Source organism: Brucella grignonensis, from assembly GCF_002252505.1.
GTDB lineage: Bacteria > Pseudomonadota > Alphaproteobacteria > Rhizobiales > Rhizobiaceae > Brucella > Brucella grignonensis.
In genome coordinates this window covers 1-56449 of sequence record NZ_NNRL01000157.1, presented here as the reverse complement: position 1 = coordinate 56449, position 56449 = coordinate 1, and the positions used below count along the sequence as shown (strand labels likewise).

Here is a 56449-nt window from a genome sequence, read left to right as displayed (position 1 = left end):
TCATTTCGAAATGGTCTATCAGGCTTATATCGCTGATAAGGTGGTGCATGATTTCATGCTTGATAAAAACCCCGCTGCACTGAGCGAAACCGCATCAAAGCTCTATGAGGCCATCGAGCGCGGCTTCTGGGTGCCGCGTTCCAATTCAGCACGTTTTGAGCTGGAAAATCTTATGAAACTGATTCCGGGCGCTTGATCCCGAAAAGTTGCAGACTTTTCGGATAAGATCACGCGTTAACAAGGAGGCATTAAATGGCTGAGAAATCTGCGAAACTTCTTTCGATGACGGAAGAGGAACTGAATGCCCGCCACGCGGATAAAATGCGCAAGAAGAAGGTCGCACGCGACAAGATACAAGCCACCAAGACCGAGGAAAAAGGGCTTGTGATTGTCAATACCGGTAAGGGCAAGGGCAAGTCGACCGCGGGTTTCGGCATGGTTTTCCGGGCGCTCGGTCATGGTATGAAGATTGGCATTGTTCAGTTCGTCAAAGGTTCATGGGATACTGGCGAGCGTTGGGTGCTGGAGAAATTTCCCGAACAGGTGACGATTTCTGCACTTGGCGAAGGCTTCACCTGGGAAACGCAGGACCGTGCCCGCGACATTGAAATGGCGCGCGGTGCCTGGGAGCAGGCCAAGGCGATGATCATGGACGAGAGCTATGACATGGTGCTGTGCGACGAGCTTAATATTGTGCTGCGCTATGATTATCTGCCCGTCGAGGAAGTGATCGAAGTGCTGAACGCCAAGCCGGAAATGAAGCATGTCATCATTACCGGCCGCAATGCCAAGGATGAACTTATCGAAGCCGCAGACCTTGTCACCGAGATGGAAATGATCAAACATCCTTTCCGTTCGGGCGTGAGAGCACAAAAGGGTATCGAGTTCTGATCATGATGGCGAGCTGGCAATTCTGGGCATTGATGTCGGCGGTCTTCGCCGCCCTGACCGCGATTTTCGCGAAAATAGGTATTCAGGGCATCAATTCGGACTTTGCCACACTGGTCCGTACGCTGGTCATTATCGGTGCATTGTGCCTGTTCCTGACCATCACCGGGCAGTGGCAAAGGCCGGGCGATATTTCCGCAAGGTCATGGCTGTTTCTTGTGTTGTCGGGCTTAGCCACCGGCGCGTCGTGGCTGGCTTATTTTCGCGCGTTGCAGATTGGCGATGCGGCGCGTGTTGCCCCCGTCGACAAGCTTTCGGTGGTGCTGGTGGCCTTGTTTGGTGCAGCATTTCTCGGCGAGCGCATGTCTGCCATCAACTGGTTTGGCATTGTGCTGATTGGCTGTGGCGTGGTGCTGGTGGCGTTGCGAGTTTAAAAGCCAATCCACTGGCGCAGCGGATTGGTTCCGTCCATCAGTAGGCGGACTGCCAATGCCAGACTAACGATGATCAGCAACGGCTTGATGATGCGGGAACCGATCTTCATGGCAAGGCTTGCGCCGATCTGCGCGCCTATGAACTGCGCGATGCCCATGCAGATGCCGATTTTCCAGTTGATGACGCCAACAAGCGCAAAAGTGGCGAAACCGCCGACATTGGACGCGCAGTTGAGAAGCTTGGTATGCGCGGTAGCTTTCAGGACGCCGAAACCTGCCAGCGCGACAAAAGCCAGCATGAAGAATGAGCCGGTGCCGGGACCGAACAGGCCGTCATAAAAGCCGATCAGCGGGACGATTGTAACGCCAAACAGAAATGGACCGATGCGGCGGGTGCGGTCAACATCGCCAAGGCTTGGCTTCACGGCAAAATAGACGGCAATTGCAATGAGAAGCATTGGCAGTGCTGCGCGCATAATATCGACCGGGAGCACAGTCGCCAGCAACGCGCCAAATACAGAACCGATGAGCGAAGCGAGCGCTTCCGGCCATTGTTCTTTGATATTCACATGGCCTTTGCGAGCATAGGCGATTGTTGCGGAGGAAGAACCGAAAAGCCCTTGCAGCTTGTTTGTACCGAGCGCCTCCACTGGGGGAATGCCCGCAAGAAGCAGAGCGGGGATTGTAATCATTCCGCCGCCACCCGCGATGGAATCAATGATCCCGGCAATGAAAGCGGCCATAGTCAGAAGGAGCGTTAAGGTGTCGAAGAATTCAAGCATGGAGGGAGATTCCGGGATGAGATGGCGCAACATAGAGCAGACAGTCCCGTTACGCCAGCCTGGGTGCGACTTAGAGCATTTCTGGCTTTTCGGGTTGTGCTCCAGGCGCTTCCGAAAATCCTTGGCTGTTGCATTGTGGCGCTTGCGTTGTTTACTGGATCGGGCATCATTAGAAAGAGTTGCTAACACAATACAGGAGAAGGTAGCCCATGAGTGAAAGCATTTTCGAACGCATCTCTGCGTTTCTCAGCAAAAAAAGCGCTGTGCAGCGTGTCGCCGAAGATCCGGCTCTTGCTTCGGAATTGCTTCTCCTGCTTCATGTGGTTTTCGCAGACGGCGACCGTCATCCGGCTGAAATTGCGGTTTTCAAAGCGATTGCATCAGAGAGCTTCGGGATTTCGGCAGAGGAATTGCCGGAAGTGACTGAGTATCTGAAGGATTTCGGATATGAAACGACGACGAAGCAGGCAGCCAGCATGTTGGCTGAAATGGCACCTGAGCGCCGTGCTTCGTTGTTGCGCGATTTGATGAGAGTTGCCTGCGCGGACAACCATATTGATCAGTCTGAAACCGCGATGATCAAGCGTATCGCCGATGTGCTCGGCGTAACGGCTGACGATTTGCGTCAGGCACAGCAAGCATCGCCCTGTGGTCTCTGACGCAACGCGCATTGTTTTGGGAATGGGCAGCTCCTCAGGCGTGAGCCTTGAGGAGCTTGTTTCATTGGCGGACAGCGTTCTCGCGGGTGCGGGGGCTACAAAGCCCGACATGATCGCAACACTGGACACAAAACAAAGTGAACCGGTCTGGTTGGCTCTCGCTGAGCATTATGGATGCAGCTTGCGCTTCTTTGCTGCGGAACGGCTTGAGCAAGAAACATTTCGCATCAAGAGCCCGTCGGAGGCGGTTTTCGCAACAATCGGTTGTCATGGTGTCGCGGAATCTGCCGCGCTGGCCGCAGCAGGACCGGAAGCTTTTCTAAGGGTAGAAAAGACTTCGGGCGGTCGTGTCACCGCAGCATTGGCGGTGACACGAGTTTGATTATTAGAGCGTTTCAGTTTTGCGGCGTTGCACAATGTAAGTTGCAATGGTCGCGAAGATTAGCAGTAGAGCCGTGGCTACGATCACTGCGACATAAGCATTCTCAAAAGAGGATGCGGCAAGTTTGGTCAACAGACTGGCATCTTCCGGCGGCAATGATTGTGCTGCCAGCAATGCTTCATCAAGACTGTCACGAGCGATGATCGGGATATTCCGCCCCTCCGGCAGCACAAGGCTTGCCGTATAGAACGCCGACAGGATGCTACCGAAAATCGTCACACCCAGCGCGTTGCCGAGTTCGAACGATACTTCCTCGACAGACGCTGCCATGCCCGCCTTTTCTGCAGGCGCATTGCCCATGATCGAGGACGATGCACCCGTCATTGCACAGCCAACACCAAAGCCGAGCACTGCCAGTCCCGCAAGATAGAACGGGGTAGAGAGCTTATAGGTCAGAATGTAGATCACGACGCCAAGCGCTGTAATTGCGAGGGACGCCCATAGCACCTTGCCAGCGCCAAGGCGCGGCAATAGCATGCCAGCAATTGGACCAGCAACGAATGCAGCCAGCGGGATAGGCAGGATAACAAGACCGGCCTGCAAAGGTGACATGCCTTCGATCAACTGCATGCGCTGGCTGAAAACAAGTTCCATGCCGGTCATAGATCCTGATGCGACAAGGGCTGCAAACACGCCCATTGAAAACAGTCTCGTCTTGAACAGCGAGAAATCGATAAGCGGTTCAGCGCTTGCAAGTTGCCTGCGGACGAAGATCGTCGTGGCAATAAGGCCGATGATGAACACCACTGCGAAAATGGTCATGGATGCATCGCGCTTGGCGAGTTCCTTGACGGCATAGGTAAGTGCGATCAGACCAATCATGATCTGGATCGAGCCGACGAGGTCCCATTTGCGTTTTGAGCCGAGTGGGCGGTTTTCAAGGTTTATGGAAGACAAAGCCAAAGCTACCAGAACAACAGGCACGTTGATCAGGAACACCGAACCCCACCAGAAATATTCAAGCAACACACCGCCCGCAACTGGACCGATTGCGGCACCGCCCGAAGCGATTGCGGCCCAAATACCAATAGCAAGTGAGCGTTCTTTCTCATCGGTGAAGGTGAGGCGGATGATCGATAGTGTGGCAGGCATCATCATTGCAGCACCGCAGGCAAGGAATGCACGGGCTGCGATCAGGATTTCAGGATTAGGTGAGTAGGCTGCGCAAAGCGACGCGAGGCCAAACACGGCCAGACCATTCATGAACATGCGCTTGTGGCCGAGCTTATCGCCCAGCGTGCCGAGGCCCGGCAGAAGGCCTGCCACAACCAGCGGGTAAATATTCATGATCCAGAGCTTTTCAGAAGCGCTGGCTGCCAGATCATGGGTGAGACGGGGCAATGCCGTGTAGAGGACCGTCATATCCACAACGATCAGGAACAATGCGCTGGAAACGATTGCAAGAACGAGCCAGCGATTTTGCGGCAACATCGAATTATACCTTTTCAATACGGTTGTATTCAAACTTGTCAGGGTGGCTGACATAATATAAATCCGTTCGTATGGAAAGTAAGAAATTGCAAAAAACTGGTCGACCACGTTCGATTGATCGCGATCATGTGCTCGATATGGCCGAAAAAATAGTGACAGAAGGCGGGATCGTCGCGCTGACCATGGATGCCGTTGCGCAGGCTTCGGGCGTCACCAAGGGCGGCGTGCAATATTGTTTCGGCAACAAAGACGGACTTCTGAAAGCGATGATCGAACGGTGGGGTGACCGGTTTGATGATCGGGTTACAGCGCGCAAGCAGAATAAAAGTGACGCCATTTCCCATATTGCAGCGCATATTAGCATAACCCGCCAAAGCAATGCTGAAGACGATTCCCGCTTTGCGGCGATGATGGCCAGCCTTATTCCAAACACTGAATATCTCAATGAAACCCGTACCTGGTATCGCAAGCAATGGGATGGTTTGGATGTGTCCACACCGGAAGGACGCAAAGCCCGACTTGCTTTCATTGCAAATGAAGGTGCGTTTTTGCTTAGAAGCTTCAACTTCTTCGAGCTGACGCAGGAAGAATGGCAGTCGATCTTCAACGATATTGAAGGGCTTCTACCGAAAAGCGCCTGAAAGCAATTGACTTGCCTGTTACGAAACGGGCATTCGGAATGCCTGAATTAAGGAAGAAAGCGTGACAGTTCATTTCATTGGAGCCGGTCCGGGTGCTGCTGATCTTATTACCGTGCGCGGTCTTCGATTGATCGAAAGCTGCCCGGTCTGCATTTATGCGGGATCGCTGGTGCCGAAAGAAGTGATCTCCTCAGCTCCAACAGATGCGCTTCTGATCGATAGCTCTGCGCTTACGCTCAATGAAATAATCGCGGAAATCGAAGCGGCGCACACGAAGGGGCATGACGTTGCGCGGGTGCATTCCGGTGATCCGTCGATTTATGGCGCAATGGCTGAACAGATGCGCAGGCTCGATGCGCTTGGGATTCCCTATGATGTGACGCCGGGTGTGCCAGCTTTTGTTGCAGCTGCGGCTGCCATGAAGCAGGAATTGACTATTCCGGAAATCAATCAGAGCATTATTCTCACACGCACATCAGTGAAGTCGTCTGCCATGCCGGAAGGCGAAGACCTCGCAACGCTTGGCAAATCGGGTGCGACGCTGGTTATCCATCTTTCGATCCGCAATGTTGCGAAGATCAGAACCGAACTCACCCCGTTTTATGGCGCAGATTGCCCTGTGGTGGTCGCTTATCGCGTCGGTTGGCCGGATGAACAGATTTTGCGTGGTACATTATCCGATATCGAAGCCGGGATCGAAGAAGCTGATCTCAAACGCACCGCGATGATTTTCGTTGGGCGGGGACTTGATCCAAAGAATTTTCGGGATTCAGCGCTTTATCATGAAGCGCACAGCCATGTTGCGCGATCAAAGCTTGAGGGCTAAGCGGGTAAAAGCCATAGCTTCTTCTACTGTCGCAACAACGGTTTTTGCTGCGACTGGGGGACGGGCTATCATTATGACGGGAACGGCGAGATCGCGCGCAGCCTCGATTTTGGCATAAGATATGCTGCCACCCGAATTGCGGCTGATAATCAGACCGATTCTGCGTACCGCGAGAAAATGCTTTTCAGCTTCATAATCCCCCGGTTTTGCCAGGACGATTTCGCAATCCTGTGGTAGTTTTACGTGTGGCGGATCGATCATCCGGATGACAAAATGAACATCGTTCCGTTCAGCAAATGGTTCGATGTGTTGTCGTCCCAATGCGAGAAACACACACTCGCCTGCCGGGATTAAAGCAGCTGCCTGCGCTTCGCTTAAAATATCAATCCAGTTATCGCCGCTTTGTTTTTGCCAGGCTGGACGTTCCAGCCGCAGCAGCGGAATATTCGCTCTCTGTGAGGCTATAACTGCGTTTTGCGAAATACGCGTCGCATAGGGATGCGTTGCATCGATAGTGAGGTCAATTCGTTCAGTGACGAGATAGTCCGCAAGACCGTCTGCGCCGCCGAAGCCACCAATTCGAACCGCGCCGTTGATTGCAGCGGGATTAGCCGTGCGGCCCGCCAATGATGTTATGGCATCGACGGGGAGGGTCTGTAATGCGGAAGCAAGCTTTGAAGCTTCTGCCGTGCCGCCAAGAATGAGTATCTTTGGCTTAGAGGCGGGCAAGGATCGTCCCCTTGCGGTCCGTTACGATAATTTCGACTTCAACGGGCGCGCCGCGCAAGGTTTCGAGTGCTGTTTCTTTGGCTTTCTGTGCAATTGGTGTCGCCATGTCGATGCCAATGCTTTGAGTCAATTCAAGCACTTCCATCGCCGTGTTGGCAAAGAGAATCCGGTCCTTCATGTCGTCCGCAGCACCTGCCTTTTCGGCGATAGCCCAAAGAAAACCTTTGTCGACCTGAGAGCGCGACGAATGAAGGTCGAGTGCACCTTGCGCCAGCTTTGTGAGTTTGGCAAAGCCACCGGCAATGGTAAGTTTATCGATAGGATGCTCGCGCAGATATTTGAGAACACCGCCAGCAAAGTCACCCATATCGAGAATGGCGAAATCCGGTAAATCGTAAATGGCTTGCGCTGCGTCTTCTGACGTTGAGCCTGTCGCACCCAGAACATGTTTCTGCCCTGCCGCGCGTGCGACATCAATGCCGCGATGGATCGAATGAATCCAGGCTGAGCAGGAGAATGGATGAACGACGCCGGTTGTGCCAAGGATAGAAATACCGCCAACGATGCCAAGGCGCGGGTTCCACGTCTTTTGTGCGATCTCTTCGCCACCCGGAACTGAAATTGTAATGACGAGATCGGCTGGCAGACCATATTCGGCGCAAATCTGCTCGCAGATTTCTGTCATCATACGGCGCGGAACAGGATTGATTGCCGCTTCGCCGGGAGGGATTTGCAGACCGGGCCGCGTAACGGTGCCAACACCTTCGCCTGCCTGAAACACAATGCCTGTGCCGGGAGGGGCAGGGAAAACAGTTGAAATGATTGTCGCGCCGTGGGTCACGTCCGGGTCGTCGCCAGCATCTTTGGCGATGCCTGCCATCGCATAGCCTTCGCCGAGACTTTCATAAGCAAGCTGGAAATAGGGTACATCGCCTTTGGGCAGGATAATGCCAACCGGGTCGGGAAACTCACCGGTAATGAGCGCGGTCAGCGCTGCCTTGGTTGCGGCTGTGGCGCAGGCACCGGTCGTCCAGCCGCGACGTAAGGGTTCTTGTCCGCTATTTTGCGCTTTTTCCTTGCGGGCTGTAGTTTCGTCGTTCATGGATGCCTGCGGATTTATCTGGTGACACATTTCAAAATGACTGAAAATATTCAACCGAACATTACCCCATCTGGCACCGGCAGAATAGCTTTGCCTGCAATGGAGCCCGGACATGTCTGGTTGGTGGGCGCTGGGCCCGGCGATCCGGGTTTGCTAACGCTTCATGCGGTCAATGCCTTAGGTCAGGCGGATGTGATTGTCTATGATGCTCTGGTCGATGAATCGTGTCTTTCGCTGAGAAATGCCACGGCGACACTCGAATATGCAGGAAAGCGTGGTGGCAAGCCCTCACCGAGACAGCGTGATATTTCGTTGCGATTGGTTGAACTTGCCAAAGAGGGCAAGAAGGTTTTGCGCCTCAAGGGTGGGGATCCATTTGTCTTCGGGCGCGGAGCGGAAGAGGCGCTGACGCTTGTTGAACATGGTGTCCCATTTCGCATTGTTCCGGGCATTACGGCGGGCATAGGTGGTCTTGCCTATGCAGGCATTGCTGCCACGCATCGCGATATCAACCAATCCGTCACCTTTCTGACAGGGCATGACGCGACCGGATTAATGCCCGACCGCATTAATTGGGAGGGCATTGCACAGTCCTCTCCGGTTATTGTTATGTATATGGCGATGAAGCATATCGATCTTATCACATCACGGCTGATGGCCGCCGGACGCTCACCGGATGAGCCCGTAGCCTTCGTTTGTAACGCCAGCTTGCCGGAACAGGTGGTTCTGGAGACAACATTGGCACGCGCCGTTTCAGATGTGGAAGCGGCTGGCCTCAATCCGCCTGCAATCGTCGTTGTAGGTGAGGTGGTGCGGTTGCGCTCTGGCCTCGATTGGCTGGGTGCCGAGGGTGGACGGCAGCTCATAAGTGATCCGTTACATCTCAATCAGAAAGAGCGTGGAGTGCAAAGCGCATGAATGGTTTCATGATTGCAGCCCCTGCATCGGGATCGGGTAAAACAACTATCACGCTTGGTCTGCTGCGGGCGCTCAAGCGTCGTGGTGTAGCACTTGCTCCAGTCAAGGCAGGGCCGGATTACATCGATCCTGCTTATCATAAGGCTGCGAGCGGGGCAGAATGCTTCAACCTTGACCCGTGGGCGATGCGGCCTGAACTCATCAGCGCGCTTTCTTCGCGCATGACCGAAGGCGGTAAACTGCTTGTTGCTGAAGGCATGATGGGCCTGTTCGACGGGGCCATGAATGGCAAAGGCTCGTCAGCTGATCTTGCAAAGGTGCTTGATCTGCCGGTGGTGCTGGTCGTGGATTGTGCAAGGCAGTCGCAGTCCATTGCCGCGCTTGTTTCTGGATTTAGCCAGTTTCGCAAGGATGTGTTGATAGCCGGTATTGTACTGAACCGTGTAGGCAGTGCGCGTCATGAATTGATGCTGCGCGAAGCATTGAAGCCGCTTGGCATTGCCGTTCTGGGTGCGATCCCACGTGACGAGGAACTTGTCTTGCCCGAGCGTCATCTGGGGCTTGTGCAGGCCGGTGAACATGCAGATCTGGAAAGATTTCTCGATCACGCAGCCGATGTTTTGGAAGAGCGGTTCGATTTTGCGGCACTCGCGCATATCTGGTCGGGGCCGAAGCGTCATACAGCGATGGCCAATGTGGCGCGTCTCAAGCCATTGGGCAACCACATTGCTGTGGCGCGTGATGATGCGTTTGCTTTTGCCTATACGCATCTTTTTGAAGGATGGCGCAGGCGCGGGGCTGAGATTTCGTTTTTCTCGCCGCTGGCTGATGAAGCACCAGATGAAAATGCCGATGCGATTTATCTGCCTGGCGGCTATCCTGAATTTTTTGCAGGCAACCTTGCTTCTGCCAAAAACTTCCAGTCGGGCATGAGGGCTGCGGCAACAAAGGGCGTTGTCGTCTATGGCGAATGCGGTGGCTATATGGTGCTCGGTGAAGCGCTGGAAGATGCTCAAGGCATGAGCCACTCGATGCTGGGACTTCTGCCGCTTGAGACAAGCTTCGCCAAAAGAAAGCTTCACCTTGGCTATCGGTCACTCGCACCACTGGCTGGTGCGCCTTGGCAAATGCCGCTCAAGGCACATGAATTTCACTATGCGACGATTGTGCGTGAAGGGGATGCCGAACGACTTTTCAAAGTACGCGATGCAATTGGCGAAGAGTGCGGTGAGGCCGGCCTGCGTGTTGGCTCTGTATCCGGCTCATTCATGCATGTGGTTGATTTCAGCGGAGAAGATGCGTGAATACGCATATTGAACATGGTGGTGCTCTGGATCGTGCTGTCGCACGATTTGGTGGTAAGGCGGAAGAGTGGCTCGACCTTTCAACGGGCATCAATCCTGAGCACTTTCCTCTGCCGGATTTCACGCCGGCACTTTGGAACCGGTTGCCGGATGAAGGGCTTCTGAAGCGAGTTCTTGTCTCAGCACGGCGATATTACAACGTCGCCGATGATGCCTCTATTGTGGCCGCACCCGGAACCCAATCGCTTATTCAGCTTATCCCAACGCTGGTCGAACCTTCTACCGTCGCTATTTTAGGCCCAACCTATCAGGAACATGCTGCATCTTTTGCAAGCGCGGGCTGGAACGTGGTCGAATGTGCGACGCTTGAAGATATTCCGCAAGATGCGCGCGTTGTCACAATCGTTAATCCGAACAATCCGGATGGCCGCATTATCGCGCGTCCTGATCTGCTTGAGCTGGCGATGACACTTGGCGATCGGGGTGGCTTTCTCGTTGTTGATGAAGCCTTTGCTGATCCGCATGTCGAGGTGAGTGTTGCGGTCCAGGCTGCCACAGCACCGATGATTGTGCTGAAGTCTTTCGGCAAGTTTTTCGGTCTTGCAGGCGTCCGCCTTGGTTTCTTGCTGGCAAGTGCGGAAATCGTGGAAAAGGTCACTGAGCGTCTTGGCCCATGGGCCGTGTCTGGACCTGCCTTGGCGATAGCCGAACATGCCTTTGAAAATGATACGGAACTAAAAAGGTTTCGTGAAAGCATTGATTGGCGGCGGGCGGAACTTGCAACGGTTCTGACGCGATGCGGCTTGCGGGAAGTGGGTGGCACGGCACTCTTCACTTTGGTTGCGTACCCCGATTCTCATGCGATATATGACGCGCTTTGTGAAAAACACATTCTGGTACGAAAGTTCGCCTATGCGCCCCAATGGCTGCGCATTGGACTTGCAGCCGATGAAGCCGCCTTTGCACGTCTTGAGCAGGCGTTGCGTGATATTCTGCGCTTGAAAGATTGATTCAGGGAAATCTGGCAAGGCTATGGAAATAAAGCTGATTGTTCTTTCATTGGCGCTTGTTCTGGATCGCGTCGTTGGCGACCCACCTCAGCTTTGGCAAAGGTTCTCACACCCGGTCGTACTGTTCGGAAAAGCAATCAGCTGGGGTGAAAAGCGTTTCAACAACAATAAGCTTTCGGTTGAAACGCTGCGCCGCAATGGCATGTGGCTCACCATCGGATTGGTTGCCCTATGTGTGCTTATCGGACTGGCTATTGAAAATCTTCTACCGTTCCTCGGTTCGGCTGGTGCGCTGATTGAGATCGTCATCGTCGCGGTCTTTCTGGCACAAAAGAGCCTCGCCGATCACGTGAAGGCGGTGGCGAATGGTCTGCGTGAAGAGGGGATCGAAGGTGGCCGCAAAGCAGTTTCGATGATTGTCGGACGCAACCCCGAACAGCTTGACGAAGGCGGCGTCAGTCGGGCGGCAGTTGAAAGCCTCGCTGAAAATGCATCGGATGGCATTGTTGCGCCTGCGTTCTGGTTCCTCATCGGCGGATTACCGGGCTTGTTTGCCTATAAGCTCATCAATACCACCGACTCGATGATTGGTCATCTGAATGAACGCTATCGTCATTTTGGACGTTTCGCAGCGCGCCTTGATGACGTGGTGAATTACATTCCTGCACGCCTGACTGGGGTGTTGGCTGCTTTGGCTGCTGCTTTCACTCATAATAAGGAGGCGGGAAAGCGAGCGTTTGCTGTGATGTGGCGCGATGCGCGTCTGCATCGTTCACCCAATGCCGGCTGGCCGGAATCGGCGTTTGCTGGCGCACTTGGACTGGCACTTGCCGGTCCCCGCCAATATGGAACAGAGAAGGTCGAAGGACCTATGCTTAACAGCGACGGCAAGCGCGATGTGAATGCCGAAGATATTGACGCGGCAGTTCAATTATTCTGGACATTGATGAGCGTGATGACCGGGCTCTTGATTATAGCCAGTCTGATCGGGCTTGTTAGTCAGCTGATATAAACTGCGTTCCATCATAGCGCTGCAGACGATTTGGATTGTCTGTGCGCATGCCATTGCCATCAAATTTGAGCGTACCAAGCGATGTCTCGAAAGAATTGTCGCGCAGAATATCGATCAAAGGCTGTTTCTGATCCGTCGCCTGTCTGATAGCCGCTTCCGCCAGTTCAATCGTGGCAAATCCGATGACTGAGTAGGCCTCTGGCAATTTTCCGGCCTGATTGATTGCATCAACGGCAGGCTTTGCTGTTGAAAGATCCTGTGGCTTTAACGGCGCGATCATCAGCGTGTCTGCGCTTAATGGCTGTGTACCCGGTGCCGCATTCAAAACGCTGCCACCCGCGATCACCAGCGGATATTTGAGTGTCGCAGCACTCGCGCCAATTGCCGCGATATCATCGCGCTCTCCGCCGACATAAACATGCGTCGCGCCTGCACGGCGCAGACGGGCAACAAGCGCATTCTGGTTTTCTAGGCCCGGTCGATAAGTATCGGTGAAGACTGGCTGAAGTTGCTGTTCTTTGAGGCTGGCCAAAACATGCGACGCGCGCTCGCGACCTTCAATTGTGCCGTCGTCAATGACGGCAAAGGGCTGGGAACGCCAGAGGCTACCCAGAAAACTACCTGTGGCGAGCGTCTCTTTATCGAGGCCGGTTGTCAGACGAAACACTGGAAGTGGGGTGGCAGAACGCTTTTCTGTCAACGTTGGGTCACTGACGCCCGAAGTAATGACCGGAATATTGCGCTGGTTCAATAAAGGCAGAGCAGCTTCCAGTGCTTCGGAACAAAGAAAGCCTGTAGCTATCTGTACATTGCCGGCGATGAAGCTTTCTGCAGCTGCTTTGCCCCCTTCGGCATCGCAGCGATCGTCCACGACGATAAGTTCAGCGTTTTTCGCCGTTGCGGCCACACGCGCACCATCGACAAGCTGATTGCCGAGAGGGGCAAATCCACCGCTCAAAGGCGCTGCAATTCCTATGCGTATTCCAGTTGGGTTTTCCTGCGCCATGGCAGGCAGGCAAAGCATCGTGAAAGCCGACAGTGCGGTGACAAATATCTTCGTGAAGTTGTGCACGCGTAATTCCGGGCGGAGAGCCGCTTTATGTTGTCCCGGCAATGGCACTGGTTTGATCACGCGATTTATCTTCATCAAACATTTCATGGCTAATTGAACGAAAAGTGGGTAGCGGTTTCCTCGCCTTTGTGCAATGCCCGTATATGTATACAGGTAAACAGACATTGGTCTGTGGACGCCTGTCAGACAATACGGATGCTTGCTGACGTGCAAACAGATAAAAACATCACCTCAAATACTGTGCCGGTAGAACCGAAGATTTATCGTGATGCGATGAGCCATTATGCGGGCGCGGTACAGGTTGTGACCACAGCCGGTTCTGCTGGAAGACGTGGACTTACTCTGACAGCTTCTTGCTCGGTCTCGGATAATCCACCAACTTTGCTGATCTGCTTGCAGAAAATGCATGAGGATAACCTGCTTTTCATCAAGAATGCGGTTTTTGCGGTCAATACGCTGGCAGGATCACACCAGCAGCTTGCGGATGCCTTTTCAGGTCGTATAGGTCTTACGCAGGACGAGCGCTTTGAGCTTGCCGCGTGGGATGTGCTTGCGACAGGTGCGCCGACGCTGAGAGGCGCGTTGGCGGTTTTCGATTGTCGGGTTGTCAGTGTGCAGGATCATTCCACACACCACGTTTTGTTTGGTGAAGTGGTGGGACTGCGCTCCAACGCAGATGAAGAGGCACTGATCTATCTCAATCGTCGTTATCATACGCTTGAGCTTTGAATGTGCTTTTGGGAGGGGTAATGCGCAAACGGATTGGATTAATTGCAGGGCTTTTGCTGGCATTCGGCAGTTCAGCCCTCGCACAAGGACCCCTTCCACCTTTCAAAGACAGTCTTTTTGCCTATCCGGGTATTTTGAGCAGCGCTGATAATGGTGATTATAAAATCATTGATTACAATGAAATGCGTGACATCAATGGCCGCGATGCTGTGCCCGAAAAGCGCGTTAAAGACGCCTATGTTTCGCTGAAAGCGCGTGCTTACCAGAAAGATGTCGTCTTTCAGACGGCGGCGGGTCCGGTAAAGGCCATGGCTGCTGGAAAGCAGCAAGGGGCGGCTTTTATCGTCATCTATCTGCATGGGCGCGGTGGTAACCGCCTGCAAGGCATGAATGATTTTACTTTCGGCGGCAATTTCAATCGCGTGAAGAATTTAGCTGCGCTCAATGGCGGGCTTTATCTGACCCCGGACTTCAAGGATTTTGCGGCTACAGGCGAAGCGCAGATTGCGGGACTTATTGAAGCTGCGAAAGCAACGTCGCCATCCGCCCCGCTCGTCCTTGCTTGTGGGTCGCAGGGTGGTGCTCTCTGCTGGCGTATTGCTTCGAATGAGAAGGTGGCCAATCAGCTTGCGGGTTTGATCTTGTTGGGATCATTATGGGATAGTGATTTTTTCAAATCACCTGCATTCAAGAAGCGCGTGCCTGTATTTTTCGGGCATGGCAGCCGTGATCCGGTTTTCGCAATTGACAAGCAGGAGGCCTTTTATCGCGACATACGCAAGAATGTTCCCGGATATCCTGTTCAGTTCCGTCGTTTCGAAAGTGGCAATCATGGAACGCCGATACGAATGAGCGATTGGCGTGAGATGTTGAACTGGATATTCGCGAAATAATGATGATGCTTTTGTGGATGTGAATCGAAAAACTGGCAATGTGACCTTCCTGCCACTCGACAATCCGTCAAAAGCGAATAGTTATCTCAGTTAAAATTTTACCTAATCAGCAGATCGTAAGAGGTTGATCATGTACGGACGCACCCGCATCGGAGCCCGTTTTTTTGTCATTGCCATGCTGGCTCCATTGGCTGCCGCTTGTACGACAACCACGCAGAATGCGACGGTTCCCGGCAAGTCTGAGGCGCCGGTCACTGCGTCGACCATATCGCTGCCACGTTTTGTTCCAACATCAACTGTTGATTCTTCGCTGGCCCAGCCTTGTATTACCGCTGCTGCCAACAAGTATTTCTTGCCTGAACGCGTGATCAGCGCGGTCAACTCCCGTCCGGGCGCTGGCGGCGGTACGGATGTTGACCTGAAGGTCGATCTGCGCACAGCAGTTTGTCAGGTTTCTGCGAACGGTTCGGTTCGCTCGGTTATCGATACTTCACCAAAGAGCGCCGACCAGGTGGCTGCTGAAGCTGCTGCTGCTCAGGCTGCATCGGCTGCTCCTGCGCCAAAGAAGTCGAAGAAGAAGTGATTCAATAAAACGTCATAACATATTAAAAAGGCAGGGATTTCCCTGCCTTTTTCGTTTCTGTTCATTTGTCCGGCTTCTCGCCATACCATCGCGGCGTATAGACCCATTCTCCGCCTTCCGCTCGCGGAAAACGAACAGTATGGGACGAGCCGACAATTACCACAGTTCGCATGTCTACATCATCGGGTGTGAGTTGCGACAGTGAAAGAACGCGGGTTGTTTCCGCAGGCCTGCCAATATCACGACCGAGCACGATGGGCGTTTCAGCATCACGATATTGCCGGAGAATTTCCAGTGCACGACCGAGCTGATGCGGGCGAGCTTTGGAAATGGGATTGTAGAAAGCCATGGCCAGATCGGCTTCTGCAGCGAGTGCCAAGCGCTTTTCAATGACTTCCCACGGTTTGAGATTGTCGGAAAGCGAGATGATGCAGAAATCGTGCCCAAGGGGGGCGCCGATGCGGGAAGCCGCAGCCATAGCCGCCGAAATGCCGGGCTGGATAACCAGCTCAACACCATGCCATGCCGGATCGGATGATTCATGCAGTGCTTCGATAACCGCTGTCGCCATGGCAAATACGCCCGGATCACCGGACGACACCATCACCACATCACGACCCGAAGCAGCGAGTTCAAATGCATGGCGTGCGCGCTGCATTTCTTCGCGATTGTCGGTCATATGGATGATCTGGTCATCACGGAACGGGCCAGCCATGCGCACGTAGGTTTCATAGCCAAGTACGTCTTCGGCCTGTTCCAGATCACGCTGGACAGCGGGTGTCATCAGGTCTCGTGCGCCGGGGCCAAGGCCAACCACAGTTAGTTTGCCACGCTTGCGCCCGATGAAGAGAACATCGGCTGGCGAAGGTGCGACAGCCAGCGTCAGGTTTTTGTCCCTGATGCACTGAACAGGGTTTTCGACAGAGGCCGTTACAAGATCGGCATTGCCTGCAACAAAGCGCAATGGCGTTTTGAGTGCTCGTGCTGCCAGATGGATGTAAGGTGACGCGCAATCTTTCTCATGAGCGAGCAGCAAGGCAAGGGAATCTCTGGACAGGCCAGCACCGTCGAGAGCTTGCCCGATCAGGCTTGTCAGGTCTTCAGTTGGCTTTTCGATTGCAACAGCAATTGTTCGGGCATGATAGAGCAGCTCATTAGTCTGCGGCGCGCGCGTTTCAGGCGTGACGCTGATTGTCAGCTGCCCATTATCAGAGAACGGTAGTTTTGATGCTGCGAGCCAGCGAGACTGCCCATTGAGGCATAGAGTTTTTCCGGCCAGCAGATCGGACATGAAGGTCTTGACGGATTCAGGATTGGCGAGGGTCAATTCTGCGGGCGGGTGTAACAGATTGATACCAAAGCGGAGCTCGCCCGTCGTGGTGATCGCAGGAGCCACTTCAAGCGCGTGAGCGATTGTTCGCGCCACATCATTGACGCCAGAAAGGCCACCAAGCAACGGCACGACAGCACTACCGTCTTCTGCAACGGCCAGTACCGGGGGCTCTATCCGTTTGTTTTGCAGGAGGGATGCAAGCGCGCGGATAACGATGCCAGCGGCGCACAATGCGATGATCGGGCGGCCTTCCTCATAGAGCGTGCGTATCGTGTCGCCGAAATGCGTGAAACGCTCGTCTGCGCTGGTAACGCGACTTTCCAGCCCGAGAACTTCCGCATTTCCAAGCGCAGACTGTATTTTGCGCGCGGTAGAAATTGCAGCTTCGCCAAGAACGAGAATGGCCGCTTTCATGCGCCGTTCCACTTGCTGCCCGGAACGAGAATGATCGAGAAATAAGGGCAATCGCTGCCGCTGACTTCCGCCAAGGGCGCAATGCGTTGGTTCTGCATAGTTGCGCGCTCAATGTAGAGCGCACGATCCATCAGCCCAAGCTCGGTCAGGACGTCGCGAACCTTGTCGAGATTTTTGCCGAGTTTCATGATGGCTGCAGCTTCGGTGCCAGCAATACGGTTTTTGAGTTCTTCCGCGCTCATGACCCCGGAGAGGATCGAAAGCGTCTGATTGCGATAGACGAGCGGTGCACCAAGTACGGCGGCGGCCCCCAAGACCGAGCAAACGCCGGGCACGACTTCCGTTTCGTATTTTTCGGCCAGTCGGTCGTGAATATACATGAACGAGCCGTAGAAGAACGGATCACCCTCGGCAATCACCGCCACGTCACGACCTGCATCGAGATGGCTTGCGATTGTGCTCGTGATCTCGCTGTAGAAATCGCTGACGATCAGCTCGTAATCCATATGAGCGGGCAGTTTCTCTGTCGTCACCGGATAGATGAGTGGAACCAAAGTCTGTTCTGAAGACAGATAGGTTTCGACAATCGTCAGTGCGTTGCCCTTTTTGCCCTTGGCTGCGTGATAGGCGACTACGGGCACAGACTTAAGCAGTCTGAGTGCCTTGAGCGTGATGAGTTCAGGATCGCCGGGACCGACGCCCAGACCATAAAGCTTACCTTTTGGCGCCATTATTCGCGCTCCGAAGCAAGTGCATTGACGGCAGCTGCGGTCATGGCGCTGCCACCGCGACGTCCGCGAACGATGACGAAAGGGACACCACGGCTGTTTTCAGCCAGTTCGTCCTTGGATTCGGCAGCGCCCACAAAGCCGACCGGCATACCGATGATAAGCGCAGGTTTCGGCGCACCATTGTCGAGCATTTCAAACAGGCGGAAGAGGGCGGTCGGTGCATTGCCGATGGCAACTATGCTGCCGTCAAGATGTGGAAGCCAGAGATCAAGTGCGGCTGCAGAGCGCGTGTTGCCGATCCTCGCTGCCAGTTCCGGCACGGATGGATCGTTCAGTGTGCAGATGATTTCATTATTGGCTGGCAGGCGCGAGCGGGTGATGCCTTCTGCGACCATGCGTGCATCGCAGAGGATCGGGGCGCCTTTGAGAAGCGCATCACGCCCGGCTTGTCCTGCGCCATTCGAAAAGACGAGGTCTTCAACGATATCAACCATACCGGATGCATGGGCAACGCGTACGGCTAGTTTTTCGAGATCGGCGGGAATGCGGCTCAGATCGGCCTCAGAACGGATGATGGCGAAGGAGCGGTCATAAATGGCCTGTCCATCGCGGATATAGTCTGTCATGGCGTCCGCTCTACCTATTTGTTTAACGCGCATCTTGCCCGAGAACCGTTTCGCACTGTTCCGGATATATCTTATAGATTTCGGGCGTTCAAAATAAACGCAGCCTCGTCAATGGTGACGTTTGAGGCCAATAGCTGTCCGAAACGCGATGGTCCAGCACTGTCTTGCAAAAACAGATCATAATGATCATGCGAACGCGCCAAAAGCGTGTGTGGCAGAGGAGAAAGCGCTGCGCAGGATTTGGGGCAACCTGTCACATGGACCTGCTTGTCGCTGGCAACCAGCAAGTCTGCGAGATGTTGAGCGTCGGTCAAAGTGTCCGCAAGGGCCGAAGCGCAGCCGGTTGAACCGGAACAGGCCCTAAGGCGCGCTTGGGGCGCTTGTGGGGAGGTAGCCAACCCCAATTCGTTCAATGCGGCTGAGGTCAGGTCACAGTCTGTTTGCCTGATGTTTGGCAGAATAATGCCTTGCCATTGTGTGAGGCGAAGTTCTCCACCGTTCACATTCTCCGCAATCCGGGCCAATCCAAACAATTGTTCGGTTTGTAATCGTCCGAGAAGCGGCATAGCACCTACATAGAAGCGCCCATCATTCTGCGAATGCGTCCCGAGCCATGAGAAGGGCTTTGTCGGCTTTCGTTCCCAAATCGGTGCGGGAGAGAGTTCAAAAGGCAGCTCTCGCAGGAATTGGTCCTGTGGCAAGGTTTCAAAAAGGTGTTTCATCCTCGCCACACCTGTTCCCGCGCGGCTTTGAAACAAATCAAGCAGGGCCTCAATCAATGAGAGCACTTGCGTTTGCTGGATCATACCGACAGGCTGGGTATCCGGTGACGATGCCAGGCCGAACACGTAATGTGTGTCATCGTCCATTGCCGAGAGCCAGATATCGCCCGAATGCGCAATCATCGCGCAATCTTCGCCGCCATCAATCTGGAAAGAAAATTTTGGTGATAGTGCGTGATATTTTTCCGTGCCTTCAAGTGTTGTCAGCAAGGAAGTTGCAAGGCCGGAGGTGTCGGCAAGCTGTGCCTGATCGATGGAAGCGGTGGGACTCACCATTACATTGCGAATGTCATCGGCAGACGGATTGTCCGCGCCAAAACCGGCATCATAGAGAGCGGTAATTACCTTATCCCAATTGGCGGGCGCGATGCCACGCATCTGTATGTTGGAGCGAATCGAAAGTTCGACCGTGCCGTTTCCAAACTCTTGAGCAATTTCGGCCAAAACATGTGCTTTGGAAGCACTGATCCTTCCCAAGGGAAGCTTGATGCGGGCAATTGCTCCATCTTTTGCCATGACCATGCGCGACAAACCGGGACAGGCATTGCGCCGGTCGGGTCTGGTCGCGTTGGTTTGGCTGTTTTGCTGGCTCAACATATTGGTCTTATACGCCTTCGTGCTTGCACTTGCTACAGCGCGGCCATACGAACGGAAAAAAGGAGCAACGCTTATGAGCTGCTGGCTGACAGTTATCGGTATTGGTGAAGATGGATTGGCGGGTCTTGGTAAAAATGCCCACGACGCGCTTGTCAATGCCGACGTCATTTTCGGCGGAATACGTCATCTGGCTTTTCTCGATGATGAGGCCAAAGCCGAACGTGTTTTATGGCCGTCTCCGTTCGACAATGCATTTCCGATGATCGAGGCACAGCGTGGCAGGCTGGTCGTGGTTCTGGCAAGCGGCGATCCGATGTTTTTTGGCATGGGCGCATCTCTGAGCCGTCATTTCTCGTCACAGGATATGCAGATCATCCCGTTTCCATCCTCATTGTCGCTGGCGGCAAGCTGTATGGCATGGGCGTTGCAAGAGGTGCGTAAGGTAAGCGTGCATGGGCGTCCGTTCGAGTTGCTGGCACCGCATGTTCTGCCGGGAGAGAAAATTCTTGTGCTCAGCAATGATGGCACAACGCCTGCAAAAGCTGCGGAACTTCTGAACGGCAAAGGCTTCGGTCAAAGCCGCCTGACAGTACTTGAACATTTGGGTGGGCCAAAGGAAAAGCGCATCAGCGGTACGGCGGAAGAATGGTCGCAGGAGAACTGCGCCGATCTCAATGTGCTGGCAATTGAATGCATCGCCGCGCCGGATGCAGTTATTTTTTCACCTGCCAGTGGATTGCCCGATGCCGCTTTTGAGAATGACGGTCAGCTCACCAAACGTGATATTCGCGCTGTGACGCTGTCGCGATTGCAGCCACTTCCACATCAGCTTCTTTGGGATGTTGGTGCCGGTTGCGGTTCTATCGGCATCGAATGGATGCGTGTACATCCGTCGTGCCGCGCCCTTGCCATCGAAGCCGATGAAAATCGGCAAGGCATGATTGAGCGCAATGCACGGGCGCTGGGCGTGCCCGGTTTGCAGCTGATAAAAGGCGAAGCGCCGGGAGCGTTAAATGGTCTTGAAGCGCCGGATGCGGTTTTTATCGGTGGCGGTGTAACGGATGAAGGTGTACTTGAGGCCTGCTGGGCGGCGCTGAAACCCGGCGGCCGGCTGATTGCCAATGCGGTGACATTGCAGAGCGAGATGCAGCTTTTCAGCTGGCGACAACAGCATGAGGGGGAGCTTACGCGGCTGCAGGTTGCACAAGCAGGCGCGCTTGGTTCCTTTGATGCATGGCGTCAGGCACTGCCCGTCACAATTTATTGCGGTATCAAACCGCGTTGATCGAAAAAGATGACTTGAATTGTCATCTTAAATTCAGGTAAGGCTTGCTCGCCATTTGGAGCGCGTTTCGATCTGATTGGATCAGATCGGCGCTCTAAATATTTGTTTTAACGCGCATCTTTGCCCGAAAGCCGTTTCACCCTTTTCGGGATGCGCTCTAAATATAGGAGAGCAGGCATGTCTGATCTGGGCCTGAATGCCAATGCCCGTATCGCGCTCGACAATCCTGATCGCATCGTCAATCAGTTACTCGATCATTTTGTTGAACACGCTGACGTACAACGGCAGGAGAGCAGCGCAAAGCTGGTTCTGAGCTTTGGTCAGGCAGATGTGCAGTGGGACCACGAGGCTGTCAGCGTTGACGTAAAGAGCGGTGATGAAACTGGTCTCGCCTATATGAAATATTCTATCGCCGAACATGTGCTCGAGTTTCTTGACAAGGGAAGTCCGAAGCCAAAGATCATCTGGGAAGGTGACGGGGCCGCTGGTTTGCCGCTGCCTTATTTCCGTGAAATGCAGGTCGTTGCCGTCAGCAATGTTACGCCGCATATGCGTCGCGTACGCCTGAAGGGTAACGAGCTTGCTCACTTCGCTCATACGGGTCTGCATATTCGCTTGCTGTTTCCACCAAAGAGCCTCGCCAAGCCGCAATGGCCTGTATCGGGCGAAGATGGTCGTCCTGTCTGGCCGGATGGCGATGCCAAACTTGCGGCACGCGTTTATACAATCCGCCAGATTGATGCCAAGGCAGGCTGGGTGGATATTGACATGGTTGTTCATGGCGATGACTGCGATGCTCCGGGCTCTGGTTGGGCAATCAGCGCCAAGCCTGGCGATATTGTCGGCATGACAGGCCCCGGCGGCGGTGATGCTGCTGATGATGCGAATTGGTATCTGCTGGCCGGGGATGAGACCGCTCTTCCGGCGATTGGCCGTATTCTGGAGCGTCTTCCAGAAGGTGCAAAGGTGGTCGTCCGCGTCGAAATCGACAGTGAGGCAGAAGAACAGGCCATTCAGTCGCGTGCTGACGTGGACCTGCAATGGCTGCATCGCAAGGGAGCTGAAGCAGGCACAACGACTCTTCTGCAGGATGCGGTTCGTGCTGTCGAGCTGCCCGAGGGCGAAGAGAGCATCTATGTCTGGGCGGGTTGCGAGTTTAATGCATTCCGTTCGATCCGCACCTATATGCGCAAAGAACGAAACATCCCGAAGGACAAGCAATTGATTGTCGCTTATTGGCGGCGCGGTCAGGATGGCGACAATGCGCGCCGCAGCTCGGATGATTAGAGCGCATCCCGAAAAGTGTGAAACGGTTTTCGGGTAAGATGCGCGTTAAAATACGCAGTTAGAGCGCCGATCTGATTCAATCAGATCGAAACGTGCTCCAATAAAAAGGGGACCTTTCGGTCCCCTTCATTTTAGCGTTTGAAGCCTTCGCTGGCTCGCATCAGGTTCTTTGTATAATCGGCGTTGATATTGCCGTTTACGAGGTCTGATGCCTCGAGTTGTTCGACAACCTCGCCATTGCGCATGACGGCAAGCCGGTCGCACATATGGGTGACTACTCCCAGATCGTGGCTCACCATTACGAAGGTCAGCTTGCGATCACGGCGTACCTGTTCAAGCAGGTTTAACACTTCCGCCTGAACAGAAGCATCAAGTGCCGAGGTCGGTTCATCAAGAAGCAGGATGCTTGGTTCGACAATCAATGCGCGTGCGATAGCGATACGCTGTCGCTGACCACCCGACAGCTGATGCGGATAGCGGAAACGGAAGCCTGACCCCAGACCCACTTCATCCAGTGCGCGGACAATACGCTTTTCACTGTCTTCCACGCCATGAATGGCGAGTGGTTCGAGCAGAAGACGGTCGACTGTCTGGCGTGGGTGAAGGGAGCCGTAAGGGTCTTGAAACACCATTTGCACGGTGCGGTAAAACGCCTTGTCACGCGGTGTCTTGAGCATATTCCCATCGATACGGACTTCGCCGTCCTCGATGGGCGCAAGTCCTGCCACTGCGCGCAGCAGTGTGGATTTGCCGGAACCGGATTCGCCAACGAGCCCATAGGACTCGCCGCGTGCCACGTTAATGCTGATGGACTTCAATGCATGGAAATGATCGAAGAATACGTCGACCTTATCAACGCTGAGTGCTGATGCAGTGCTCATAGCCGCCATGCCTCCTGACGCTGCAAGGTGGGCAGGGGATGTTGATCCGCTCCGATCTTGGGCATGCAATTCAGCAGTCCTTGCGTATAGGGGTGTTTCGCATTGGCGAGATCGCTTGCCGCAATTTCTTCAACGATCTTACCTGCATACATGACGATAACGCGGTCGCAGAAGGATGACACGAGACGCAGATCGTGGCTGATGAAAATCAGCCCCATGCCGCGTTCCGCCACCAGCTTGTCGAGAATGCCAAGCACTTCGAGCTGAACCGTCACGTCGAGTGCTGATGTCGGTTCATCGGCAATCAGCAATTCAGGTTCTGCAACGAGCATCATGGCGATCATCACGCGCTGCCCCATACCGCCCGACACTTCATGCGGATAGAGCTTCATCACGCGCTCAGCATCACGAATTTGTACGGCTTCAAGCATCGAGATCGAACGCTTGCGAATTTCACCGCTGCTATACTTACCGTGAGCCTTGAGAGTCTCGGCAACTTGTCTGCCGATAGTCATGACAGGATTGAGCGAGTATTTCGGGTCCTGAAGCACCATGGCGACGCGACCGCCGCGCAATGCGCGACGCTCACGTGCAGAGATGTTCAGCAGATCGATACCGTCGAACTGCAATGTCTTCGCGGTGATCTGCGCGTGCGGAGGCGTCAACCCCATGATAGCGCGTCCGGTCTGTGATTTGCCTGAGCCGGATTCACCAACGATGCCTAGACGTTCGCGGCCAAGCGTAAAGCTTACGCCGCGCACGGCTTCAATAGCGCCGGTACGGGTGGGGAAGGTGACGCGGAGGTCATCAACTGTCAGCAGTGGCTTCATTGGTTGTTACCCCGCGGATCGAGTGCATCGCGCAGGCCATCGCCGAGGAAGTTGAAGCCAAGGCTGACGATGAGGATCGCGATACCCGGCATGGCCGCAACCCACCACTGGTCGAGGATGAACCGGCGACCCGATGCAATCATTGCACCCCATTCTGGCAATGGCGGCTGTGCACCGAGACCAAGAAAGCCGAGGCCTGCCGCGGTCAGGATGATGCCTGCCATATCGAGCGTCACACGAACGATCAGCGAAGAGGTACAGAGCGGCATGATGTGGCGCAGAACGATGCGGAAAGGCGAGGCCCCCATCAGACGAACAGCGGAGATGTAATCGGAATTGCGCACCGTCAGCGTTTCTGCACGAGCGATACGTGCATAAGGCGGCCATGAGGTGATCGCGATTGCAATGATGGCGTTTTCAATGCCCGGTCCCAATGCTGCAACGAAGGCGAGCGCCAAGATAAGCTTTGGGAAAGCAAGGAAAATATCGGTTATGCGCATCAGAACGGCGTCGAGCCAGCCGCCTGCATAGCCTGCAACCGTACCGACCAAAAGGCCGATGGGCGCTGCAATGACGGCAACCAGCAGCACCACATAAAGCGTGATGCGAGAACCGAAAATCAGACGAGAGAGAATATCACGCCCCTGATCGTCAGTACCAAGCAGATAACCCGGCGTGCCGGGCGGCAGGAGACGCGCATTGGCGAGATCACCTTGCGTCGGCGAATGCGGTGCGAGCACATTTGCAAAAGCTGCGACGAGAACCAGCGCGACGATAATCAGTAAGCCGATGACAGCGAGTTTGTTCGCGGTGAAACGACGCCAGATCATGTAGGAGCGGCCCATGCGGGCTTGCATGCGAGACTGTGGACGCTCGGAAAGTAGCCATTCGCGCCATGAAAGATTTGAAGTGTCTGTCATTTGACTCATCTTACGCGCGTCCTCGGATCAAGGAGCCGATACAGGAGATCGGACACAAGGTTGAGCGCGATAAAGACCGAACCGATGATAATCGTACCACCCAGAACGGCATTCATATCGGCGTTTTGCAGCGAGTTGGTGATGTAAAGACCAAGGCCGGGCCACGCAAAGATCGTTTCGGTCAGAACCGAACCTTCAAGCAGGCCAGCATAGGAAAGCACAATCACAGTCACGAGCGGCACGGCTGCATTCCGCAGAGCATGGCCCCAGATGATCCGTGTTTCGGAAATGCCCTTGGCGCGGGCTGCAATGATATATTCCTGCTCAAGCTCATTGAGCATGAATGAGCGTGTCATGCGGCTGATATAGGCAAGGCTGAAATAGCCAAGCAGGGCTGACGGCAGAACAAGGTGCGAGATGATGTTGCGCAGGGCTTCCCAATCGCGCTGAATGATAGCGTCGATTACGTAAAATCCAGTAATCGGCGTAAACGTATATTCAAAGGTGATGTCGATACGGCCGGGGCCTGACGTCCAGCCAAGGCGGGCATAGAAAATCAGCAAGGCAAGCATGCCGAGCCAGAAAATTGGAACCGAATAACCGATAAGGCCGATGATCCGCACGATCTGATCGATAATGCTGCCACGCTTGACTGCCGCCAAAACGCCCAGTGGAATACCAAACAGCGCGCCGATGAGGGTGCCGATGGTTGCAAGCTCCATGGTCGCCGGGAAAACGCGGCGAATATCGGTCATGACCGGGTTTGTGGTCAGAACAGATGTTCCGAAGTCGCCTTGCAGCACACCTTTCACATAGAGGTAAAACTGCTGGTAATAGGGCAGGTTGAAGCCCATTTCCTGACGCACACGTTCAACAACATGCGCAGGTGCGCGATCGCCGACGATTGCCAGAACAGGATCAATCGGGACAACGCGCCCGATGAAGAATGTAACGGCCAGAAGGCCAAGATAAGTTGTTGCTACGATCACCAGAAAGCTGGCGATCGCCAAAGCGATGGAAGAGGAGCGCCGTCGGGCGCTCCTCGTTTTAGTTGCAGTTGTTGTCGTGTTCAATTGTCTGACCGTTCTTCAGATCAGTCTTTGCTGATCGGTGCGAGGAAGTTCGAGTCGAATGTTGGGCCGAGCTTGTAACCCTTCACACCGCCACGAATGCCAGCAACTTCGGTCTGCTGGAACAACATCACGAATGGGCTCTGATCAAGAGCTTCCTGCTGAAGCTTCTGATAGATCGCGGCACGTTTGTCGTTGTCGCGCTCCAGAAGTGCAGACTTGGTTTCTTCGGTCAGCGCTGGAATGTCCCAAGCATTGCGCCATGCAAGTGTCTTGTTGGAAGCATCGTCACCATTGTCCGGGTTTGACGTGAAGGCTTCAGCATTGGAGTTTGGATCCCAATAGTCCATGCCCCACTGACCGATATAGAGATCGTGGTTACGTGCACGATACTTGGTCAGTGTCTGCTTGCCATCACCCGGAATAATCTCGATCTTGATGCCAGCTTTGGCCGCGGATTGCTGGAAGGATTCAGCAATGCCGGTGACAGGCTGCGTGTTGCGAACGTCGAAGGTGATCGAGAGGCCGTCCTTAAGACCCGCCTTTTCGAGTAGTTCCTTCGCCTTTTCAACGTCGAGCTTGTACGGATTGGCGTCGAGAGCGCCGAGAACACCCTTTGCCTGATAGGTCTGGCGAACTTCGCCAATGCCCTTGATCAAGGTTGCGCCGATCGCATCGTAGTCAACCAGATACTTGAAGGCTTCGCGAACTTCGGGCTTGGCCAGGTTCGGGTTTTTCTGGTTGAGCGAAATGTAATAAACGGTGCCCTTCGGAGCACTGGCGACAGCCAGATCCTTGTTCTTCTGAACGGCCTCCAGATCGCCCGGTTCGAGATTGCGCGCCACATCGACGTCACCCGATTCAAGCATCAGGCGCTGGGTCGCGCTTTCCTTGACGTGACGATAGAACACGCGGGCAAGCTTCGGCTTTTCGCCATAGTAATTGTCGTTGCGTTCCAGAACGACAACTTCGTTCGCGCGCCAGTCGCGGATCTTGAATGGGCCCGAACCTGCATAGCCAGTCTTAAGCCATGCTGCCGCATAATCAGTGTCGTACTTATAATCGTCGGTTGGTGTAACCTTTACGGAATGCTCTTCGAGCAGCTTCTGGTCGACAACAGCGCCAATGGTGGCGGTGAGGCAGTTCAATACGAAGCTTGGAGCATAAGCCTTGTCGACCTTCAGAACGAAAGTGGCATCGTCAACTGCCTTGGCATTTTCCGTGACATTTTCACCATTGAGACCGAACTGGGTTAGAATGAAGGCCGGGCTCTTGTCGAGGCGCACAGCGCGTTCGAACGAATAAGCCACGTCTTTTGCAGTCAGTGGATTGCCGGAAGCGAACTTGATGCCCGGCTTCATCTTGAATGTGTAGGTGAGGCCATCATCCGAAGTGGTCCAGCTTTCAGCAACGCCCGGCACAACTTTGGATGTGTCGTTGATGTCGAGACGCACCAGCATGTCATAGGCGTTACCGATGAATTCTGCTGGCGTCAGCTCAAAGGATTCAGCTGGGTCGAGCGTGATGGTGTCATCAATAGCCCAAGCTTGAACAAGCGTATCGGCAGGTGTTGCCGACAAAGCTGGATTGGCAGCCATAACTGCAGCAAGAGCTGCGCCGGCTGCAAGAATACGAAAACGTCCGAAATGTATCATTTTAGTTCCCTTTCGTTGATTTTGTTTGGGATTTTGTTATCGATTGATCAGGCTGCTTCGTGCCAAGCCTGTTTCAATACCCTTATCCAGTTTTCGCGGCAGAGCTTCGCGAGTTCTTGCTCACTATAACCTGCATCGCGTAGTGCAGTGACGAGATTCTGCGTACCGGCAGCATCACCGATTTCATTCGGAATGGTTGCGCCGTCGTAGTCGGAGCCAAGTGCTAGGCAATCAATGCCCATGCGCTCGACCATATAGTCAACGTGGCGAACCATATCCGAAAGCGGTGTGTTGGCATTCTCTTTGCCATCGCTGCGTAGCATGGTGGTCGCATAGTTGAGGCCAGCAAGACCTTTACTTTCGCGGATTGCATCAAGCTGACGGTCGGTTAGATTCCGCGCAACAGGAGTGAGGGCGTGTGCGTTTGAATGACTTGCAATTAATGGCTGATCGCTCAGTTTAGCGACGTCCCAGAAGCCTTTTTCCGTGATATGTGCAAGATCGATCAGAATGCCTTTGCGATTGCATTCCTTAACGAGTCTCTTGCCCGCTTCAGTAAGGCCGGGGCCGGTATCGGGGCTCATTGGGTAGGCAAATGGCACGCCGTGCGCAAAAATATTGTTCCGGCTCCAGACAGGGCCGAGCGAGCGCAGACCGGCAGCATAGAAAACGTCGAGGGCTGCAAGATCTGCATCGATGGCTTCGCAGCCTTCCATATGCAGTACAGCGGCGAATGTGTCGCTGTTAAGCGTTTCATCCAGCTCTTTACCGTTACGGCAAAGCTTCCAACCGCCAGCTTCTTCGAGGCGCAACGCCAACGAGGCAAACTCAAGGGCAATGTCCAGCGATGGAGCGCGCTCTAGTGGCTGTGAAAGCGGCGTTTCATAGTGGCCATTTTCATCGGCCTTGCCGAGTTCGATATGATGGCCTGATGGAATATAGATCGCACAGATACCGCCAGCCAGACCGCCCTTTAGCGACCGGGGCAGATCGATGTGACCAATCTTTGTGCCGTCGATGAATTCTTTGATCGGGTCACCGCCATTACGCTGGTTTTCCCAAAGACGCAGAAGGACATCATTGTGTCCGTCAAAAACGCGCTGCATTTTCCATTCCTAGCTGAACGGCTGGGTACACCTTGCCGCTCAATTGAAAGTCTGCCCGCAACAGGGTGTCGAAGCAAACGGAATTCAATTTAGAATTGCGGATGATGAGCGCCCCACTCGAACTCGTGATATATAAGATGTTGCCCGCTAAAAGAGTCAAGCTCTCTGCTATCGAAGGTGGTATTTCTCGATTGGGAAACGGTGCAAAAACAAAAGGCTGCACGGGGAGTGCAGCCTTTTATGCAAAAATTGCATATAGCGATGCTTAAACGGAATGAACTCCGCCTGAACGATATTAGAAGCGGTAGTTCACACCTGCTTTGATCGAATGATTCTTCAGGTTGTTGTATTGAGTAACGCCGTTTACCTTGGATTTCACGTCATTGAAGCGCTGGAAATCATATTCGGCTTTAATCGAGATCGGGCCGGAAATTGCCTGCTCGACGCCCGCACCAATCAATGCACCGCCTTCCCAGCCGGGAGCCGAAGTGGTTGCGTCCTTGGCTTTGAATTTGGTTACGCCGTAACCTGCTGTGCCGTAAACGAGGGTCTTGTCGAACGCGTAGCCGACCTTGCCTTTTGCGTTGCCGTTCCAGGACTGCTGAAGGCTGCCGCCATGGCCAATGCGGTGTTCGGCTTCCGCAAAATTACCTTCCAGCTCACCACCGAAAACGATGTTGCCACTCTGCATGTTCTTACCGACGACCGCGCCACCAAGGAAGCCGGTGCGGTTCGTGAATGGGCCCGGAACGCGGGACGAAGAAGCGCCAATCTGAGCACCAACATAGTTGCCGGACCAGTCATGTGGGCCTGATGCAACGGGTTCGTTGTAGGTGTAGTCGGATCCACCCATCATATCGGCCGCAAAAGACGGGCCAGCAAAGGTGACAATTGCGGCACCGAACGCCGCCGCGATGTATGAACGCTTCAACATTTTCTACTCCAGTTTTCCCGTCAAAAACGCTGGCGGGAAATATGCTTGAACTGTTTTTTGAGGGGGTGACTTGGCCAACCCTCAAGCTGTTTGCTTCGTTGCGTGTGATTGTGTCCAAATTTAAGAAAATTCGAGCTAATTCGCAGAGATAGCCCTGCGTTTTCGTTCATATGCTTAATGAAGGGTAACGATCCACCACCTAGAGCATAATTCCTTAAACTTGGATCAGTTTAAGGTAAAATTATGCTCTAATTTTAAAGTGTTAGAGCGACCTTTGCGCGCCCAATAGGGCGCCCGGCGCTCTAGAGCATTTCCTGTTTTTCTTGAATCATTGGAAATGCTCTATCTCTTTGTTTTTTCGCATTATCCGACGCAAAACCGCTTCGCACTTTTGCTGGAAATGCTCTAAATCAGTTTCAGCCCGCGCATGCTAATATGGCCGTGTTTGCCGACGATGATGTGGTCATGCACGGCAATGCTCAACGCCTTTGCGGCATCAATCAGAAGCTTGGTCATATCGATGTCGGCACGCGATGGTGTGGGGTCGCCCGATGGGTGATTGTGGACGACAATAATTGCTGTGGCTGAAAGCTCGAGCGCGCGGCGCACGACTTCACGCGGATAGACCGGGGTATGATCGACAGTCCCTTGTTGTTGGACCTCGTCAGCGATGAGGCGGTTCTTTTTGTCGAGGAACAGCACCCGGAATTGCTCGCGCGTCTCATAGGCCATCGCTGTCGTGCAATATTGTACGACCTGACTCCAGGAGCCGAGCACTTCGCGTTCCATCACCATACTTCGGGCAGATCGTTTGGCAATCGCTTCGACAATTTTAAGTTCCATAGCAATGGAAGGGCCGACACCAGGTGTTTCAGCAATCAGCTTTTCTGGTGCACCGAGAACTTCTGCAAGGGAGCCAAAGCGGGTGAGTAAAGACTTTGCGAGCGGCTTGGTATCGGCACGCGGTATGACCCGGAAAAGAAGCAGTTCAAGCAGTTCATAATCTGCAAGTGCATCGGGAGCGTTCTTGAAGCGCTGACGCAACCGGTCACGATGACCCAAGTGGTGCGGCTTCTCCAGCGAAGCCGCCATTTGTATGCCTTCATTGAAGCCGGGAATGTCGATGCTTCCCGGTTTTTTGTCGTTTGATGCCATTCTGTTTAAACCCCCGCAGAAACAGACAGACAGTATGGAAAACTTTTTACCGCATGGATGGCGGGCCGAAAACATTCATTGGTGACAGCGTGAAGATTTCACAGCCGTCCTTGGTAACACCAACAGTATGCTCATATTGAGCAGTAAGCGAACGGTCGCGTGTGACTGCAGTCCAGCCATCGGCCAGAACCTTCACGCCGGGCTTGCCAAGATTGATCATGGGTTCGATCGTGAAGATCATGCCTTCCTTGATCTCGACGCCTTCATTGACAGTACCATAATGCAGAATGTTCGGTGCATCGTGGAAAAGCTGGCCGACGCCATGGCCGCAAAAATCGCGCACCACAGAGCAACGCTCACCTTCCGCATAAGTTTGGATAGCCGCGCCAATCGCACCGGTTTTAGCACCAGGCTTGACCGCAGCAATGCCGCGCAGAAGGCTTTCGTATGTTACCTCAAGCAGACGTTCAGCAGCGCGTTTGATATCGCCAACCGCATACATGCGGCTTGAGTCACCGTGCCAGCCATCAAGCAGATAGGTGACATCGATATTAACGATATCACCTTCGCGTAACGGTTTATCGTCAGGAATGCCGTGGCAGACGACGTGATTGATCGATGTGCAGGTTGATTTGGTATAGCCGCGATAGTTCAATGTCGCCGGGAAAGCGCCGTGATCCATGCCGAATTCGAATACGAAGCGATCAATCTCGTTGGTCGTAACACCAGGCTTTACAATGTCATTGAGTGCATCAAGACAACGGGCGGTGAGGTTGCAGACCTTGCGCATACCTTCAAAGGCATCCGGGCCATAAAGCCTGATCTGCCCCGTGTATTTCATCGGTGCGCTTGTCGCTTCGATATAAGTCACCATCTCAATCCGTCTTTCCAGAGCGTGTTTCGATCTGAGAGAATCAGATCGGCGCTCTATCGCTTATTTTGATGCGCATCTTAGTCCGAAAACCGTTCTACACTTTTCGGTATACGCTCTAATACTCTATCGGCACCACAGTTTCAGCCGCGATGCCGTTTTCCGTTATTTGGCATCGAATAGCCCAAGCCTCAACCCCAGCGGCCCTTGCTCGATCAAATGCACGTGCATAAGCGGCGTCGAGATCGCCTGAAATGCTGAACCTGTTGCAATCGCTTCGCTGGATAATAAACACCATCACGCCCCGATAGCCAGCGGATACCACATCAGCGAGTTCATCGAGATGTTTCGCACCGCGCGCGGTGACGGTATCGGGAAACTCGGCAAGGGTAGGCGTGCGAATGAAGTGAACATTCTTCACCTCCACATAGGCACGAGGCCGATCCCCCTCATCGAGCAGAATATCAATACGGGAATTACGACCATATTTCTGTTCGCGTTTGAGAAGCCCATAATTTTTCAAATCGGGAATCATTCCCGATAGAATGGCTTCTTCCGCGATTTTGTTGGGCAGACCTGTATTCACGCCAACAAGCGTGTTGTCAGCCTCAACGATCTGGAGCGTATGCGGGTATTTGCGGTGAGGGGCATCCGACACACTCAACCAGACGCGAGAGCCGGGAGCAGTCAGGCCGAGCATGGAGCCGGTATTGGGAACCGAGGCGGTAATAAAGCTCCCGTCGTCGAGAGTAACGTCGGCGAGGAATCTTTTATAGCGCCGCTCCAAGCGACCGGTAACAAGGGGAGTTGGGAAAAGCATGAGCCGATGTAGGCTCATGAATGCTCTGTTGCAAGTAGGTTGATCGGATGGATCAGAACAGAACCCTGGCCACGTCTGCCCAGCTCATATCTGCTCCAAGGACCAGCATTGCTGCGATGAGCCCCGCGCTGAGCAAGGTGAGTGTTGTTCTCGTTTCACTGGTCATCTTCATCACCACCAAATCAATCATGAGCTGGTGGGAATTTTGCGTGGGATTTAGCCCGTAATGTGATGTGAAGATGGCTATTCGGGGTATTTTGCGGGCAATTTATCGGAAGAATAAAGGGGCGCCAAAGCGCCTATTCCTTTACCCAGTTGAAAACCAGCTCTTCACGGAACGCAAAGCGCACGATGTGGCTTGCGACGACATCTTCCATCTGTGAAAGGCTTTCTTCGGGTGCTTCAACCGTTGTAACGAGATTGTCCGGTTTCGCGTCCATCAACACGATGCGGTTCTCGCCAAGGTCGATTCGACCATGTTCGGGCGTGAACTCAACAGTGAACTTATGCGCCCAATGTTTGCATAGTTGCTGCAAATAACGGCTGGCGTGTGTGGTTGATACGATTGCTGTGGTTTTAGCCATAATCTTGCTATCCGTTTTCAAGTTTTACGGACAGTGCGTAACATTACGATCGAAGCGATGTCACGGAAGAAGAAATCAATTTTTCGGGAGAAAAAGAAAACCAGCAAGTGGTACGCCCAAGGGGAATCGAACCCCTGTCTGCGCCGTGAAAGGGCGCTGTCCTAACCGCTAGACGATGGGCGCCTGTTGCTGGTGTGGGTCGGCTTATAGGCAGGAAAATTCTGACGCGCAAGCCCTTTTTTAGAAATTATCCAATAAAAATTCATCTGCACAGTTCAGGCGAGGTTCCCAGCGAAAACAAGGAGATAGTCAGGATCTTGAAAGGTGTGCATGTCGAAAATCTGACGGCAAGCCTGGCAGTGGAGCGGCTCGTCTTTACATACAGTCAGCGATATTGTGGAAAAGAAAAACCAGCAAGTGGTACGCCCAAGGGGAATCGAACCCCTGTCTGCGCCGTGAAAGGGCGCTGTCCTAACCGCTAGACGATGGGCGCCTGTTGCTGGTGTGAGTGGGCTTATATTCAGGAAGAACCTGACTCGCAAGCCCTTAATCCAACTTTTCTAAAAAAAACTCGGGGCGGGCCGCAATTATGCGCTGCCGCGCTGTGGATGACGTGTTCAACCCTTTGGAAAATAACAAAAAAGCCGGGATTTTATATCCGGCTTTTCTTCATTACGATCTGCGGCAACTCCAGTTCCAATCGCGTTCCGGCCCCACATCCACGTGAACGGACGTGGTATGACAATAGGTGCCAACGCCGCCGCGTCCCGGCATATTGCGAGCGAAGCGGGCAATTTCATGTTTTGAAACGCCATCGATCTGAATATCGGCCGCAGCACAAATCATATGAAGTGATTTGCGGGCGCCATTTACCTTGCGATTGTAAGATGGGCTGCGGTAGCCCGATGTAACCATGACAGGCTTACGGAAGTGCCGTTCCATGGTTTTCAGCATGCTCACAAGTTGGGGCTTGAGACAGGCTACATCCACTGTTTCGCGCTGCACCTTCAGACCGTTTGGCGTAAGGCGTGCGAGACCAGGAGCCGATGCCAGCTGGACGCCAGCGTAATCATCATACTCGTTGGCATCGATATCGCTGTCGTCATAGATGCTTTTGCGATGCTTGATTTCAAAGCCGCCATTGGGGCGCACGCCAGGCAGCGTATAGTTATATTCATGTTTCGATTTAGCGCCTGGCCTTACGACAGCGAGCTTCTTATTCTGAGAGGTGCCTGAACCACTCGCAGCTTCATCGTTGAAGAGGCGGGCAATGCTGCCTTGACCAGCCGTGGTAGGACGTTGTGGCGCGGCATATGCATTGGCATTTTTGGCAGAACCAAAGAGGGAGGCGACCTGCGTCGGCTTTTCTGATTCGGCAGGCTTAGGCGTTTCAGCCTGCTTGGTTTCAGTTGCCACAGGCTTGGTCTCGGCGGCGGCAGCTTGCTCTTTTGTCTGTTCCGGCTTTGCGGCTTCTGTCGCTTCAGAGGCAGGTGCTACGGCTGCAGGAGATTCGCTCGATTTCTTGCCAAATATGCCAAACAGGGAAGTCGACTTTGTCTGCGGGGCGAGGGCTGCGACCTGAATCGATCCGTCTTGTGCTGATTCTGTTTCAGTTGCTGCGACTGTTGTCGGCTTTTGTTCTTTATTGGCTGGCTTTGCTTCCGCAACAGCAGTTTTCGCTGTGTTGGCCGCCGCATCGGTCTTCTGTGTTTCGCTCTTACCGGCTTCGCCTGATGCTTCGGCTGCGACCGTTTGATCGGCTGCGCTCTGAAGCGTGTCGGCAATCATGGAACCATCGGCGCTGTTCGTCATTTGTAGAGGTGAAGTGCCGTTGCCAGTAGATGTGCAGGACGAGAGAACGAGCGCAAGGAGGGCTACGCTACCTGAAAGTAGTCTTCTGGTTGTCCGATGCGATGGTTCTGCGAATTTCAATGTCTGCTCCAGATCGACGTTTCAGCTTTTCGGCCTGCACCAGCCTGACAATCCGAAAAAAATCGGCGTCCTGCTGATTTCGGGAGAGGTAGTCCTCCCGTGTGAGACCCGCGATAATCAATCGATGGCGAGCTTACTCACAGAAACCGGTCGTCTGGACCGGGGTAGATAAACCAAGAGTTTCAGCGCTTTATTACGAATACATCACATTTGTAATCGCGCTGACGTGTGAATGTATAAATCACTGACTGATCATTTGTAACCAATTTTTAGGATTTTTAACTGCCAAACGCAACTATTGAAAGCACTATGTGTTTCATGCGGGAATAAACTACACGCATATTACAGTGATATAACGCAATATTACTGATTGTAATTTTTGGTTATACTTGCCGATGGTCGCGGTTTCGGACGATGCGGAATGTCCTCAATTTCAACTCGCTTGTTGACATGACGCATCGAGTTGGTGCTATCCATTTCATATTATATTATCTGTGTTGGGCTAGGTAACGCTCCCGGCGCATTCAGAACATCAAGATCGGACCGGAAACATGACCAAGAGCACGCGGCAGATTGCCAATCTTATGCTGGCAGCAACGGTCGTGGCGTTTCTTGCGGGCTGTGCCGGTGGTCCTGAGTTTCAGGGTACGCCGCAGGAAGGTGCCAGACGCACCGACACCTACCCAACCTTTGGCCGTATGCCAAAGGCCGCGACCACTCAGATCACCCCGGAAGAAAAAGCACAGCTTACTTCTAAACTTGATTCTGACCGCACGCGTCTTGCGGCCACCCGTTCTTCCAATGCAGGGATGACGCCTGCTCAGGCTGCTGCCTTGCGCAAACAGGCGCAGGAAGAAACAGATGCCACCCTCAAGCAGATCGAATCCGGAGCAGAGTAGCCTTTTTCAACGGAAAAAAGCTTCATTTCAGGACTGTAACAAGTCTCGACCCGATTCGATAACAGGTGTATAGCTCCTAACCCGGTGCATACGCGCCATTTCATTCAACCCCCTTCTGGAACAGGATCATGTCGGAAGAATTTCATAAAGTCCGTCGTTTGCCACCTTATGTCTTTGAACAGGTTAACCGCCTGAAGGCATCGGCGCGAGCGGCCGGCGCCGACATCATAGATCTCGGAATGGGTAATCCTGATCTGCCGACGCCAAAAAATATCGTCGACAAGCTTTGTGAAGCTGTTCAGGACCCGCGCGCACATCGCTATTCATCGTCGAAGGGTATTCCCGGCCTTCGCCGCGCTCAGGCACAATACTATGCGCGCCGTTTCGGAGTGAAGCTCAATCCGGATACACAGGTCGTCGCTACTCTTGGTTCAAAGGAAGGTTTCGCCAATATGGCGCAGGCCATCACCGCTCCGGGTGATGTCGTGCTTTGCCCGGATCCGACCTATCCGATTCACTCGTTCGGCTTCATCATGTCGGGCGGTGTGATCCGTTCGATCCCTGCAAAGCCGGATGAAGAGTTTATCCGTGCGCTGGATCGTGCGGTAAAGCACTCCATTCCAAAGCCGCTCGCGCTGATCTTGAACTTCCCGTCGAACCCGACAGCTTATACCGCGACGTTGGATTTCTATAAGGATGTCGTCGATTTTGCGCGTAAGAATGACCTGATCATTCTTTCGGACCTCGCTTATTCGGAAATCTATTTCGACGACAACAATCCACCGCCATCAGTTCTTGAAGTGCCGGGTGCTATGGATGTTGCAGTCGAGTTCACTTCGATGTCGAAGACATTCTCGATGCCGGGCTGGCGTATGGGCTTTGCAGTGGGCAATGAGCGCCTGATTGCGGCACTTACTCGTGTGAAGTCTTACCTCGATTATGGCGCATTCACGCCTATTCAGGTTGCGGCAACCGCTGCATTGAATGGTGACGGCTCTGACATTGCTTATGTCCGTAATGTTTATAAACAGCGTCGCGATGTGCTGGTCGACAGCTTCGGTCGTGCAGGCTGGGATGTGCCGCCGCCAGCTGCAACCATGTTTGCGTGGGTTCCGATTCCAGAGCGTTTCCGCGCACTGGGCTCGCTCGAATTCTCGAAGCTGCTGGTTGAGATGGCCGATGTGGCTGTTGCTCCGGGGGTAGGCTTTGGCGAACACGGCGATGAATATGTTCGTATCGCATTGGTCGAGAACGAACATCGCATTCGTCAGGCCGCACGCAACATCAAGCGCTTCCTGTCCGCCAAGGACGAGAATGTGCAGAACATCATTCCACTTGAAGGTCGTCGCTAACGGTTCTCAGAAAGTAAGACAGGGGTCGTCTTCGGGTCGGCCCTTGTTTCCCACCACATACCAATTCAACAGTTCAGAAAGACAGAACAATGAGTGATGCATTGCGGATCGGCGTTGCCGGACTGGGCACCGTTGGTGCTTCGGTGTTGCGTATTCTACGTGACAAGGCCGAAATGCTCACTCGTCAATGCGGTAAGCAAGTTACGGTTACAGCGGTGAGCGCACGCGACCGAACTCGGGATCGCGGCGTTGATCTCGATGGAATTGAATGGTTTGACGATCCGATTGAATTGGCGAAAAGCGCCGACATTGATGTGTTCGTTGAACTGATCGGCGGCGATGAAGGCCCGGCCAAAGCATCGGTCGAAGCTGCATTGCGTGCAAGCCGTCATGTTGTGACCGCCAACAAGGCGCTTCTCGCAAAGCATGGCGTGGCATTGGCCAAGATCGCTGAAGAAAAGGGCGTGCTTCTCAATTTTGAAGCAGCCGTTGCTGGCGGTATTCCCGTCATCAAGGCGATGCGTGAATCGCTGACCGGCAATACGGTTTCGCGCGTTTACGGTATCATGAACGGTACCTGTAACTACATCCTCACCCGCATGTGGGAAGAGGGCATCTCGTTCGAGGATTGCCTGGCAGATGCACAACGTCTTGGTTATGCCGAAGCCGATCCGACTTTCGACATCGAAGGCAATGATACAGCACATAAGCTTGCGCTACTCACAAGTCTCGCATTCGGCACACAGATTGCTGCCGACGATATTTACCTCGAAGGCATCAGCAATATTTCGCTGGCCGATATTCGGGCTGCCGATGAGCTTGGCTATCGCATCAAGCTGCTCGGTGTTGCGCAAAAGACCGATACCGGTATCGAACAACGTGTGCATCCGACCATGGTTCCGACCTCGTCGGTGATTGCTCAGGTGCATGGTGTGACCAATGCGGTTGCCATTGAGACCGACCTTCTGGGTGAGTTGCTACTTTCTGGCCCGGGTGCTGGTGGCAACGCGACTGCATCTGCTGTCATCGGTGATCTGGCAGATATTGCCAAGAGTCGCCCCGGTTTCCAGCATGGTCCGGTTTTCGGCACGCCTGCGAAGGCTTTGCAGCCTTATAAGCGCGCAAAAATGCGCAAACATGCCGGTGGCTATTTCATTCGCCTGACGGTTTATGATCGTATCGGGGCATTTGCTGGAATTGCCAAGCGTATGGCCGAGAATGACATTTCGCTTGAATCAATCGTTCAACGTCCTTTGATGGATAGTGACGTGAGTGATGGTATCAAGACGGTTATCCTCGTTACGCATGAGACGACTGAAGCCGCAGTGAAGAAAGCGCTTGAAGCGATCTTCAAGGACGATCATCTGGTGAGCAAGCCACAGATGATCCGCATCGAACGCGCAGGCTGACATATTCCAATAAGGTTGCCGCTCTTGAAGGGCGGCAACGATTTTGCTAGAACGCACCCATCGGAATAATCCGATTTAGAGACAAACACGGAAAAGGAGGGCTGTAAGATGAACGTAACACGTCATGATCGTCATCGTCAGTACGGCCCTGATTTTGCCCTGCAACATTAAATTGTGCAGGGCCGATTAAGACTGAAATCAAAGTCTTTTTCTGCCTTTTCTAAAGGCGCAGCTTGAATTGCTGTAGCCGAAAATTTGCAAGCACTTCGATCGAAGCTATTTGGACGCTGTTCATCAGTGCTTGGGCCAAATTGGGCTTATTGCCATGTCTCTTATCTCTGTTCAGAATCTTTCACTCACGCTCCATGAAACCCTGTTCGCAAACCTTGATTTCGTCCTTGGTGAAGGTGAGCGGCTGGGAGTCGTTGCTGCCAATGGGCGCGGAAAGACCAGCCTTTTGCGCCTTATTGTGGGTGAGGGCGAGCCTACCAGCGGTGCTATTACTCGCTCGCGTGGACTGAAGGTCGGCTATGTCAGCCAGTATGTATCCGATGATCTGATGGATCTATCTTTCTATGACGTTGTGCTCAGCGGACTGGACGAAGATGCGCGCGACTATGAAAGTTGGCGCGCTGATATTGTACTCGACGATCTCAATGTTCCGGCTGAATTGCGTGAGCTTGCCATTCGTCAGCTCAGTGGCGGCTGGCAGCGGCTTGCGCTTCTGGCACGCACATGGGTTTCCGAGCCTGACGTGCTTTTGCTGGACGAGCCGACCAACCATCTCGACCTTGAGAAAGTGCATCTGCTGGAAAACTGGCTTGATGTGCTCCCGCGTTCAGTAGCCGTCATTGTTTGCAGTCACGACCGTGCCTTTCTCGATGTGGTGACGAAACGCACACTTTTCCTGCGTGCGGACAAGTCGTTCGTCTTTGCGTTGCCCTATAGCCAAGCGCGTGTGGCGCTCGACGAGATCGATGCGGCTGACGCCCGTCAGTTTGAAAAGGACATGAAGACTGTCCAGCAATTGCGCAGGCAGGCAGCAAAGCTCAACAATATCGGCATCAACTCCGGAAGTGATTTGCTGGTGGTGAAGACCAAGCAACTACGCGCCAGAGCCGAGAAGATTGAGGAAGGCGCCAAAGCCGCGCATGTCGAGCGCTCTGCTGGCAAGATCAAGCTCGATGGTCGCGGCAGTCATGCCAAGGCACTGATCGTGATCGATCAGGCCGAGATTGCAACGCCGGATAACCGGTCACTTTATAAAACCGGTCAATTCTGGATCAATCCCGGCGATAGAATAGTAGTGCTTGGTGCTAATGGTACAGGCAAGACCCGGCTCCTGACACTGGTTCGGGAAGCGATACTAAATCCGGAAGGGTCACTTGCAGGCATCAAGGCGACGCCTTCGCTGGTGCTGGGCTATAGCGATCAGGCTTTGTCCGAGCTGAATGGTTACTGGACGCCGTTTGAAACGATCATGAAGCGTTTCGATGTTGGCGATCAACGTGCTCGATCTTTGCTGGCCGGAGCGGGTATGACACTGGAAATGCAAGCCATACCTTTGTCCCGGCTTTCGGGTGGACAAAAGGCGCGTCTTGCAATGCTGGTTCTGCGTCTAACCAAGCCGAATTTCTACATTCTCGATGAGCCAACCAACCATTTGGACATTGATGGCCAAGAAACGCTGGAAGCGGAATTGTTGAGTGATGAAACAGCGAGCCTCATCGTATCGCATGATCGCAGTTTTGTGCGCAATGTGGGCAATCGTTTCTGGGTGATCGACAGAAAAAAGCTGCTCGAAGTGGATAGCCCGGAGGTTTTCTTTGAAGCAATTGCAGGTTGATCAATAGGTAATTCTTCTGGTTGCTTTCACGCTTTCTGGTATCATTTATCGGGTGTGTTGGTTCACGCCCGATCAGGACATGAAACCAAGCGTGTACATCTAAATCGATTAAGGACTTAAGAGAAAAATATTTTTACCGTTCTTTCTGTTGCAGAAGCCTCTTTCTCTTGCAGAGAACCGGGGACTTTGACAAAAGATTTGCATAATGTCGCTATAAGTGGCGACACTGGCGTTAGACGGACGCATCAACGTAATTCGAATTCAGGACTTTGTTCACATGGCCAAGACTGCAGAACAGCAACCGCACGGACTGGATCGCATTCTCACACTGGAACTCGTTCGTGTGGCCGAACGCGCGGCAGTGGCTGCAGCCCGTCTTCGCGGACGTGGCGACGAAATGGCTGCCGATCAGGCTGCCGTCGATGCCATGCGTCAGGAACTGAATCGCCTTCCGATTGCTGGCACGGTCGTGATCGGTGAAGGCGAACGCGATGAAGCGCCAATGCTTTATATCGGCGAAGAAGTCGGCACCAAACAGGGTCCGGATGTTGATATTGCACTCGATCCGCTGGAAGGCACAACGATCTGCGCCAAGAACCTGCCAAATTCGCTGGCTGTTATTGCTATCGCCGAAAAAGGCAATCTGCTTTACGCACCAGATGTTTACATGGAAAAGATTGCAGTTGGTCCGGGCTATCCCAAGGGTGTTGTAGACCTCGATGCAACGGCGACTGACAACATCCATGCTATTGCCAAGGCAAAGGGCGTGAAGCCGCATGAAATCACAGCCTGCATCATGGATCGCCCGCGTCATGCGCGTCTGATTGAAGAAGTGCGGGCAACTGGTGCTTCCATTCGGCTGATCGGCGATGGTGACGTCGCAGGTGTGATGCACACCACCAACCCGGATGAAACCGGCATTGATATCTATATCGGTATCGGCGGTGCACCGGAAGGCGTGTTGGCTGCGGCGGCATTGCGCTGTATTGGTGGCCAGATGCAGGGCCGTCTTCAGCTCAATTCTGATGAGAAGATTGCACGTGCGGCCAAGATGGGCATTTCGGACCCTAAAAAGGTCTATACAATGGAAGAAATGGCGAAGGGCGACGTGTTGTTTGCCGCAACTGGCGTAACCGATGGCAATATGCTTTCCGGCGTCAAGTTCGCTCGTGACTATATCCAGACGCATACAATCGTCATGCGCTCAAGCTCGCAGACTGTTCGTGAGATTAAGGCTAGGCATCAGGACTTGTCCAAATTTTAGAACCATCGATATTTCGGCTCTGGCTGCCTGCAAATGGCGTTGTTCTGCGCTTCCGGTGCTCATGTACCCATAAGTACATTCCGCTCCGGTTCTCGAACTCCACCATTTTCGGTACGCCATAACCATAATCTCTTCTGGTTCCCGGCTTATGATCGGGCGGCGGCATTGCAAAAATGCCGCCTTTTGTGTCTTTAAGAAACCATGACAACAGAACGATTTTTTCTTGGTATCCGGAATTCTGTCACTGGCCAAAAGTGGATGGACCGTCTTGGTCCGCGCGAGGCTAACACAGCATTGGCGATAGCCCAGCATCACGGTATTTCCGATCTCGTATCGCGCGTGCTTGCCGGACGTGGTGTGACGGTAGAAGGTGCGCCGGAATTCATCGACCCAAGCTTGCGCAATCTGATGCCAGATCCATCGTTGTTGACCGATATGGATACAGCAGCCAACCGGATTGCCGATGCTATCATGCGTCGCGAAACTGTAGCGATTTTTGGTGACTACGATGTGGATGGGGCATGCTCATCTGCTTTGATGGCACGTTTTCTGAAACATTACGGCATCGCGCATTCGATCTATATCCCGGATCGCATTTTTGAAGGCTATGGGCCTAATCCTGATGCCATGCGCGAACTGGTCGCAAAGGGTGCTTCGCTGATTGTGACGGTCGATTGCGGCACCAACAGCGCACCATCAATTACTGCTGCAAAGGAAGCGGGTGCTGATGTTGTGGTCCTTGATCACCATCAGGTCGGCGGTGACCTGCCGGATGATGCGGTGGCAATCGTCAACCCCAACCGCGAAGACGATATTTCGCAACAGGAGCACCTTTGTGCGGCAGGCGTTGTGTTTCTCACGCTTGTTCAGGTCACAAAAGTTCTGCGTGAACGTGGAAAAGGTGCAGGGCCGGATTTGCTCGGTATGCTTGATCTGGTCGCACTTGCAACGGTTTGTGATGTGGTGCCGCTTAAAGGCGTCAACCGTGCCTTTGTGGTCAAGGGCCTGCTGGTAGCGCGCAGTCAAAGCAATGCAGGACTTGCAGCGCTTGGTCGTGTTTCGCGCATTGGCGAACCGCTCAACGTTTTTCATCTCGGTTATCTGATCGGTCCGCGTATCAATGCGGGTGGCCGTATTGGTGATGCAGGACTGGGTGCCCGCCTGCTGACACTTGATGATTCTACTGCTGCTGACCCGATTGCAGTTGAGCTCGACCGGCTCAATCAGGAACGGCAAGCGATGGAAGCCGAAATGCTGATGGAGGCGGAAGCAGAGGCTTCGCTGGAGATTTCTGGGGGCGCGGGCGCTTCTGTAATCGTGACCGCGAGTGACCATTGGCACCCTGGTATTGTTGGTCTTCTCGCCTCGCGCCTTAAGGAAAAGGCGCGCCGCCCGGCTTTTGCCATCGCCTTTAACGCCAACGGAACTGGCTCTGGTTCGGGGCGCTCGATCACGGGGTTCGATCTAGGCAAGCTTGTTCGCAATGCTGTCGACAAAGGTTTGTTAATCAAGGGTGGCGGTCACGCCATGGCGGCAGGCATCACCATTGAGCGTGCCAAGCTTGGCGCGCTTCGGGCATATCTTGAGGAAGAATCTGCGGATATCGTTTCACGGCTGCGTCAAAATCAAAGTCTTTCCATTGACGGTGCGGTTGCAGCTTCAGGCGCCACGGTTTCGCTCTTTGAGTCCTTACAGAAGGCGGGACCTTTCGGGTCGGCGCATCCGCAGCCGGTGTTGGCATTGCCGCATCATGTGCTGGCAGATGTGCGTGGCGTAGGACGCGATCATGTTCGTGTTGCTTTGCGTGGTGCAGACGGCAAACGCGTCAATGCCATAGCCTTCCGGGCGGCGGAGGGCGATTTGGGGCGCTTTTTGTTCAATAATATCGGCCAGAGCGTACATGTGGTTGGCAATCTGTCGCTTAACCACTGGAATGGTTCGGTGACGCCTCAAATTCAGATTCTGGATGCTGCTATGCCTATTTGAAATCTCTCTATTTTTTTGTTTTCACGCTCTTGTGAAAGTGGGGGGTGAATTCCCATATGATCACGGAATAAAATAATCTGTGATTACTCTATTGGGAGATACTTATGCCGGGTTCCGGAAACCGCCTGACCAAACTGACCGCTGCAATGGTCCTTGGGCTTATAGCCTCTTTTGCTGCGGTCGATTTCGCCGAGGCTCGCCGTGCCGGTGGAGGCGGTTTTGGTAGCCGTGGTGCGCGTACGTATCAGGCGCCCGCGCCGACACGCACTGCACCAAACAATGTAGCGCCTATGGAACGTTCGATGACGCCGAACACAGGCACCAACACGCAGGCTAATCGCCCAGCAGCTGGTGCTCAGAATGCGGCGGCTGCACAGCGTTCGGGCGGTATGTTCGGCAATTTCGGCCGCTCCATGCTTGGTGGCCTGCTTGTCGGTGGTTTGATTGGCATGATGCTCGGTAACGGCCTTGGTGGTCTTGCTGGCATGTTTGGTCTTCTTCTGCAGGTTGCCGTCATTGCATTGATTGCGATGTTTGTCATGCGCATGTTTGCTAACCGTCGTCAGACGGCAGCGGCAGGTGCGGGCAACGCTAGTGCGCAGTCTTTCGGCGCTGCGAAGAGTGCAGCACCACAGGCAGGCTTCGGCAGCCGTACGCCTTCGGTCAATCCATTGGAGGCCAAACAGGCTGAAACTTCGGCAGCACCTGTCGTTGAAGAGGAGCCAATGGATGTCGGTCAGGAAGAGCTCGACCGTTTCGAACAAATGCTTTCGGAAATCCAGACAGCCTATGGCCGCGAGGATTATGCAGCCCTTCGCAAGCTCGCAACTCCTGAAGCCATGTCTTACCTTGCTGAAGAGCTCGGCGAGATCGCTTCCAGCGGTATGCGTAACGAAGTGAAGGACGTAAAATTGCTTCAGGGCGATGTTTCCGAAGCATGGCGTGAAGGCAATGTCGAATATGCGACTGTCGCCATCCGCTATTCGGCTATCGACGTTATGCTCGACCGCAACACAGGTGCCGTCGTTGAAGGCAATCCTCATGAGCCTGTCGAAAGCGTCGAAGTCTGGACATTCACCCGCGTTGATGGTGGCGATTGGTTGCTCGCAGCCATTCAGGGCACCGAATAAACTTAAATTATTGCAAAGAAAAGGCCCGGTCGAAAGACCGGGCCTTTTTCGTGATTACCAGCTGCCGATATTCTCGGCTGAGGCCCACGGTTCCTGTGGGGCAAGGCGCTCGCCCTTCTGGATCAGCTCAATGGAAATCCCATCAGGTGACTTGATGAAAGCCATATGACCATCACGTGGCGGACGGTTGATGGTGACGCCTGCATCTTTCAGTTTCTGGCAAGCCTCATAGATGTCATCGACCGCGTAGGCAAGATGACCGAAATTGCGACCACCGCTATAGGTTTCTGGGTCCCAGTTATAAGTAAGTTCCAGCTCCGGCGCGCGTTCTGCGTGGGCTTTGTCCTTATCCGCTGGAGCGGCAAGGAAAATCAGCGTGAAACGGCCTTTCTCGTTTTCGGTGCGACGAATTTCTTCAAGGCCAAATTTGTTGACATAAAAGTCGAGTGATTCATCGATATCGCGAATTCTAACCATCGTGTGCAGATAGCGCATAGTCTTCTCCTGGTTCGTATGTTGGCCAGATCACAAAGGATTCAACGCCTTATCCAAGGAATGGTTCAGCTTAAGTTTCCTGCTTATTTTGCAGGAGATTTAAGCGCAGCCTTGTGGATAGGCTGCTTGTGTGAAAACGCAAGTAAACAAGTTGTCGAATTTCCGTGCTGCCATATGTTTTGACAGGGCAATTTCGCATTTGGGAAATTTACGAATTAACGATGAAGGCACAAAGCCTGTGGTCATCTTCAACACTGAATAAGTTTAGGCTTGCCGCATCCGGTTAAGGAAGTGTTATTCTTTGGTCAAGAATCAGGTCAGAATCGCAACGGAACAGCAGAGGAGGGGCGAGCGCATGGCAGACAAATCTGTGTCGAATGACCAGTTTCGCAGTCAGGCCTCCTCAGAAGAGCTAGGCGAACTCATTGAAGTGTCCGGCCACATTAAGTGGTTTGACGTTGCAAAGGGCTATGGCTTCATCGTACCCGACCAGCCGGGCCTTTCTGATATTCTGCTGCATGTCACTTCGCTTCGTCGCGATGGTTTCCAAACAGCACTTGAAGGTGCGCGCATTGTTTGTGAAGTTCGTAATGGTGATCGAGGCATGCAATGCTTCCGCGTTCTTTCCATGGACACGTCAACTGCTGTGCATCCAGCGCAGATGCCGCCGCAACGCACCCATGTTACTGTTACGCCGTCAAGTGGTCTGGAACGTGTTATCGTCAAGTGGTTCAACCGCACCAAGGGCTTCGGCTTTTTGACGCGCGGCGAGGGCACTGAGGATATTTTCATTCATATGGAAACGCTACGCCGTTTCGGAATGATGGAATTACGTCCCGGTCAGGTCGTCCTCATCCGCTTCGGAAATGGCGACAAAGGCCTTATGGCGGCTGAAATCCATCCGGATATCGGTACGGCGATTCCTGTTTCGCATTGATTTGGTCCTTTGCAACGGCCTCACAAGCCGGTGATGCCAGTGACTATGCAGTGACTGGGCCTTGCCGCATTAAACTCCCGTTGATAATCTCCGCCGCTCAAACGCAGCATTCGTGATTACCCATCTTATTGCGGTCAACACGAACACGCAGGACAAGAGCAGATAATGGGTCGCATTCTTTTCGCATTTGCATTTATTTTCTTTGCGTTTTCCGCTCAGGCGCAGGAAGCCAAGCCCATGCTTTTGCCGATGGACAAAGAGCCGCTCACTTTCACGACGTCGAAAGGCAAAGTTTCATTCGGATTGGAAGTTGCTGCGACTGATGAAGCGCGCATGCGCGGGCTGATGTGGCGCACTGACTTTCCGAAGGATAGAGCCATGCTCTTCGTGTTCGGTGAAATGCGTAATGTTATGATGTGGATGCAAAATACGCCTTCACCGCTGGATATGGTTTTCCTTGACGACACAGGTCACGTATCCGCAATTCATGAAAACGCTGTCCCGTTTTCGGAAGCCACTATTTCTTCGCAAGGGCCGGCGGCGTATGTCGTTGAACTTCTTGCAGGCACTGTTAAACGGACTGGAATCAGGCGTGGGGACAAAGCGACCCACAGGGCAATTTGTGGCGAGTGTCGCAGCTAATCTGTCAAAAAGCCTACAGTCTGAAAAATCAAAAGGAATACAAAATTGAGTGCGCTCGATATCGAATATTTCGAACATGATGGTTTGCGCCTTGCATATCGTCAGGACGGAGACGGCGATCCAATTTTGCTCATTCACGGCTTTGCGTCCTCAAGTCTTGTCAATTGGGTGTCGCCCGGTTGGTTCCGAACGCTGACTGAAGCCGGTTATCGTGTCATTGCGATAGACAATCGTGGACATGGGTTTTCTGCGAAAAGTCACAATGCCGATGATTATACGCCGAGCGCCATGGCTGGTGATGCCGCAGCGCTGCTTGATCATCTGGGTATCGAAAAAGCGCATGTGATGGGATATTCGATGGGAGCGCGCATCAGCGCGTTTCTTACAATCGAACATTCTGATCGTGTTCGTAGTGCTGTATTTGGTGGTCTTGGCATCGGAATGGTAACAGGTGCGGGGGACTGGGAGCCGATTGGGGAAGCGTTGCTTGCTGAAGATCCGTCAACGATCACGCATCCACGTGGACTGATGTTCCGTAAGTTTGCTGATCAGACCAAAAGTGATCGTATAGCGTTGGCCGCTTGTGTTATTACCTCCAAGGAATTGGTTTCTGCCGAGGCAATTGCGCGCATCATGCAGCCGGTCCTTGTTGCTGTTGGTACAACTGACGATATTGCGGGAAGTGCACAGGAACTTGCAGATATGCTGCCAAATGGCCAGGCACTCGATATTCCTGACCGTGATCATATGTTGGCTGTGGGTGATAAGGTTTATAAGAAAGGCGTTTTTGCCTTTTTGGAAGAAAACCCTCTTTGAGTTCGCGCGAGCTGGATTTCGTTCAGTTGCGTGAAATGCAGCTATAAGATTTATGCGGTGTGAAGACACAGTATTTTGCGATATGTTGCTCGCTGAACTCATGTCGCGTTTATAAAAATTGGAGCGTGCATAATGTCGGTTCGTACGAACGCGAAAGTATCCCCGTCTTTGGGGCAGGTTGATCCAATCTGGCATTCCGTCCGCGCGGAAGCGGAAGAAGCAGCCAAGAACGATCCCGTGCTTGGAACGTTTCTTTATGCAACGATTATCAACCAGTCGACACTAGAAGATGCCGTGATGCATCGTATTGCGGAACGTCTGGGACATGCTGATGTGAGTGCAGATATTCTGCGCCAGACATTCGATGCAATGTTAGAGGCAAACCCGGAATGGTCGCAGATCGTACGGGTCGATATTCAGGCGGTTTATGATCGTGATCCGGCTTATAACCGTTTCATGGATCCAGTCCTTTATCTCAAGGGATTTCATGCGATCCAGACCCATCGTCTGGCGCATTGGCTTTATAATGAAGGGCGGAAGGACTTTGCCTATTATCTGCAAAGTCGCTCCTCATCGATTTTTCAGACCGACATCCACCCTGCCGCACGGTTCGGCAGTGGATTGTTTCTCGATCATGCTACCGGGCTTGTGGTTGGCGAGACAGCAGTGATCGAAGACAACGTCTCCATCCTGCATGGTGTGACCCTTGGCGGCACCGGCAAAGCCAGTGGTGATCGCCATCCAAAAATCCGTCACGGTGTGCTGATCGGTGCAGGTGCCAAAATTCTCGGCAATATCGAAGTCGGAAACTGCTCAAAGATTGCGGCAGGCTCTGTTGTGCTGAAATCGGTTCCACACAATGCCACCGTTGCAGGTGTGCCTGCGAAAGTGGTCGGTGAAAGTGGTTGCTCTGAGCCTTCGCGTGTCATGGATCAGATGTTGAGCGAAGCTGCGTTCGGTGAACACATGTTCGGCGAAGGCATCTGATCGCCGTATGGTTCTTAGAAACGCGAATAGAGCCGTCATCTGTTTTTTTATTCCGGGCGGCCTATATCACGCTTAGAAGTGGTTCTGATTAAAGCTGAATCGTTGCAAGCGCGTCTCGCTATTTGTTTTAGGCACTATCCGACGCAAAACGGTTCCCACCTTTGCTGGAAATGCTTTAACGGTTCATAACTATTCGCGCGTGCGTGCATTAACGCATGTGTTAATGCTTTACATTACATAAGGGCGGGTGCATTAACCCGGCCTCAAATCAATATCAGGAGAAGCCGGTTGAAACCCGAAGAACTCAAGAAACTCGACGCCTATTTCAAGCGGACTTTCAACAATCCGGGCCTTCAGGTGAAGGCGCGTCCACGCAAGAACGATTCCGCTGAGGTGTATTTGGAAGACGAGTTCCTGGGTCTTGTCTACAAGGATGAGGACGAAGGCGAACTGTCCTATAATTTCTCGATGGCTATTCTCGACGTCGATCTCTGAGATCCGTTGCGATGAACAAGAACGCCCTTCCTGCTTTACAGGGAGGGCGTTTTTTATTGGCTTGATGGTCCCTGACGCCTTCTCTAAAAAAAGAGGGAACTGATTGAAGGCATGGCGGGAGAAATCATGACGCGTTCATTTGCGAGCCTTGTTACGGGTGCAGTCGCGCTCTTGTTGACCGGCTTGGCCTCATCAGCCGTAGCACAAGCAATTGATGATGACGGAACATGCCCGGAGCTGGCTCAGAAAATGAGTAATATCTATTTTGGCTTTCCAGAAATTGTCGATGGTTCGATTGAGCGTTTTGCAAGTTGGAAAGCATCTTGTGCGGCAAAAGCACCAGCCGGGCAGGGCAATATTGTCGCTTTGTGTCAAGGCAAACTCAAGGGCGACGGAAATGTCTTTTATTGGATAAAGGCGGCGGTTGAGGCGGAAAGCAGCGGCTATGAAATCTGCGATTATCCTTGATCATGGCGCGGGGCGACGACGACAAGCAGCTTCCTTCCTGGCTCGACATAAGCAGGCGCGAAACGCGTGAGATAAAGCCTGATCCTGAGAATCGGCCTCTCGGAGAAATGCGAGCTTTTTCAAGAGGCTCGCTGTGGGCGAGCACGGTGATGGGTGCATTGGTCGCATTTTTTCTGGTCCGCAGCGCATTTCACAATATATCGACCGGCAAAATGACAGTCTCGTCCCAGATGGGGCGGCTGCGTAGCACCTATCGCTGGCCGGACGACTGGGGATTCTTTTCCACGCTCGTCGGTTTCAAGTTGTTGGCGGGTGTTATCGTCCTGATTGCAGCAGTCTATTGTCTCAACGCCGCATTCCGTTCTCACGATAAATAGCGCATCTTGTTTCGAGACTTTGTAGTGGAGGAAAGCTTATGCCAATTTACGTGTATAACGGTCATCATCCGGAATTTGCCGATCGTGCCAGTAACTGGATCGCCCCCGACGCAACGCTGATTGGCAAGCTAGTGATCGGAAAGAATGCGAGTTTCTGGTTTGGAGCTGTTTTACGCGGCGATAATGAGCCGATCACAGTTGGTGCGAACACCAATGTGCAAGAACATACCATCATGCATACCGATATTGGTTTTCCACTTACAATTGGCCAAGGCTGCACCATCGGCCACCGTGCTATTCTGCATGGCTGCACAATTGGCGAAAACACGCTGATTGGCATGGGAGCAATTGTTCTCAACGGTGCAAAGATCGGGAATAATTGTTTGATTGGCGCTGGCGCGCTTGTGACGGAAGGCAAAGAGTTTCCGGATAATTCGTTGATCGTCGGATCGCCTGCGCGTGTTATTCGCGAACTTGATTCTTCAGCTATTGAGAAATTGAAACTGTCCGCGCAGCATTATGTTGAGAAGGGGCAGTCTTTTATGCGTGGTTTGGAGCCTGCATAAAAAGGGACGGGGAATGACGACCCGTCCTTTTCTTCATTAGAGCATTTCCTGTTTTTCTTGAATTATTGGAAATGCTCTATCTCCCTGTCTTTTTGCATTACCCGAAGCAAAACCGCTTCGCACTTTTGCTGGAAATGCTCCAAATTTATCGAAATCAGTTGCGAATGCTGCTTACGAACTGATCGCGACCATTCTTGATCGATACCCATGCACCGGTATTGGTCGTGGATTGGCGCTTCAGGAATGTGTAGTCGGTTTCGTTCCAGATGCGCACACGCTTATCGAGATTGTCGAGAATGAAATCGCCGCGATCTGTGCGCAGGGTCAAAACCGCATGCCCTTCACCATTTGGCTGACGAACAACGGTCATCAACAGCGTGTTGGCAGGAACGCCGAGGGCCATCAATTCGCGGCGCTTGAGCAGCATATAGTCATCGCAATCGCCAGCAGTGGTTGGGTATTCCCAATATTCCTCTTGTCCCCAAACTTCCATGTCGGTACGCGGCGCGATCCGTTCGTTTACGCTGGCGTTAACGGCGATAATTTCCTGCCAGACTTTCTGATTCAGTGTCAGAGGTGCGCTGTTGTTGCTGCTGATTTTGCACTCGGTTGCATGACGTTCGCAAAGCTCGTAATGCCCGATTGGCTGCGAAGTGCGTTCGCCGGTTGGCATCCAATGCGAGTTTGATGCCGGGTTTGCGGCTTGTGCGAAAGTCGCTCCCAGAAGGATCAGCATTGCTGCGATGATCGTCTGCTTTGTCATTCTTTTTGTCTCCCTGTTGGAAACAAGAATGCGTGCAAGACTTTGAGAGCGGGGAAATTCAGACGCGAAAATGCGAATCTAATTTGAATAAAACTGCGCAAAATTCAGCAATGTTTTGTTCAGAAATAGCACAATAAGAGCCATAATAGCGAAATTTATGGCGTTTTGATGCCCAATATGGCTCTTAACTCAGTTTGCCAATCCGTAACCTTAGTGCGCGTTTACCTTTTGAAATACGCCACTGAAAGCCGGTTCAGGCTTTGCCACCGGGAATGACGCGAAGAGCGGGCATATTGCGAGTTGGCACAGGCGTGGCCCAGCGACGGGCGCTGTTTGCGGCGTTCGCCCCGTTCATGGTGACAACTGAAGGCTTGCGGATTTCCTGTGTCACGACAAGATCAGGGGCCAGCGGTTCAATTTTGTTGAGGTTGCCGAGCACAAGCGGATCAGCGCCGGCCCAGGCAACGTCATTAAGCACAGAGATATTGCCGAGCAGATTGAGCCTTCCATCTTCGGCTGATTCGAGTGGAGCAAGCAGCATTTCAAAAGACAGGCTGCGTCCGGAAAGGCTTATTCCATCATTCTGGATCAAGGCAGGAACCAGATGAGAATTGATGTTTCGTGCCAGTTCATTCAGGGCAGGGCGGTTGCGCTCTGGCCAAAGTGACAGAAAACGAGTGGTCTTTAGTTCTCGTCCAAACAGAGCGCAGATCCGGGTGCCGGCAAGACGAAAGATCAGCTCGCCGTTTTGGTCTTCTTCAAGAAAGAACAGATCGGACAGATGACGTCCGAGTTTACGTGGCTGGATCGCTTCGCGCTGCGGTGCAAGCAAGCTGCCGCTCTGGCCCAAAGCCAGTCGCTGCCATTCGCTGAAGATTGCGATCGTGCTGCGGTTTTTCATGATGCGCTGCTTGTTGCTCTCTGGCGGTTCGTCTGAGTTTGCGGGCAGTGCCCGTCGGTCAGCGCATTAAAATAGTATTAACAGGAAGGATGCCAGCTTAACCCTTTATTCATCCACGACGCGCGCTTGTTAAGGTTAATAAGAAGTAATAGTTGCAAATTTTCCTTTATAGTCGTTTGATGAGTTGTCAGAAGAAGCCATTGTCCTGATTGGTTTTTTTCCTGATCTCCAGATTCTGTCTCGCAAATATCAGACATTTGCGACAAGGCCGTGCGGGACCCTCCGGCGGCCTTTATTTTTAACGAATTGTCACTTATCAAGAATCTTTATCTCTGGGATGTGCGATCGGCGCACCCGGTCTCTAGAGCATTTCTAGTTTAGGGTCTGTGGGGAATTAGTTTTGAAGCGTGGTATGGATGAAAATAGCACAGGTTTAGGAGCAAAACCGAAGGTGGAGTGGTTCTCCATCGAGGTTTTGCGACGCGAAGCTGGGCCATTTTCACCATATCCTTTTAGGACGTGGCGGATTTTCTCTCTGAATGTGTCGAACAGTCCTCGTGGAGATACACTCCACGGCGGCATGTTCTCCTGTTCAGAAACAAAATCCGTCTCACGCCACGCTCAAAATCTAATTCCCCACAGTCCCCACAGACCCTAAGTCGAGTCATTGGAAATGCTCTATATCTTTGTGTTTCCGCGCATCTTGTTCCGAAAAGCGTTTCACACTTTTCGGGATGCGCTCTAGCAGATGGAAAGCGGCAATTTATGAATACGCCTCAGCCTGAAATGCGCAGAAATGCCAATGATTCGAGACGGCCGGGCGGTGGTGAGCCGATATTCAACATACCGAGCGTCGTTCTTGCACTGATGGCGATTTGTGCGGGCGTTTATATTTATCAGAACTACATTATCAGCGAGCAGCAGAATTATGAGTTCATGCTGAACTTCGCTTTGATTCCAGCGCGGTTCTCGTTGGCAGGCGGCTTTTCGGATCCGGCAGCATTGTTCACGCTCATCAGTTACTCCTTCATGCACGGTGGATTTGCTCATATAGCGGTCAACATGATCTGGTTTGCAGCGTTTGGTTCCCCTCTGGCCGGACGTATTGGCACCGGACGAATGATCATTTTCTGGATTTTGACATCGGTGATTGCGGGATTGACGCATTATGCCATTTACCCCGAAAGCGTGACGCCACTTGTCGGGGCTTCCGGGGCTATTTCTGGTATGATGGGAGCTGCTGCGCGTTACGGTTTCCGCCGAGTCGGTGCTGGACGCCGATCGGAATTTGCGGGGCCGGTTCTGCCGATTGGTCTGACGCTGACATTGAAGCCGGTACTGACCTTCGTGGGCATCTGGTTTTTGATCAATATCTTTACAGGGTTGTATTCCACTGGCGGGGCTGATTTGTCAGGCATCGCCTGGGAGGCCCATATTGGCGGATTTATTGCCGGGTTCTTCGGCATTTCACTGCTGGATAAGCCGCGCGGCTATGATGCAGTTATAAGACGCTGACTTGATCCCTCCCTATATAGTCCGCTTGCAAAGCGGGCGTTGAAAGCGCACCATCTTGGGAACACAGCTGGAAGAGCTGCGTTAGAATCATGCGGCAGAGCCGCAAGATCGATTGCTGAACCTTGGGAGGGATTTTGGCATGACCGTTAGATCGATTCTCGAAAATAAGGGCAGGGATGTCGTTGTCATCAAACCTGATGATACGCTTTCACACGCCATTGCCATTCTCGTCCAATATAAAATCGGTGCGATTGTCGCCTGCGATGAGGCAGGGCACATCAAAGGCATTCTTTCTGAACGCGATGTTGTTCGTGCATTGGCAGCACTGGATACAGGAATCGGGGCACGTCCGGTTTCTGAATTTATGACGTCTAAAGTGCAAGTTTGCCGTGAGCACCATACGATCAACCAGGTAATGGAGATCATGACACATAATCGCTTCCGTCATATGCCGGTGGAAGAAAACGGGAAGCTTACAGGAATCATTTCGATTGGTGACGTTGTGAAACGACGCATCGAGGATGTGGAACGCGAAGCGGAAGATATTCGCACCTATATCGCGACTGCGTGACAAAACGCGCATCCCGGAATGCATTTGGCCGTTTTCGGAAAAGATGCGCGTTGGAAAATGTCAGAGCGACGAATCATTATCTGGAGCGGATGAAACGCTCCAGATGTTGGAATTGAGCTGATTCTTTACGAAGGACGACGCGCACGCAGATAGCGCTCAGCAGCATAAAGCGAAATCGCCGCTGCGTTCGAGACGTTGAGCGATTTGATCTCACCCGGCATATCGAGCCGTGCCAAAGCAGTCACTGTTTCGCGGGTCTTCTGACGCAATCCCTTGCCTTCAGCACCCAGAACAATGGCTAGGCGATCACCGGTCAATGTCAATTCCATTTCCTGGGGACCTTCCGAATCAAGACCAATGGTCATGAAACCGAGGGAGTGAAGCTCTTCGATTGCTTCAGCCAGATTGCGCACTTCGATGTGGGGAATCAGTTCAAGGGCACCGGATGCAGCTTTCGCCAGAACGCCGCTTTCCTGTGGGCTATGGCGGCTTGTCGTAATCAATGCGCCTGCACCAAAAGCCACTGCCGAACGAATGATCGCGCCAACATTATGCGGATCGGTTACCTGATCAAGAACCAGCAATAGCGGGCTTTCTTTCAGCTCCGATAGTTTTTTGGGACGAAGCGGCTGTGCTTCGATCATGACGCCCTGATGCACAGCATCCGAGCCTGTCTCTTTGTCGATATCTTTTGGCTCGACGATTTCAACAGGGAAGGGCAGAGCTTCCGCCTCACCAATTTCGAGGCGAGCGAAGCCGTTGCGTGTGGCGCGCATGCGCAGAATCTTGCGCGCGGGATTCTCTACTGCAGCGCGTACGGTGTGCAGGCCGTAAAGACGGACTGTTCCTTCCGCTACACGACCTGCAGGAATCGGAGCACGCTGCGGCTTATGCGGAGCTTTGCCTTCCGACACGGCCTTTTGATCGCGATGTTCGCGACGCAGACGCGCATAGTGAGAATCTTTTGGGGTACGGGGAGAATTTTGATCGTTCATGGGGCGCTTATATCCTGTCCACAGCAGGGAAGATAGCTGGATAGCAGTTAAATGAACCCTGAAATTTTGATGCTCAATCGGCTATAAGCCCTGATTTCCGGCGGTTCTGCCGAAACCTCGATAGGTCGCCACCTGCAACTATTGGAAGGATATGCATTCTTTTCACTTTTACCCTGTTGACAGGAGCGGCGCATATCGGCATAAGCCCCCTCGCAGAACGACGGAAGGCTTACACAGCCCACTAGAAATTCTGCAGAAAATGCCTAGTTACTCGACTCTGCTGATAGTGATATTAGGAGGAATGCCCGAGCGGTTAAAGGGGACGGACTGTAAATCCGTTGGCTAAGCCTACGTTGGTTCAAATCCAACTTCCTCCACCACTGTCGGATCTGAGTTTAGAGTATGCGGGTATAGCTCAATGGTAGAGCAGCAGCCTTCCAAGCTGAATACACGGGTTCGATTCCCGTTACCCGCTCCAGTTTTCAAGAGCGGATAGGCGTGTAAGGAATCATCGACGGGCGGTTCGCCGTTCCGTTTTGGCATAAATGTCGGCCTGAAAGTCTGATGGATTTTCGTGCTGGCGCTCGAGCGGTTCTAGAACAAAGAGAACAACGGCGATGGCAAAAAGCAAGTTTGAACGTAATAAGCCCCACGTAAACATCGGCACGATTGGTCACGTTGACCATGGCAAGACGTCGCTGACCGCAGCGATCACCAAGTTCTTCGGTGAATTCAAGGCATACGACCAGATCGATGCAGCACCAGAA

At 53.1% G+C, this 56449-nt stretch carries 59 protein-coding genes and 4 tRNA genes (1 of these 63 cut by a window edge); 36 read left to right on the top strand and 27 right to left on the bottom strand.

Translation table 11 applies throughout. The features are described from left to right. The 3 genes in view from cobN to CEV33_RS07470 are tightly spaced (at most 56 nt apart) and all read left to right on the top strand, a layout consistent with a single transcriptional unit that may run on beyond the window. Positions 1–196, top strand: partial view of a cobaltochelatase subunit CobN gene (gene cobN / locus CEV33_RS07480; protein WP_094539824.1) — the end only. The gene continues 3584 nt to the left of window position 1, outside the view; only the last 196 of its 3780 coding nucleotides appear in the window; its start codon lies beyond the left edge, outside the window; it ends in the stop codon at positions 194–196. 56 nt (positions 197–252) lie between these two features. Continuing rightward, positions 253–891, top strand: a complete 639-nt coding sequence (gene cobO / locus CEV33_RS07475; protein ID WP_024898923.1) for a cob(I)yrinic acid a,c-diamide adenosyltransferase — start codon at positions 253–255, stop codon at positions 889–891. A 2-nt stretch (positions 892–893) separates the two neighbouring features. Next, positions 894–1322, top strand: a complete 429-nt coding sequence (locus CEV33_RS07470; protein ID WP_094539823.1) for an EamA family transporter — start codon at positions 894–896, stop codon at positions 1320–1322. Here the strand turns inward: CEV33_RS07470 and CEV33_RS07465 are convergent. Further along, a complete protein-coding gene (locus CEV33_RS07465; protein WP_094539822.1) occupies positions 1319–2104 on the bottom strand; it encodes a TSUP family transporter in 786 nt (261 codons plus the stop codon). The two genes, CEV33_RS07470 and CEV33_RS07465, sit on opposite strands and share 4 nt — an antisense overlap. Before the next feature lie 209 nt (positions 2105–2313). On the opposite strand from CEV33_RS07465, the gene CEV33_RS07460 reads away from it, so the two are divergent. Then, a complete protein-coding gene (locus tag CEV33_RS07460; protein ID WP_094539821.1) occupies positions 2314–2763 on the top strand; it encodes a tellurite resistance TerB family protein in 450 nt (149 codons plus the stop codon). 22 nt (positions 2764–2785) lie between these two features. Beyond that, complete coding sequence (locus CEV33_RS07455) at positions 2786–3145, top strand: cobalamin biosynthesis protein (RefSeq protein WP_094540248.1); 360 nt, start codon at positions 2786–2788, stop codon at positions 3143–3145. Positions 3146–3148: 3 nt separating this feature from the next. Here the strand turns inward: CEV33_RS07455 and CEV33_RS07450 are convergent, their stop codons facing one another. Beyond that, the gene (locus tag CEV33_RS07450) at positions 3149–4636 is read right to left on the bottom strand and encodes an MFS transporter (protein ID WP_094539820.1); all 1488 of its coding nucleotides are present in this window, start codon (positions 4634–4636) and stop codon (positions 3149–3151) included. 86 nt (positions 4637–4722) lie between these two features. Between CEV33_RS07450 and CEV33_RS07445 the strand changes: the two genes are divergently transcribed. Then, positions 4723–5277 (top strand): TetR/AcrR family transcriptional regulator, encoded by a 555-nt coding sequence (locus tag CEV33_RS07445; protein ID WP_235818378.1) that lies wholly within the window; start codon positions 4723–4725, stop codon positions 5275–5277. A gap of 61 nt (positions 5278–5338) precedes the next feature. After that, positions 5339–6103 carry a precorrin-4 C(11)-methyltransferase gene (cobM, locus tag CEV33_RS07440; RefSeq protein ID WP_094539818.1) on the top strand — a complete coding sequence of 255 codons (765 nt, stop codon included), beginning with the start codon at positions 5339–5341 and terminating at the stop codon, positions 6101–6103. On the opposite strand, the gene CEV33_RS07435 is transcribed toward cobM, so the two are convergent. After that, entirely contained in the window at positions 6086–6832 is a 747-nt protein-coding gene (locus CEV33_RS07435) for a cobalt-precorrin-6A reductase (protein ID WP_094539817.1), read from the bottom strand. The genes cobM and CEV33_RS07435 overlap by 18 nt on opposite strands. Then, a complete protein-coding gene (locus CEV33_RS07430; protein WP_094539816.1) occupies positions 6819–7934 on the bottom strand; it encodes a cobalt-precorrin-5B (C(1))-methyltransferase in 1116 nt (371 codons plus the stop codon). Before CEV33_RS07430 ends, CEV33_RS07435 begins: the two co-directional genes overlap by 14 nt. Before the next feature lie 36 nt (positions 7935–7970). On the opposite strand from CEV33_RS07430, the gene cobA reads away from it, so the two are divergent. The 4 genes from cobA to cbiB are packed head-to-tail and all read left to right on the top strand — an operon-like array spanning position 7971 to position 12178. Further along, positions 7971–8852 carry a uroporphyrinogen-III C-methyltransferase gene (gene cobA / locus CEV33_RS07425; RefSeq protein ID WP_094539815.1) on the top strand — a complete coding sequence of 294 codons (882 nt, stop codon included), beginning with the start codon at positions 7971–7973 and terminating at the stop codon, positions 8850–8852. Continuing rightward, positions 8849–10156, top strand: coding sequence for a cobyrinate a,c-diamide synthase (locus CEV33_RS07420; RefSeq protein ID WP_094539814.1), 1308 nt, complete (start codon positions 8849–8851; stop codon positions 10154–10156). Before cobA ends, CEV33_RS07420 begins: the two co-directional genes overlap by 4 nt. After that, the gene (gene cobD, locus CEV33_RS07415) at positions 10153–11166 is read left to right on the top strand and encodes a threonine-phosphate decarboxylase CobD (RefSeq protein ID WP_094539813.1); all 1014 of its coding nucleotides are present in this window, start codon (positions 10153–10155) and stop codon (positions 11164–11166) included. The genes CEV33_RS07420 and cobD overlap by 4 nt, the downstream gene beginning before the upstream one ends. Positions 11167–11188: 22 nt before the next feature. After that, positions 11189–12178 (top strand): adenosylcobinamide-phosphate synthase CbiB, encoded by a 990-nt coding sequence (gene cbiB, locus CEV33_RS07410; RefSeq protein WP_094539812.1) that lies wholly within the window; start codon positions 11189–11191, stop codon positions 12176–12178. On the opposite strand, the gene CEV33_RS07405 is transcribed toward cbiB, so the two are convergent. Continuing rightward, positions 12162–13415, bottom strand: coding sequence for a branched-chain amino acid ABC transporter substrate-binding protein (locus tag CEV33_RS07405; RefSeq protein ID WP_374816694.1), 1254 nt, complete (start codon positions 13413–13415; stop codon positions 12162–12164). The two genes, cbiB and CEV33_RS07405, sit on opposite strands and share 17 nt — an antisense overlap. A gap of 42 nt (positions 13416–13457) precedes the next feature. Between CEV33_RS07405 and CEV33_RS07400 the strand changes: the two genes are divergently transcribed. The 3 genes from CEV33_RS07400 (at position 13458) to CEV33_RS07390 (ending at position 15455) form a co-directional block, all read left to right on the top strand. After that, on the top strand, positions 13458–13979 hold the full coding sequence (locus CEV33_RS07400) for a flavin reductase (RefSeq protein ID WP_374816692.1): 522 nt from the start codon (positions 13458–13460) through the stop codon (positions 13977–13979). 20 nt (positions 13980–13999) lie between these two features. Then, positions 14000–14872 (top strand): alpha/beta hydrolase, encoded by an 873-nt coding sequence (locus CEV33_RS07395; protein ID WP_094539809.1) that lies wholly within the window; start codon positions 14000–14002, stop codon positions 14870–14872. 130 nt (positions 14873–15002) lie between these two features. Continuing rightward, entirely contained in the window at positions 15003–15455 is a 453-nt protein-coding gene (locus tag CEV33_RS07390; RefSeq protein WP_094539808.1) for a hypothetical protein, read from the top strand. A 61-nt stretch (positions 15456–15516) separates the two neighbouring features. Here the strand turns inward: CEV33_RS07390 and cobJ are convergent, their stop codons facing one another. The 4 genes from cobJ to cobG all read right to left on the bottom strand — a co-directional run bounded on the left by cobJ (position 15517) and on the right by cobG (position 19938). Further along, positions 15517–17202, bottom strand: coding sequence for a precorrin-3B C(17)-methyltransferase (gene cobJ / locus CEV33_RS07385; protein WP_094539807.1), 1686 nt, complete (start codon positions 17200–17202; stop codon positions 15517–15519). Then, positions 17199–17933 carry a precorrin-2 C(20)-methyltransferase gene (locus CEV33_RS07380; protein ID WP_094539806.1) on the bottom strand — a complete coding sequence of 245 codons (735 nt, stop codon included), beginning with the start codon at positions 17931–17933 and terminating at the stop codon, positions 17199–17201. The genes cobJ and CEV33_RS07380 overlap by 4 nt, the downstream gene beginning before the upstream one ends. Continuing rightward, positions 17933–18559, bottom strand: a complete 627-nt coding sequence (locus CEV33_RS07375; protein ID WP_094539805.1) for a precorrin-8X methylmutase — start codon at positions 18557–18559, stop codon at positions 17933–17935. The genes CEV33_RS07380 and CEV33_RS07375 overlap by 1 nt, the downstream gene beginning before the upstream one ends. A 71-nt stretch (positions 18560–18630) precedes the next feature. Continuing rightward, positions 18631–19938, bottom strand: a complete 1308-nt coding sequence (gene cobG / locus CEV33_RS07370; RefSeq protein ID WP_094539804.1) for a precorrin-3B synthase — start codon at positions 19936–19938, stop codon at positions 18631–18633. Positions 19939–20011: 73 nt separating this feature from the next. Here cobG and cbiE point away from each other — a divergent pair, with 73 nt between their 5' ends. Then, a complete protein-coding gene (gene cbiE, locus CEV33_RS07365; protein ID WP_094539803.1) occupies positions 20012–21223 on the top strand; it encodes a precorrin-6y C5,15-methyltransferase (decarboxylating) subunit CbiE in 1212 nt (403 codons plus the stop codon). A 177-nt stretch (positions 21224–21400) separates the two neighbouring features. Then, entirely contained in the window at positions 21401–22510 is a 1110-nt protein-coding gene (locus CEV33_RS07360) for a siderophore-interacting protein (RefSeq protein WP_094539802.1), read from the top strand. A gap of 131 nt (positions 22511–22641) precedes the next feature. Here the strand turns inward: CEV33_RS07360 and CEV33_RS07355 are convergent, their stop codons facing one another. The 14 genes from CEV33_RS07355 to CEV33_RS07290 form a co-directional block, all read right to left on the bottom strand. Continuing rightward, on the bottom strand, positions 22642–23391 hold the full coding sequence (locus CEV33_RS07355) for an ABC transporter ATP-binding protein (protein ID WP_094539801.1): 750 nt from the start codon (positions 23389–23391) through the stop codon (positions 22642–22644). Next, complete coding sequence (locus CEV33_RS07350; RefSeq protein ID WP_024898947.1) at positions 23388–24221, bottom strand: ABC transporter ATP-binding protein; 834 nt, start codon at positions 24219–24221, stop codon at positions 23388–23390. The genes CEV33_RS07355 and CEV33_RS07350 overlap by 4 nt, the downstream gene beginning before the upstream one ends. Continuing rightward, complete coding sequence (locus tag CEV33_RS07345; protein ID WP_094539800.1) at positions 24218–25150, bottom strand: ABC transporter permease; 933 nt, start codon at positions 25148–25150, stop codon at positions 24218–24220. Before CEV33_RS07345 ends, CEV33_RS07350 begins: the two co-directional genes overlap by 4 nt. Beyond that, on the bottom strand, positions 25147–26157 hold the full coding sequence (locus CEV33_RS07340) for an ABC transporter permease (RefSeq protein ID WP_235818386.1): 1011 nt from the start codon (positions 26155–26157) through the stop codon (positions 25147–25149). The genes CEV33_RS07345 and CEV33_RS07340 overlap by 4 nt, the downstream gene beginning before the upstream one ends. Before the next feature lie 77 nt (positions 26158–26234). Continuing rightward, on the bottom strand, positions 26235–27866 hold the full coding sequence (locus tag CEV33_RS07335; protein WP_094539798.1) for an ABC transporter substrate-binding protein: 1632 nt from the start codon (positions 27864–27866) through the stop codon (positions 26235–26237). Positions 27867–27913: 47 nt separating this feature from the next. Next, entirely contained in the window at positions 27914–28972 is a 1059-nt protein-coding gene (locus tag CEV33_RS07330; RefSeq protein ID WP_094539797.1) for a dipeptidase, read from the bottom strand. A gap of 295 nt (positions 28973–29267) precedes the next feature. Then, the gene (locus CEV33_RS07325; protein ID WP_094539796.1) at positions 29268–29906 is read right to left on the bottom strand and encodes an outer membrane protein; all 639 of its coding nucleotides are present in this window, start codon (positions 29904–29906) and stop codon (positions 29268–29270) included. Positions 29907–30311: 405 nt separating this feature from the next. Continuing rightward, a complete protein-coding gene (radC, locus tag CEV33_RS07320) occupies positions 30312–31061 on the bottom strand; it encodes a RadC family protein (RefSeq protein WP_094539795.1) in 750 nt (249 codons plus the stop codon). 46 nt (positions 31062–31107) lie between these two features. Further along, positions 31108–31935 carry a type I methionyl aminopeptidase gene (map, locus tag CEV33_RS07315; RefSeq protein WP_094539794.1) on the bottom strand — a complete coding sequence of 276 codons (828 nt, stop codon included), beginning with the start codon at positions 31933–31935 and terminating at the stop codon, positions 31108–31110. A 115-nt stretch (positions 31936–32050) separates the two neighbouring features. Further along, positions 32051–32752: a DNA/RNA nuclease SfsA gene (sfsA, locus tag CEV33_RS07310; RefSeq protein WP_094539793.1), complete on the bottom strand. Its 702-nt coding sequence runs from the start codon at positions 32750–32752 to the stop codon at positions 32051–32053. Positions 32753–33051: 299 nt separating this feature from the next. Next, positions 33052–33336, bottom strand: coding sequence for a DUF2218 domain-containing protein (locus CEV33_RS07305; protein WP_094539792.1), 285 nt, complete (start codon positions 33334–33336; stop codon positions 33052–33054). Between the two features lie 108 nt (positions 33337–33444). Next, a tRNA-Glu gene (locus CEV33_RS07300) sits at positions 33445–33519 on the bottom strand. A gap of 235 nt (positions 33520–33754) precedes the next feature. After that, positions 33755–33829 (bottom strand) — tRNA-Glu (locus CEV33_RS07295). Between the two features lie 179 nt (positions 33830–34008). Next, a complete protein-coding gene (locus tag CEV33_RS07290; protein ID WP_094539791.1) occupies positions 34009–35268 on the bottom strand; it encodes a D-Ala-D-Ala carboxypeptidase family metallohydrolase in 1260 nt (419 codons plus the stop codon). Positions 35269–35819: 551 nt separating this feature from the next. Between CEV33_RS07290 and CEV33_RS07285 the strand changes: the two genes are divergently transcribed. The 7 genes from CEV33_RS07285 to CEV33_RS07255 all read left to right on the top strand — a co-directional run bounded on the left by CEV33_RS07285 (position 35820) and on the right by CEV33_RS07255 (position 45154). Continuing rightward, positions 35820–36167, top strand: a complete 348-nt coding sequence (locus CEV33_RS07285; RefSeq protein WP_094539790.1) for a hypothetical protein — start codon at positions 35820–35822, stop codon at positions 36165–36167. Positions 36168–36295: 128 nt separating this feature from the next. After that, positions 36296–37519 carry an LL-diaminopimelate aminotransferase gene (locus CEV33_RS07280; protein WP_094539789.1) on the top strand — a complete coding sequence of 408 codons (1224 nt, stop codon included), beginning with the start codon at positions 36296–36298 and terminating at the stop codon, positions 37517–37519. A gap of 89 nt (positions 37520–37608) precedes the next feature. Further along, positions 37609–38928: a homoserine dehydrogenase gene (locus CEV33_RS07275; RefSeq protein ID WP_094539788.1), complete on the top strand. Its 1320-nt coding sequence runs from the start codon at positions 37609–37611 to the stop codon at positions 38926–38928. 325 nt (positions 38929–39253) lie between these two features. Continuing rightward, positions 39254–40774, top strand: coding sequence for an ABC-F family ATP-binding cassette domain-containing protein (locus CEV33_RS07270; protein WP_094539787.1), 1521 nt, complete (start codon positions 39254–39256; stop codon positions 40772–40774). A 277-nt stretch (positions 40775–41051) separates the two neighbouring features. Further along, the gene (gene glpX / locus CEV33_RS07265) at positions 41052–42038 is read left to right on the top strand and encodes a class II fructose-bisphosphatase (protein WP_094539786.1); all 987 of its coding nucleotides are present in this window, start codon (positions 41052–41054) and stop codon (positions 42036–42038) included. 201 nt (positions 42039–42239) lie between these two features. Beyond that, positions 42240–44024 carry a single-stranded-DNA-specific exonuclease RecJ gene (gene recJ / locus CEV33_RS07260; RefSeq protein ID WP_094539785.1) on the top strand — a complete coding sequence of 595 codons (1785 nt, stop codon included), beginning with the start codon at positions 42240–42242 and terminating at the stop codon, positions 44022–44024. A 104-nt stretch (positions 44025–44128) separates the two neighbouring features. Then, entirely contained in the window at positions 44129–45154 is a 1026-nt protein-coding gene (locus CEV33_RS07255; protein ID WP_094539784.1) for a Tim44 domain-containing protein, read from the top strand. A 54-nt stretch (positions 45155–45208) separates the two neighbouring features. Here the strand turns inward: CEV33_RS07255 and gloA are convergent, their stop codons facing one another. Further along, entirely contained in the window at positions 45209–45649 is a 441-nt protein-coding gene (gene gloA / locus CEV33_RS07250; protein WP_094539783.1) for a lactoylglutathione lyase, read from the bottom strand. A gap of 355 nt (positions 45650–46004) precedes the next feature. Between gloA and CEV33_RS07245 the strand changes: the two genes are divergently transcribed. From CEV33_RS07245 to CEV33_RS07210, 8 genes are all read left to right on the top strand, one after another. Next, complete coding sequence (locus tag CEV33_RS07245) at positions 46005–46586, top strand: cold-shock protein (RefSeq protein WP_094539782.1); 582 nt, start codon at positions 46005–46007, stop codon at positions 46584–46586. A gap of 165 nt (positions 46587–46751) precedes the next feature. Further along, positions 46752–47228, top strand: coding sequence for a DUF192 domain-containing protein (locus CEV33_RS07240; protein WP_094539781.1), 477 nt, complete (start codon positions 46752–46754; stop codon positions 47226–47228). A 45-nt stretch (positions 47229–47273) separates the two neighbouring features. After that, a complete protein-coding gene (locus tag CEV33_RS07235; RefSeq protein WP_094539780.1) occupies positions 47274–48044 on the top strand; it encodes an alpha/beta fold hydrolase in 771 nt (256 codons plus the stop codon). A 132-nt stretch (positions 48045–48176) separates the two neighbouring features. After that, positions 48177–49031 (top strand): serine O-acetyltransferase, encoded by an 855-nt coding sequence (cysE, locus tag CEV33_RS07230; protein ID WP_094539779.1) that lies wholly within the window; start codon positions 48177–48179, stop codon positions 49029–49031. A 288-nt stretch (positions 49032–49319) separates the two neighbouring features. Then, complete coding sequence (locus CEV33_RS07225; protein ID WP_024899051.1) at positions 49320–49526, top strand: DUF3126 family protein; 207 nt, start codon at positions 49320–49322, stop codon at positions 49524–49526. Positions 49527–49637: 111 nt separating this feature from the next. Then, entirely contained in the window at positions 49638–49994 is a 357-nt protein-coding gene (locus CEV33_RS07220) for a hypothetical protein (protein WP_235818377.1), read from the top strand. A 149-nt stretch (positions 49995–50143) separates the two neighbouring features. Continuing rightward, positions 50144–50371 (top strand): hypothetical protein, encoded by a 228-nt coding sequence (locus CEV33_RS07215; RefSeq protein ID WP_167388135.1) that lies wholly within the window; start codon positions 50144–50146, stop codon positions 50369–50371. Between the two features lie 38 nt (positions 50372–50409). Next, positions 50410–50937 carry a gamma carbonic anhydrase family protein gene (locus CEV33_RS07210; RefSeq protein WP_094539777.1) on the top strand — a complete coding sequence of 176 codons (528 nt, stop codon included), beginning with the start codon at positions 50410–50412 and terminating at the stop codon, positions 50935–50937. Between the two features lie 154 nt (positions 50938–51091). Here the strand turns inward: CEV33_RS07210 and CEV33_RS07205 are convergent, their stop codons facing one another. Further along, complete coding sequence (locus CEV33_RS07205) at positions 51092–51700, bottom strand: transglutaminase-like cysteine peptidase (RefSeq protein WP_094539776.1); 609 nt, start codon at positions 51698–51700, stop codon at positions 51092–51094. A 253-nt stretch (positions 51701–51953) separates the two neighbouring features. After that, positions 51954–52601: a PAS domain-containing protein gene (locus CEV33_RS07200; RefSeq protein WP_094539775.1), complete on the bottom strand. Its 648-nt coding sequence runs from the start codon at positions 52599–52601 to the stop codon at positions 51954–51956. 765 nt (positions 52602–53366) lie between these two features. Here CEV33_RS07200 and CEV33_RS07195 point away from each other — a divergent pair. Both CEV33_RS07195 and CEV33_RS07190 read left to right on the top strand, forming a co-directional pair. Further along, positions 53367–54116, top strand: a complete 750-nt coding sequence (locus CEV33_RS07195) for a rhomboid family intramembrane serine protease (protein WP_094539774.1) — start codon at positions 53367–53369, stop codon at positions 54114–54116. Positions 54117–54255: 139 nt separating this feature from the next. Then, the gene (locus CEV33_RS07190) at positions 54256–54687 is read left to right on the top strand and encodes a CBS domain-containing protein (protein WP_094539773.1); all 432 of its coding nucleotides are present in this window, start codon (positions 54256–54258) and stop codon (positions 54685–54687) included. A 125-nt stretch (positions 54688–54812) separates the two neighbouring features. Here CEV33_RS07190 and rlmB read toward each other — a convergent pair whose 3' ends face one another. After that, positions 54813–55682, bottom strand: coding sequence for a 23S rRNA (guanosine(2251)-2'-O)-methyltransferase RlmB (rlmB, locus tag CEV33_RS07185; RefSeq protein WP_094539772.1), 870 nt, complete (start codon positions 55680–55682; stop codon positions 54813–54815). 295 nt (positions 55683–55977) lie between these two features. On the opposite strand from rlmB, the gene CEV33_RS07180 reads away from it, so the two are divergent. From CEV33_RS07180 to CEV33_RS07165, 3 genes are all read left to right on the top strand, one after another. After that, positions 55978–56062: transfer RNA gene (locus CEV33_RS07180), tRNA-Tyr, on the top strand. Between the two features lie 24 nt (positions 56063–56086). Next, a tRNA-Gly gene (locus tag CEV33_RS07175) sits at positions 56087–56160 on the top strand. 139 nt (positions 56161–56299) lie between these two features. Further along, on the top strand, positions 56300–56449 hold a 150-nt coding region (locus tag CEV33_RS07165), incomplete at its 3' end, for a GTP-binding protein (RefSeq protein WP_235818376.1).

Coding starts and splice junctions, on each gene's coding strand:
- CEV33_RS07460 (WP_094539821.1), top strand. CDS start 2,314: ATGAGTGAAAGCATTTTCGAACGCATCTCTGCGTTTCTCAGCAAAAAA.
- CEV33_RS07255 (WP_094539784.1), top strand. CDS start 44,129: ATGCCGGGTTCCGGAAACCGCCTGACCAAACTGACCGCTGCAATGGTC.
- cysE (WP_094539779.1), top strand. CDS start 48,177: ATGTCGGTTCGTACGAACGCGAAAGTATCCCCGTCTTTGGGGCAGGTT.
- cbiB (WP_094539812.1), top strand. CDS start 11,189: ATGGAAATAAAGCTGATTGTTCTTTCATTGGCGCTTGTTCTGGATCGC.
- CEV33_RS07205 (WP_094539776.1), bottom strand. CDS start 51,700: ATGACAAAGCAGACGATCATCGCAGCAATGCTGATCCTTCTGGGAGCG.
- CEV33_RS07405 (WP_374816694.1), bottom strand. CDS start 13,415: ATGTCTGTTTACCTGTATACATATACGGGCATTGCACAAAGGCGAGGA.
- CEV33_RS07390 (WP_094539808.1), top strand. CDS start 15,003: ATGTACGGACGCACCCGCATCGGAGCCCGTTTTTTTGTCATTGCCATG.
- CEV33_RS07430 (WP_094539816.1), bottom strand. CDS start 7,934: ATGAACGACGAAACTACAGCCCGCAAGGAAAAAGCGCAAAATAGCGGA.
- CEV33_RS07345 (WP_094539800.1), bottom strand. CDS start 25,150: ATGAGTCAAATGACAGACACTTCAAATCTTTCATGGCGCGAATGGCTA.
- map (WP_094539794.1), bottom strand. CDS start 31,935: ATGGTGACTTATATCGAAGCGACAAGCGCACCGATGAAATACACGGGG.
- CEV33_RS07245 (WP_094539782.1), top strand. CDS start 46,005: ATGGCAGACAAATCTGTGTCGAATGACCAGTTTCGCAGTCAGGCCTCC.
- CEV33_RS07450 (WP_094539820.1), bottom strand. CDS start 4,636: ATGTTGCCGCAAAATCGCTGGCTCGTTCTTGCAATCGTTTCCAGCGCA.
- CEV33_RS07195 (WP_094539774.1), top strand. CDS start 53,367: ATGAATACGCCTCAGCCTGAAATGCGCAGAAATGCCAATGATTCGAGA.
- CEV33_RS07305 (WP_094539792.1), bottom strand. CDS start 33,336: ATGGCTAAAACCACAGCAATCGTATCAACCACACACGCCAGCCGTTAT.
- CEV33_RS07325 (WP_094539796.1), bottom strand. CDS start 29,906: ATGTTGAAGCGTTCATACATCGCGGCGGCGTTCGGTGCCGCAATTGTC.
- CEV33_RS07330 (WP_094539797.1), bottom strand. CDS start 28,972: ATGCAGCGCGTTTTTGACGGACACAATGATGTCCTTCTGCGTCTTTGG.
- cbiE (WP_094539803.1), top strand. CDS start 20,012: ATGAGCTGCTGGCTGACAGTTATCGGTATTGGTGAAGATGGATTGGCG.
- CEV33_RS07380 (WP_094539806.1), bottom strand. CDS start 17,933: ATGGCGCCAAAAGGTAAGCTTTATGGTCTGGGCGTCGGTCCCGGCGAT.
- CEV33_RS07395 (WP_094539809.1), top strand. CDS start 14,000: ATGCGCAAACGGATTGGATTAATTGCAGGGCTTTTGCTGGCATTCGGC.
- CEV33_RS07470 (WP_094539823.1), top strand. CDS start 894: ATGATGGCGAGCTGGCAATTCTGGGCATTGATGTCGGCGGTCTTCGCC.
- CEV33_RS07275 (WP_094539788.1), top strand. CDS start 37,609: ATGAGTGATGCATTGCGGATCGGCGTTGCCGGACTGGGCACCGTTGGT.
- CEV33_RS07270 (WP_094539787.1), top strand. CDS start 39,254: ATGTCTCTTATCTCTGTTCAGAATCTTTCACTCACGCTCCATGAAACC.
- CEV33_RS07190 (WP_094539773.1), top strand. CDS start 54,256: ATGACCGTTAGATCGATTCTCGAAAATAAGGGCAGGGATGTCGTTGTC.
- CEV33_RS07355 (WP_094539801.1), bottom strand. CDS start 23,391: ATGAGCACTGCATCAGCACTCAGCGTTGATAAGGTCGACGTATTCTTC.
- CEV33_RS07360 (WP_094539802.1), top strand. CDS start 21,401: ATGTCTGATCTGGGCCTGAATGCCAATGCCCGTATCGCGCTCGACAAT.
- CEV33_RS07280 (WP_094539789.1), top strand. CDS start 36,296: ATGTCGGAAGAATTTCATAAAGTCCGTCGTTTGCCACCTTATGTCTTT.
- CEV33_RS07240 (WP_094539781.1), top strand. CDS start 46,752: ATGGGTCGCATTCTTTTCGCATTTGCATTTATTTTCTTTGCGTTTTCC.
- CEV33_RS07375 (WP_094539805.1), bottom strand. CDS start 18,559: ATGACAGACTATATCCGCGATGGACAGGCCATTTATGACCGCTCCTTC.
- CEV33_RS07215 (WP_167388135.1), top strand. CDS start 50,144: ATGGGTGCATTGGTCGCATTTTTTCTGGTCCGCAGCGCATTTCACAAT.
- cobO (WP_024898923.1), top strand. CDS start 253: ATGGCTGAGAAATCTGCGAAACTTCTTTCGATGACGGAAGAGGAACTG.
- sfsA (WP_094539793.1), bottom strand. CDS start 32,752: ATGCTTTTCCCAACTCCCCTTGTTACCGGTCGCTTGGAGCGGCGCTAT.
- recJ (WP_094539785.1), top strand. CDS start 42,240: ATGACAACAGAACGATTTTTTCTTGGTATCCGGAATTCTGTCACTGGC.
- CEV33_RS07455 (WP_094540248.1), top strand. CDS start 2,786: ATGGGCAGCTCCTCAGGCGTGAGCCTTGAGGAGCTTGTTTCATTGGCG.
- cobG (WP_094539804.1), bottom strand. CDS start 19,938: ATGTTGAGCCAGCAAAACAGCCAAACCAACGCGACCAGACCCGACCGG.
- CEV33_RS07200 (WP_094539775.1), bottom strand. CDS start 52,601: ATGAAAAACCGCAGCACGATCGCAATCTTCAGCGAATGGCAGCGACTG.
- CEV33_RS07210 (WP_094539777.1), top strand. CDS start 50,410: ATGCCAATTTACGTGTATAACGGTCATCATCCGGAATTTGCCGATCGT.
- CEV33_RS07220 (WP_235818377.1), top strand. CDS start 49,638: ATGGCGGGAGAAATCATGACGCGTTCATTTGCGAGCCTTGTTACGGGT.
- CEV33_RS07420 (WP_094539814.1), top strand. CDS start 8,849: ATGAATGGTTTCATGATTGCAGCCCCTGCATCGGGATCGGGTAAAACA.
- CEV33_RS07465 (WP_094539822.1), bottom strand. CDS start 2,104: ATGCTTGAATTCTTCGACACCTTAACGCTCCTTCTGACTATGGCCGCT.
- glpX (WP_094539786.1), top strand. CDS start 41,052: ATGGCCAAGACTGCAGAACAGCAACCGCACGGACTGGATCGCATTCTC.
- CEV33_RS07335 (WP_094539798.1), bottom strand. CDS start 27,866: ATGATACATTTCGGACGTTTTCGTATTCTTGCAGCCGGCGCAGCTCTT.
- cobJ (WP_094539807.1), bottom strand. CDS start 17,202: ATGAAAGCGGCCATTCTCGTTCTTGGCGAAGCTGCAATTTCTACCGCG.
- cobA (WP_094539815.1), top strand. CDS start 7,971: ATGACTGAAAATATTCAACCGAACATTACCCCATCTGGCACCGGCAGA.
- gloA (WP_094539783.1), bottom strand. CDS start 45,649: ATGCGCTATCTGCACACGATGGTTAGAATTCGCGATATCGATGAATCA.
- radC (WP_094539795.1), bottom strand. CDS start 31,061: ATGGCATCAAACGACAAAAAACCGGGAAGCATCGACATTCCCGGCTTC.
- CEV33_RS07350 (WP_024898947.1), bottom strand. CDS start 24,221: ATGAAGCCACTGCTGACAGTTGATGACCTCCGCGTCACCTTCCCCACC.
- rlmB (WP_094539772.1), bottom strand. CDS start 55,682: ATGAACGATCAAAATTCTCCCCGTACCCCAAAAGATTCTCACTATGCG.
- CEV33_RS07285 (WP_094539790.1), top strand. CDS start 35,820: ATGACCAAGAGCACGCGGCAGATTGCCAATCTTATGCTGGCAGCAACG.